53 protein-coding genes and 1 riboswitch (1 of these 54 running past the window's edge) are annotated in these 57,671 nt (G+C 36.9%); of the genes, 22 read left to right on the top strand and 31 right to left on the bottom strand.

Translation table 11 applies throughout. The features are described 5' to 3' along the window. Positions 1-34: 34 nt before the first annotated feature. The 3 genes from IV88_RS01115 to abc-f all read right to left on the bottom strand — a co-directional run bounded on the left by IV88_RS01115 (position 35) and on the right by abc-f (position 3,644). Positions 35-1,411 carry an Nramp family divalent metal transporter gene (locus IV88_RS01115; protein ID WP_057798003.1) on the bottom strand — a complete coding sequence of 459 codons (1,377 nt, stop codon included), beginning with the start codon at positions 1,409-1,411 and terminating at the stop codon, positions 35-37. Positions 1,412-1,477: 66 nt separating this feature from the next. Continuing rightward, positions 1,478-1,939, bottom strand: coding sequence for a universal stress protein (locus tag IV88_RS01120; protein WP_057797862.1), 462 nt, complete (start codon positions 1,937-1,939; stop codon positions 1,478-1,480). 214 nt (positions 1,940-2,153) lie between these two features. Continuing rightward, complete coding sequence (gene abc-f, locus IV88_RS01125) at positions 2,154-3,644, bottom strand: ribosomal protection-like ABC-F family protein (protein WP_057797863.1); 1,491 nt, start codon at positions 3,642-3,644, stop codon at positions 2,154-2,156. Positions 3,645-4,124: 480 nt separating this feature from the next. On the opposite strand from abc-f, the gene IV88_RS01130 reads away from it, so the two are divergent. Further along, positions 4,125-4,493: a DUF1304 domain-containing protein gene (locus IV88_RS01130; protein WP_057797865.1), complete on the top strand. Its 369-nt coding sequence runs from the start codon at positions 4,125-4,127 to the stop codon at positions 4,491-4,493. A gap of 62 nt (positions 4,494-4,555) precedes the next feature. On the opposite strand, the gene IV88_RS09530 is transcribed toward IV88_RS01130, so the two are convergent. After that, positions 4,556-5,083: a C40 family peptidase gene (locus IV88_RS09530; RefSeq protein WP_083486814.1), complete on the bottom strand. Its 528-nt coding sequence runs from the start codon at positions 5,081-5,083 to the stop codon at positions 4,556-4,558. Positions 5,084-5,266: 183 nt separating this feature from the next. Between IV88_RS09530 and IV88_RS01140 the strand changes: the two genes are divergently transcribed. Then, complete coding sequence (locus tag IV88_RS01140; protein ID WP_057797868.1) at positions 5,267-6,112, top strand: DNA/RNA non-specific endonuclease; 846 nt, start codon at positions 5,267-5,269, stop codon at positions 6,110-6,112. Between the two features lie 233 nt (positions 6,113-6,345). Here IV88_RS01140 and IV88_RS01145 read toward each other — a convergent pair whose 3' ends face one another. The 13 genes from IV88_RS01145 to dnaA all read right to left on the bottom strand — a co-directional run bounded on the left by IV88_RS01145 (position 6,346) and on the right by dnaA (position 21,751). After that, on the bottom strand, positions 6,346-7,533 hold the full coding sequence (locus tag IV88_RS01145) for an MDR family MFS transporter (protein ID WP_057797871.1): 1,188 nt from the start codon (positions 7,531-7,533) through the stop codon (positions 6,346-6,348). Between the two features lie 102 nt (positions 7,534-7,635). Continuing rightward, positions 7,636-9,021 carry a replicative DNA helicase gene (gene dnaB, locus IV88_RS01150; protein WP_057797873.1) on the bottom strand — a complete coding sequence of 462 codons (1,386 nt, stop codon included), beginning with the start codon at positions 9,019-9,021 and terminating at the stop codon, positions 7,636-7,638. A 30-nt stretch (positions 9,022-9,051) separates the two neighbouring features. Continuing rightward, entirely contained in the window at positions 9,052-9,504 is a 453-nt protein-coding gene (rplI, locus tag IV88_RS01155; RefSeq protein ID WP_057797874.1) for a 50S ribosomal protein L9, read from the bottom strand. A gap of 3 nt (positions 9,505-9,507) precedes the next feature. After that, complete coding sequence (locus IV88_RS01160; RefSeq protein ID WP_057797877.1) at positions 9,508-11,514, bottom strand: DHH family phosphoesterase; 2,007 nt, start codon at positions 11,512-11,514, stop codon at positions 9,508-9,510. A 142-nt stretch (positions 11,515-11,656) separates the two neighbouring features. Next, a complete protein-coding gene (gene rpsR / locus IV88_RS01165; protein WP_057797879.1) occupies positions 11,657-11,896 on the bottom strand; it encodes a 30S ribosomal protein S18 in 240 nt (79 codons plus the stop codon). 21 nt (positions 11,897-11,917) lie between these two features. After that, the gene (ssb, locus tag IV88_RS01170) at positions 11,918-12,430 is read right to left on the bottom strand and encodes a single-stranded DNA-binding protein (protein WP_057797881.1); all 513 of its coding nucleotides are present in this window, start codon (positions 12,428-12,430) and stop codon (positions 11,918-11,920) included. Positions 12,431-12,478: 48 nt separating this feature from the next. Further along, on the bottom strand, positions 12,479-12,769 hold the full coding sequence (gene rpsF, locus IV88_RS01175) for a 30S ribosomal protein S6 (protein WP_057797883.1): 291 nt from the start codon (positions 12,767-12,769) through the stop codon (positions 12,479-12,481). 189 nt (positions 12,770-12,958) lie between these two features. After that, a complete protein-coding gene (gyrA, locus tag IV88_RS01180; RefSeq protein WP_147165211.1) occupies positions 12,959-15,469 on the bottom strand; it encodes a DNA gyrase subunit A in 2,511 nt (836 codons plus the stop codon). A 60-nt stretch (positions 15,470-15,529) separates the two neighbouring features. Further along, positions 15,530-17,473 (bottom strand): DNA topoisomerase (ATP-hydrolyzing) subunit B, encoded by a 1,944-nt coding sequence (gene gyrB / locus IV88_RS09155; RefSeq protein WP_057797887.1) that lies wholly within the window; start codon positions 17,471-17,473, stop codon positions 15,530-15,532. Positions 17,474-17,476: 3 nt separating this feature from the next. Further along, entirely contained in the window at positions 17,477-18,601 is a 1,125-nt protein-coding gene (gene recF / locus IV88_RS09160) for a DNA replication/repair protein RecF (RefSeq protein ID WP_057797889.1), read from the bottom strand. Next, positions 18,602-18,829 carry a S4 domain-containing protein YaaA gene (yaaA, locus tag IV88_RS01195; RefSeq protein ID WP_057797891.1) on the bottom strand — a complete coding sequence of 76 codons (228 nt, stop codon included), beginning with the start codon at positions 18,827-18,829 and terminating at the stop codon, positions 18,602-18,604. It lies immediately after the preceding gene. A gap of 241 nt (positions 18,830-19,070) precedes the next feature. Then, complete coding sequence (gene dnaN / locus IV88_RS01200) at positions 19,071-20,210, bottom strand: DNA polymerase III subunit beta (RefSeq protein ID WP_057797893.1); 1,140 nt, start codon at positions 20,208-20,210, stop codon at positions 19,071-19,073. Positions 20,211-20,389: 179 nt separating this feature from the next. Further along, positions 20,390-21,751 (bottom strand): chromosomal replication initiator protein DnaA, encoded by a 1,362-nt coding sequence (gene dnaA / locus IV88_RS01205; RefSeq protein ID WP_057797894.1) that lies wholly within the window; start codon positions 21,749-21,751, stop codon positions 20,390-20,392. 519 nt (positions 21,752-22,270) lie between these two features. Here dnaA and rpmH point away from each other — a divergent pair. From rpmH to IV88_RS01245, 8 genes are all read left to right on the top strand, one after another. Beyond that, entirely contained in the window at positions 22,271-22,405 is a 135-nt protein-coding gene (gene rpmH, locus IV88_RS01210; RefSeq protein WP_057797897.1) for a 50S ribosomal protein L34, read from the top strand. 100 nt (positions 22,406-22,505) lie between these two features. Next, the gene (gene rnpA, locus IV88_RS01215; RefSeq protein ID WP_057797899.1) at positions 22,506-22,868 is read left to right on the top strand and encodes a ribonuclease P protein component; all 363 of its coding nucleotides are present in this window, start codon (positions 22,506-22,508) and stop codon (positions 22,866-22,868) included. Continuing rightward, entirely contained in the window at positions 22,865-23,704 is an 840-nt protein-coding gene (gene yidC / locus IV88_RS01220; protein ID WP_057797901.1) for a membrane protein insertase YidC, read from the top strand. Before rnpA ends, yidC begins: the two co-directional genes overlap by 4 nt. Positions 23,705-23,840: 136 nt before the next feature. Then, positions 23,841-24,191: a helix-turn-helix domain-containing protein gene (locus IV88_RS01225; protein ID WP_057797903.1), complete on the top strand. Its 351-nt coding sequence runs from the start codon at positions 23,841-23,843 to the stop codon at positions 24,189-24,191. Between the two features lie 150 nt (positions 24,192-24,341). Next, entirely contained in the window at positions 24,342-25,736 is a 1,395-nt protein-coding gene (gene mnmE, locus IV88_RS01230; protein WP_057797906.1) for a tRNA uridine-5-carboxymethylaminomethyl(34) synthesis GTPase MnmE, read from the top strand. A gap of 18 nt (positions 25,737-25,754) precedes the next feature. After that, entirely contained in the window at positions 25,755-27,662 is a 1,908-nt protein-coding gene (gene mnmG, locus IV88_RS01235) for a tRNA uridine-5-carboxymethylaminomethyl(34) synthesis enzyme MnmG (protein ID WP_057797908.1), read from the top strand. Between the two features lie 103 nt (positions 27,663-27,765). Then, positions 27,766-29,013 (top strand): MFS transporter, encoded by a 1,248-nt coding sequence (locus IV88_RS01240; RefSeq protein ID WP_057797909.1) that lies wholly within the window; start codon positions 27,766-27,768, stop codon positions 29,011-29,013. Further along, on the top strand, positions 29,003-29,563 hold the full coding sequence (locus IV88_RS01245; protein ID WP_057797911.1) for a winged helix-turn-helix domain-containing protein: 561 nt from the start codon (positions 29,003-29,005) through the stop codon (positions 29,561-29,563). The genes IV88_RS01240 and IV88_RS01245 overlap by 11 nt, the downstream gene beginning before the upstream one ends. Positions 29,564-29,616: 53 nt before the next feature. On the opposite strand, the gene IV88_RS01250 is transcribed toward IV88_RS01245, so the two are convergent. Genes IV88_RS01250 through IV88_RS01265 form a run of 4 tightly spaced genes read right to left on the bottom strand, consistent with a single transcriptional unit; the run spans position 29,617 to position 32,252 of the window. Continuing rightward, positions 29,617-29,820: a hypothetical protein gene (locus tag IV88_RS01250; RefSeq protein ID WP_057797913.1), complete on the bottom strand. Its 204-nt coding sequence runs from the start codon at positions 29,818-29,820 to the stop codon at positions 29,617-29,619. 12 nt (positions 29,821-29,832) lie between these two features. Continuing rightward, positions 29,833-30,414 carry a hypothetical protein gene (locus tag IV88_RS01255; protein WP_057797915.1) on the bottom strand — a complete coding sequence of 194 codons (582 nt, stop codon included), beginning with the start codon at positions 30,412-30,414 and terminating at the stop codon, positions 29,833-29,835. Between the two features lie 13 nt (positions 30,415-30,427). After that, complete coding sequence (locus IV88_RS01260) at positions 30,428-30,862, bottom strand: MarR family winged helix-turn-helix transcriptional regulator (RefSeq protein WP_057797917.1); 435 nt, start codon at positions 30,860-30,862, stop codon at positions 30,428-30,430. Then, positions 30,819-32,252: an MFS transporter gene (locus tag IV88_RS01265; RefSeq protein ID WP_057797919.1), complete on the bottom strand. Its 1,434-nt coding sequence runs from the start codon at positions 32,250-32,252 to the stop codon at positions 30,819-30,821. The genes IV88_RS01260 and IV88_RS01265 overlap by 44 nt, the downstream gene beginning before the upstream one ends. A 144-nt stretch (positions 32,253-32,396) precedes the next feature. On the opposite strand from IV88_RS01265, the gene IV88_RS01270 reads away from it, so the two are divergent. The 4 genes from IV88_RS01270 (at position 32,397) to IV88_RS01285 (ending at position 36,083) form a co-directional block, all read left to right on the top strand. Next, positions 32,397-33,551 (top strand): low temperature requirement protein A, encoded by a 1,155-nt coding sequence (locus tag IV88_RS01270; RefSeq protein WP_057797921.1) that lies wholly within the window; start codon positions 32,397-32,399, stop codon positions 33,549-33,551. Positions 33,552-33,658: 107 nt separating this feature from the next. After that, entirely contained in the window at positions 33,659-34,246 is a 588-nt protein-coding gene (lepB, locus tag IV88_RS01275) for a signal peptidase I (RefSeq protein ID WP_057797923.1), read from the top strand. A gap of 103 nt (positions 34,247-34,349) precedes the next feature. After that, complete coding sequence (locus tag IV88_RS01280) at positions 34,350-35,669, top strand: C1 family peptidase (protein WP_057797925.1); 1,320 nt, start codon at positions 34,350-34,352, stop codon at positions 35,667-35,669. Positions 35,670-35,684: 15 nt separating this feature from the next. Next, complete coding sequence (locus IV88_RS01285; RefSeq protein ID WP_057797927.1) at positions 35,685-36,083, top strand: HIT family protein; 399 nt, start codon at positions 35,685-35,687, stop codon at positions 36,081-36,083. 243 nt (positions 36,084-36,326) lie between these two features. On the opposite strand, the gene IV88_RS01290 is transcribed toward IV88_RS01285, so the two are convergent. Further along, complete coding sequence (locus tag IV88_RS01290; RefSeq protein ID WP_057797930.1) at positions 36,327-36,836, bottom strand: hypothetical protein; 510 nt, start codon at positions 36,834-36,836, stop codon at positions 36,327-36,329. A 151-nt stretch (positions 36,837-36,987) separates the two neighbouring features. Between IV88_RS01290 and cls the strand changes: the two genes are divergently transcribed. The 3 genes from cls (at position 36,988) to IV88_RS01305 (ending at position 40,828) form a co-directional block, all read left to right on the top strand. Further along, a complete protein-coding gene (cls, locus tag IV88_RS01295) occupies positions 36,988-38,445 on the top strand; it encodes a cardiolipin synthase (RefSeq protein ID WP_057797932.1) in 1,458 nt (485 codons plus the stop codon). Between the two features lie 396 nt (positions 38,446-38,841). Then, positions 38,842-40,236: a Na+/H+ antiporter NhaC gene (nhaC, locus tag IV88_RS01300; protein WP_057797935.1), complete on the top strand. Its 1,395-nt coding sequence runs from the start codon at positions 38,842-38,844 to the stop codon at positions 40,234-40,236. Positions 40,237-40,309: 73 nt separating this feature from the next. Next, positions 40,310-40,828: a GNAT family N-acetyltransferase gene (locus tag IV88_RS01305; RefSeq protein WP_057797937.1), complete on the top strand. Its 519-nt coding sequence runs from the start codon at positions 40,310-40,312 to the stop codon at positions 40,826-40,828. Between the two features lie 3 nt (positions 40,829-40,831). Here the strand turns inward: IV88_RS01305 and IV88_RS01310 are convergent, their stop codons facing one another. The 4 genes from IV88_RS01310 to IV88_RS01325 all read right to left on the bottom strand — a co-directional run bounded on the left by IV88_RS01310 (position 40,832) and on the right by IV88_RS01325 (position 45,274). Beyond that, positions 40,832-41,809, bottom strand: coding sequence for a GDSL-type esterase/lipase family protein (locus IV88_RS01310; RefSeq protein ID WP_057797939.1), 978 nt, complete (start codon positions 41,807-41,809; stop codon positions 40,832-40,834). A 5-nt stretch (positions 41,810-41,814) separates the two neighbouring features. Further along, positions 41,815-42,384, bottom strand: a complete 570-nt coding sequence (locus tag IV88_RS01315; protein WP_057797940.1) for a DNA-3-methyladenine glycosylase I — start codon at positions 42,382-42,384, stop codon at positions 41,815-41,817. Positions 42,385-42,470: 86 nt separating this feature from the next. Further along, entirely contained in the window at positions 42,471-43,787 is a 1,317-nt protein-coding gene (locus IV88_RS01320; RefSeq protein ID WP_057797942.1) for a nucleobase:cation symporter-2 family protein, read from the bottom strand. A 71-nt stretch (positions 43,788-43,858) separates the two neighbouring features. Next, a riboswitch (purine riboswitch) is annotated at positions 43,859-43,957 on the bottom strand. A gap of 51 nt (positions 43,958-44,008) precedes the next feature. Continuing rightward, positions 44,009-45,274 carry an aminotransferase class III-fold pyridoxal phosphate-dependent enzyme gene (locus tag IV88_RS01325; RefSeq protein ID WP_057797944.1) on the bottom strand — a complete coding sequence of 422 codons (1,266 nt, stop codon included), beginning with the start codon at positions 45,272-45,274 and terminating at the stop codon, positions 44,009-44,011. Between the two features lie 85 nt (positions 45,275-45,359). Here IV88_RS01325 and IV88_RS01330 point away from each other — a divergent pair, with 85 nt between their 5' ends. Genes IV88_RS01330 through addA form a run of 3 tightly spaced genes read left to right on the top strand, consistent with a single transcriptional unit; the run spans position 45,360 to position 53,129 of the window. Next, a complete protein-coding gene (locus tag IV88_RS01330) occupies positions 45,360-45,896 on the top strand; it encodes a Rossmann-fold NAD(P)-binding domain-containing protein (protein ID WP_057797946.1) in 537 nt (178 codons plus the stop codon). Then, a complete protein-coding gene (locus tag IV88_RS01335) occupies positions 45,893-49,426 on the top strand; it encodes a PD-(D/E)XK nuclease family protein (protein ID WP_057797947.1) in 3,534 nt (1,177 codons plus the stop codon). The genes IV88_RS01330 and IV88_RS01335 overlap by 4 nt, the downstream gene beginning before the upstream one ends. Beyond that, positions 49,419-53,129 carry a helicase-exonuclease AddAB subunit AddA gene (gene addA, locus IV88_RS01340; protein ID WP_057797949.1) on the top strand — a complete coding sequence of 1,237 codons (3,711 nt, stop codon included), beginning with the start codon at positions 49,419-49,421 and terminating at the stop codon, positions 53,127-53,129. Before IV88_RS01335 ends, addA begins: the two co-directional genes overlap by 8 nt. A 52-nt stretch (positions 53,130-53,181) precedes the next feature. On the opposite strand, the gene IV88_RS01345 is transcribed toward addA, so the two are convergent. Then, the gene (locus IV88_RS01345; protein WP_057797950.1) at positions 53,182-53,715 is read right to left on the bottom strand and encodes a GNAT family N-acetyltransferase; all 534 of its coding nucleotides are present in this window, start codon (positions 53,713-53,715) and stop codon (positions 53,182-53,184) included. Between the two features lie 594 nt (positions 53,716-54,309). Here IV88_RS01345 and IV88_RS01350 point away from each other — a divergent pair. After that, positions 54,310-54,834, top strand: coding sequence for a helix-turn-helix domain-containing protein (locus IV88_RS01350; RefSeq protein ID WP_057797952.1), 525 nt, complete (start codon positions 54,310-54,312; stop codon positions 54,832-54,834). Between the two features lie 188 nt (positions 54,835-55,022). Beyond that, entirely contained in the window at positions 55,023-56,306 is a 1,284-nt protein-coding gene (locus tag IV88_RS01355) for a cation:dicarboxylate symporter family transporter (RefSeq protein WP_057797954.1), read from the top strand. A 56-nt stretch (positions 56,307-56,362) separates the two neighbouring features. Here IV88_RS01355 and IV88_RS09490 read toward each other — a convergent pair whose 3' ends face one another. The 4 genes from IV88_RS09490 to IV88_RS01370 all read right to left on the bottom strand — a co-directional run. After that, complete coding sequence (locus tag IV88_RS09490) at positions 56,363-56,488, bottom strand: hypothetical protein (protein ID WP_261793391.1); 126 nt, start codon at positions 56,486-56,488, stop codon at positions 56,363-56,365. A 15-nt stretch (positions 56,489-56,503) separates the two neighbouring features. Then, the gene (locus IV88_RS01360) at positions 56,504-56,740 is read right to left on the bottom strand and encodes a hypothetical protein (protein ID WP_057797956.1); all 237 of its coding nucleotides are present in this window, start codon (positions 56,738-56,740) and stop codon (positions 56,504-56,506) included. Between the two features lie 10 nt (positions 56,741-56,750). Beyond that, the gene (locus tag IV88_RS01365) at positions 56,751-57,278 is read right to left on the bottom strand and encodes a CvpA family protein (RefSeq protein ID WP_057797958.1); all 528 of its coding nucleotides are present in this window, start codon (positions 57,276-57,278) and stop codon (positions 56,751-56,753) included. A gap of 150 nt (positions 57,279-57,428) precedes the next feature. Next, positions 57,429-57,671, bottom strand: partial view of a hypothetical protein gene (locus IV88_RS01370; protein WP_057797960.1) — the 3' portion only. 120 nt of this gene lie beyond the right edge of the window; only the last 243 of its 363 coding nucleotides appear in the window; the start codon falls outside the window, past its right edge; its stop codon occupies positions 57,429-57,431.

Here is a 57,671-nt window from a genome sequence, read left to right on the forward strand (position 1 = left end):
CAGAGCTAATCTTAGTATGTTTATTTTGCACAAATTACATAATACCTAATGTCGTAGCAATGAGCCAGATGTTTAAAATAACTAACACAATTGCTGAAGTCCAAGCACAAATCTTAACCCACATCTTATTTGCAAATGGACCCATGATTGCCTTACTACTTGTAAAGATAATCAGTGGAATCATCGCAAATGGTAAAGCGACGCTCAGGAATACCTGTGAGAACGTTAGCATTCCTTCGATCTTTTCTTCATCACCGTGATAGTAAATAGCAAAAGCCAAAACCGGTGTGATTGAAATTAATCGAGTTAACAAACGTTGTGCCCATAATGGCATCTTCAAACGGATGAAGCCTTCCATAATGATTTGTCCTGAAAGTGTTCCCGTAATAGTTGAACTTTGTCCTGATGAAAGAAGGGCAATAGCAAACAACATACTTAGAACTGGACTTGCAATAGCACCAACAATTTTAGAATTACCAAGTGCATTGTATAAATCAACGAAACGACCTAATTCAGAGTTAGTTCCAAAGAATAGTGATGCTCCTAAGATTAATAGCAAACAGTTGACAACAAAGGCAACTGTTAATTGCATATTTGAATCAGCAACTGTATAACGAAGCGCACTTCTGACACTCTTTTCGTCATCACGATCAAAGTTTCTGGTTTGTGAAATTGATGATCCTAGATAAAGGTTATGGGGCATAACTGTCGCACCCACAATACCTAATCCAAGGTAGAGCATCGACTGATTTGTAACTAAATCCTTGTGTGGTACAAATCCTGCAAAGATTCCTGGAATATCTGGTCTTGATAAAACTACTTCATACAAGAAGACAAACAGGATTACCGCTACCAGAGTAGCAACGATTGCTTCAATTTTTCGAAAGCCTAATTTCATTAACAACAAGAGTAACAAAACATCAAATGCGGTAATGATAATACCAACAATTAGCGGAAATCCGAATAATAACTCAAGCGCAATACCCGAACCAATAATTTCAGCTACATCGGTCGCCATAATGGCCAGCTCTGTAATAATAAATAAAATAATTCCGCCAACTTTTGAAGTTCTCTCACGTGTTAATTGAGCTAAATCTCGACCAGTTACAATTCCCAAGCGAGCTGCCATAGCTTGAAGCAACATAGCAATTAAACTTGAAAGTAAGATAACGAAGATTAGCTTGTACTTAAACTGAGCTCCACCAGAAATTGAAGTAATCCAGTTTCCTGGATCCATATACCCAACTGAAACAAGTACCCCCGGTCCTAAGTATGCGAGGAATGTCTTCCATGGACCAGCATTTTGTGGAACTTCGATACTACCATTAATCTCATCTAAACTCTTGTTATGTCCATCTGTCTCAGCGACCATATGATGGTTCTTTGTACCCTTTGCACTATTGTGCTTCATCTTGATTTGATCTTTTTCTTTTGCCAAACCGATCCCTCTTTTCTACATTCTTTAATTAAAGAAAAATTATCGAACTACGATTACGGAAACATGTGCTCGTCTGGCAATTCGTAAACCAACCGCTCCTGGAACACGGTGGCTTGCATCTTCTGTGTCAGAACCACAAACAATTAAATCTGGGTCAAACTTTGGAATAACTTGATCTAAAATTACATCGTCAACGTCACCTGCGCCAACGCTAATGCCACGGACATTTTCGACCCCAGCTTTTTTAGCTTCTTCAACGTAATCTTCCACTGTTTGACGAACGTCATCTTCTTTTTTATTAATCTTGCCTGGTGTCATTGCATCAAAGATATTAATATCATCATCTTCTAAAACTGAAACAATGTGTAAATCTACACCATAATCATGTGCCATAGTAACGGCATATCGAAATGCATTTACGGATGAATTTGGATCATCCGCATCGATTGTTAATAAGATGCGTCGGAATACAAGTGGATTACTTAATTCCTCATTCTTCATAATGATCCTCCTTTGTTATTATTTTTTATCCCTCAATGATATTAACACTTGTATAAAGTAATTACTACAAATAATTTGGTTTTAACCATATTTTTTTTAGGTATACTAAACTTATAAATATATACGCTACACAAAATCGCTTAGTAACAGCCATTTGGAGCTAAATTAACCCAAAATAAAAACAAGCCCATTTTAATAAGCTTGCTCCTATAAATTATAACTTTTTCAGATTTACAACCTTAGTTTGTACTTGATCAACAAACTCCTGATCATGATCAATAAACAACATTGTTGGTTGGTATTTTAAAATTAATTCTTGAATCTGCTCTCTGGTAATCACATCTAAATAATTCAAGGGTTCATCCCAGATATACAGCTCTGCTCGTTCGCATAATGATCGGGCTAGAGCCACTTTTCGTTTCTGACCCATGCTCATGTCTTCTATATTATGGTCGAACAGACTTCTTTCAAATCCCAACTTTCGCAGGGCCGCTAATAATTCTTGTAAATCAACCTGCTTTTCTTCAGCAAATTTTCCTAATGAACCTGAAAGTTGATCAAAGTCTTGCGGTAAATATGAGACCGTCACATTTTTTCGAATATTTGCAGATCCACTTTCAATTAACTTCATATCTTGGTTCAAGAGTGCTTTAATGAAGGTCGATTTACCTACTCCATTCGGTCCTTCAACCACAATTCGGTCACCCGCTTTAAGTTCAAATGAAATGGAATGATTCAGAGTTCGACCATCTCTCTTTAGAATCAAGTCTTTCACTTCAACTAATGGCTTAACTGACCGGCTAGGTTCATACTGCAACGTCAGTGGTTCTTGAATCTCGATATTCTTAAGTAGACTCTTCTTTTCTTCAACCTTCTTGTCAGCTCGATTACGAATGTTTAAAGCCTTACTCATTACCTTAGCTGACTTATGACTGATAAAGCCTCGGTCCGGTACCCCATGACCCAGAATTTCACGTTCCGTCGCTCGGGACCATTCTTGTTTCTGTCGCGAAGCCTGTTCTAACTTCTTAATATCCTTTTGTAAATTGGCCTTTTCCGACCGCTCACGTTGATCCGTAGCTTCCCGTTCATTAGCCCATGTATCGTAATTCCCTTGGAAAACTGAAATTTCAGCCCGATCAATACTTAATACATGATCAATCACATCATTTAGAAAACGACGATCATGACTGATTACAATAAAGCCCTGTTTTTGTTTAAGATACTGAGCTAAAATCTGGCGTCCATCATAATCCAAATGGTTCGTCGGCTCATCAATTAGCTGAAAGGACTCCCGATCAGCAAACATCGCTGCTAAAAGAGCCTTAGTTTGTTGTCCCGGACTTAATTCTTCATAAATTTTGAAAATAATGTCATCTGGTAATCCAATTAACGACAATTCGCGTTCAACTTCCCAGAAGTTCGAATAATCTCTTCCAGTTTGTTCCATTAAAACCTGTTCTACTGTTTGTGTTCCATCTTTTACTGGTAACGGAAAGTAGTTGAATTTTAAGTTTGTTTCAACTGTTCCATTGAACTTTAATTGATTTTGTAAAATACGCAACAAAGTCGTTTTCCCTCGACCATTGCGTCCGATTAGGCCTAGTTTCCAATTCGAATCTAGTTCCAAGTTAACTTCACTGAACAACGGATCTATCTGTCCGTCATAGCTAAAGCTTAAGTTTTTAATTCTGATAATTCCCATTGATAAACATCTCCCTGCTTCTTGTGCAGTCACTTCGAGGTGTTCCACTATTATTCTGTTTTTGAGTAACAAAAAGACACTAGGTGTGCATTCCTAGTGTCGGTCAATAGTAATATACAAAAATACCAGAATTTAACATTCTGTAGAAGTAATATTACTGAGACCGAAAATCGCGGACTAATCCCGAAAATAACTGAAATCGTCATTTCAAATACTTTCAAAAAATTAACCAGCAATCTTCAATCCCATCAACATCCCTTCTGAATCCTAATTTAACTATATAATACCATGTAACTTTCTTTATGCAAGAGCTTCCATTGACTTTAACAAGCTGTTAAAGGCTCTGTAATATTCTGGTAAAATTAATTTACACTGTGTAAGAGTTTTACTTAATTTAAGTTCCACGTGAAACATATATCTTTTCCATATTTACGGTATACTAAATACATCAATAATTAATTTAAAAGGAGATTCAGAATTATGCGTATCTTAGCTATAATACTTGTTTTAATCGTTGCCATTGAACACGTTGGTATCATGGGACTAGAAATGGTTGCTCCAGCACGGATAGTTTCTAAAGCATTCAACATGCCCGAAGATGTTGTTTCTGATCCAAATGTTCATGTCGCACTTTCAAATCAGGGAGTTTATAACGGATTTGTAGCCTTAGCACTTCTACTAGCATTATTTATTCCAACTGGTAGTGTCATGAAAGTTCTACTCTTATGCTTCTTAGGATTTGTAATGGTTGCTGCAATCTATGGTGGTTTAACGGTTTACCGCAAGATCATGTTAATTCAAGGTGGTCCAGCATTCATCGCATTCTTACTAGTTTTATTCTTCATTTAGGACACAAAAAAACTGTGACCAATAGCCTTCCTTAGTCACAGTTTTAATTTTGTTATTTTAAATTAGTTTACGTGTCCAGCAAAGCTTGGTGCAAAACCAGAACTCAATGATTGAACTTTAACGTTTTCACCAGGTTGTGGTGCAGCAACGAATTGGCCACCACCGATGTAGATAGCAACGTGGTAAGTTGATCCTTCAGAACCCCAGAATAATAAATCGCCAGGTTGTGCATCTGAAACTGATTCTTTAGTTACTTTGCTTTCTTGTGTAACAGTAAAGTGACCTAAAGATTTACCAGTAGCTTTTTGGTAAACGTAGTCTGTTAAACCAGAGCAATCCATACCACTAAGTGATTCGCCACCCCAAACGTAAGGAATGTTCATGCTAGCGAGCTTCAATGCTTCTGCAACGACTCCGTTTGATGATTCAGCCTTAGTTGAAACTGGAGTTGCGACAGCTGTTTTATTAGTATTAGCTGTAGGCTGTAATTGTGGTTGAGCAAAGCTTTGTGTTTGTTCAGCTACTGGAGCACTTTGTTGAGGAGCGTTTGCTGCATTAGCAGAAACTGCTCCAACTGTACCTAGTGTCATACCTACTAAACCGACTGAGGCTACTAAAACTTTTTTGAAATTAATAATAATATTCACTCCTATAATTTTGTCTATGTCATTTATTTACAAGATTTATCTTACCGAGTGGAGATTACAACCATACCGTTATTTAATTACAGGCATATAACACATTATTACAGCATCACAATATAAGGAGAAATTATGAATAAAGTATTTAAAAGATATTTCGTCCCCATTCTTGTTTTTCTTGGAGTAACCTTCTTAGCTGGTTGCTCTGTTTTACCAAATTCTGGTTCCAATGGTGATAAGAATACATACCGAACTACTTCTAAGAGTGAGTATCGCACTAGCCGCAATGGTGAAAAGTACCTCTATGCTACTGCAATGGATGCTCCAAAACCTTCGAATGAAAATAAAGAAGCTAACCAGAGTCATCCAGATTTCACTAAGCTAAAATGGGATGGTAACGTCAATGATGTTGTCATCCAAGTTAACAATAATAAACCTACCTTCAACAGTAGTGAGCTAAGTACTAACCGTGGCGCATGGCAACAGTTCTCTAACCTAGATAACTTGAATCGTGCTCATACAGCTAACGCCATGCTAAATCGTAGTTTGATGCCCCGTGGACGTACTCGTGAACGTCTATTTATTCATCCAACCGCTTGGCACTTTAAGAAAGCTCCTGACGTTCCTGGTGGAACTCTTTATAATCGTTGTCATTTAATTGGATATCAATTTACTGGTCAAAATAACAATCCAAAAAATCTAGTTACTGGAACTCGTGCTTGCAATGCTAGTGATCATGCTGGCCAAATTTCACAACAAAATTACGAAAATGCCGTTGCAGATTATCTAAGACAAACTGGCCATGACGTGCGTTATCAAGTTGAACCCATTTATAAGGGCAATGATTTAATGGCTAGCGGAATTCATTTGATGGGACAATCAATTCAAGATTCTAAAATTAGTTTCAATGTTTACATTTTCAATGTTCAACCTGGTTATACTTTGAATTACGCGAACGGTTTCGCCCAAAAGAACTAGTTTCAGATGAAGTTCAACAATTGTTTCATTTAACTTAAATATACTAAGGAGAGTGGGAAAAAAGGCGATTTGACTCTGAGCATAGCATAGGAAATCGAATGATTCGCACTTGGAATCGTTTGGTTTTCGTAGCTAAGCACAAGAGTCAGCCTTGTTTCCCGGATTTAAACTATTAAAGTTCATGAACGTAGAAAAGAGTCAGAGCAAAATTTTTGCTCTGACTCTTTTTCATTTTATTCAAAGTTTTCTGCTCTGCGTTTCATTGATTCCATAATAACAATTAAAACAACAAGAAGAACTAGAATTACAATCATCCCAAAGCCATAGAACATTTCAAAAGAAGTTAATTCAATAATTGAACTACCAACTAATGGTCCAATTGCACGTCCCGCAGAAGGAAATGAACTGGCTAGACCTTGATACTTACCTTTTTGATCATACGGCGATAGCAAATTGACAATTGCTGGAATCGTTGGAAAGGCAATCGCTTCTCCAATTGTTAGCACAATCATAGCTAACAAGAAGTAGAAGTACTGATGTGCAATGGCTAGAATTCCAAATGACAACATGAAGAAGAATATTCCAAAGTACACTTGGTGATAAGGATCCTTGAATAATTTTCCACCTAAAGCACTCATTAATGCCTGAACCACTAAGATAAAGAATCCATTAACCGTCCAAAGGAAACTGTAGTCTCGAAGTGGAATGTGCAACTGCAACATGTAGACTGAAACCGTACTGTTCCATTGTTGATAGAAGATCCACATCACTAGCAAACCAATGAAAAATGACATGATAATTGTCATATTAACTTTGGGTACCACACTCTTTCCAGCTGCCGTTTCGCCATTATTGACATGACGATGCTGAACTGCTGGATCGACATGATAGGTAAGGCTTGCCACTATGAAGAAAATAGTAAATAGGACAACCGACACAATAAATAGTGGTGCCACACTATGCTTAAACATTAACCCAACTAGGGCTGTTCCGAGCATCACTCCTAAGTTTTGCACGAAGTATAGCATATTAAACACATAACGGCCGTCTCGGGCTCGAATAGTCGTTCCGAGTGAATTACTCAGCGTAGCAATCCAACCGGTCCCAAAACCAATTAAAACGAGCATAATGGGATAAATAGGCCAGGCATTAAAGAAGATCAACACAAACATTGCCGTCCACGTAAATGCAATTCCACCAAGAATTAAATAATAGCTATCATACTTATCAAATAACTGACCTGCTACAAATGCTCCAATGATACTTGCAACCGAATTTAAAAAGAGAACAATCCCCGCAGCCACCAGACTGTGACCTAATTCCTGATGCATATAGATGGTTGTTAATGGCCAAACGGCACTCATAGCAATACTGTCGATCAAGTTACCCAGTAATAGCCATCGTAATTTTAACTCGCGCATGTTGTCCTCCCTTATATAAATACCTTAATTTAATAACAACAGCGGACGATTTAAAATTTCAAATCATCCGCTGTTGTGTTAACTCAGCTCTTTTAAGTAGTACTATCCGTTGTCTGGTACGTAGGCTAACGATGAAAACTTGTTATAGGACTTAATAAATAATAAGTTGACCGTTCCACGCGCACCACTACGGTTTTTTTCAATAATAACTTCAACTGGACCTACGTTAGCATCCTCTTCATCCCGTGGATCATTTTGATCATCACTCTCATTATCACGTTCGTAGTAATCTTCACGATATAAGAAAGCAACAATATCAGCATCCTGTTCAATTGATCCAGATTCACGAATATCAGACATCACTGGTCGTTTATCTTGTCGTTGTTCCACACCACGAGAAAGCTGTGAAAGAGCAATAACAGGAACCCCTAGTTCTTTCGCCAATTTCTTTAATTGACGTGAAATAGCTGAAACTTCTTGTTGACGATTTTCTTGGCCGGATCCTTCAATCAACTGCAAATAATCAATCACAATTAATCCTAGGTTACCTTGTTCCTTAGCCAAGCGACGGCATTGAGCTCGAATCGCAGAAACTTTGATTCCGGGAGTATCATCGATAAAGATATTAGCTTTGGCCAATGAACCCATCGCAACAATCAAGTTTTGCCATTCTTCTTCACTCAACTGACCAGTTCTTAAATGGTTCGCATCAATACTGCCTTCTGCACAAAGCATACGATTAACTAACTGTTCCGCACCCATTTCCAAACTGAAGATTGCAACGGATTTATCAGTTTTAGTTCCGACGTTCTGAGCAATGTTCAGGGCAAAGGCGGTTTTACCAACCGCTGGACGAGCAGCCAAAATGATTAATTCATCTTCATGCAGTCCAGTTGTAATTTTATCTAATTCTCTAAATCCAGTTGGAAGTCCGGTAATATCATCATCATTTTGATAACGTTTATCGATTTCTTCCATGGTCGTTGTTAGAACTTCAGAAATAACTTTGAAACCAGCCTTATTACGGTTTTCTGAAACTTCCATAATTTGACGTTCAGCATCATCTAACAGTTCACTAACACTACCATCTTGGTTATAACCACTAGTAACAATCTTTGTAGCCGTGTTAATCAAACGACGTAAGATCGACTTTTCTTGCACAATCTTGGCATAGTAAGCCACATTAGCGGCGGTTGGAACTGAAGCAGCTAATTCAGCGATATAACTAATGCCACCAACATCTTCAATCTGGTTGCGTTCAGTTAAAGCATTATTAACTGTCACAACATCAATTGCTTCATCAGCGTCATTTAAGTCCACCATAACTTGGAAGATTACTTGATGAGCGTGACGATAAAAATCATCCGCCGTAATAAACTCCATGGCATCCACAATCGCATCCGTACTTAAAAAGATCGCTCCCAGAACAGCTTTTTCAGCTTCCTGGTTTTGCGGTGGCGTTTGATTCTCTAAAATTCCATTATCCATGTTTCTTCTCCCAAACTACCGTTGCTAATCCTATTGTTCGGATACGTGAACTCGAATTGTAGCCGTTACTTCTGGATGAAGTTTAACTGGTACATTCGTGTATCCCATCGTTTTAATTGGTTCGTGTAATTCAATTTTACGTTTATCAATTTTAATTTGAAATTGTTTTTCTAAAGCAGTTGCGATTTGTTTACTTGGAATTGATCCAAATAAACGACCGTCTTCACCAGACTTAGCCTTGATTTCAACCACTGTTTTATCAGCTTCAAGTTCAGTCTTTAGTGTCTTTGCTTCAGTGAGAATTTCTGCTTCATGTTTTTCTTCAGCTCTTTGTTGACCCTTTAATTGGCTCATAGCTGCGGCACTAGCTTCTTTAGCTTTACCATTTTTAATTAAAAAGTTTTGAGCATAACCATCAGGTACATTCTTAACCTGACCGCGTTTACCCTTACCCTTTACATCTTCAAGAAAAATAACTTTCATGATTTAGTCCTCCTCTTTTTCTTCCTCATCGGTTTTAGTTAAAATATCAACTAATTTCGTTTTAGCATCTGAAACAGTGACATCTTCTAACTGGGTTGCAGCCATGGCCAAATGACCACCGCCGCCTAGTTCTTCCATAATGATTTGCACATTTTCATTGCCACCACTACGAGCAGATATTCCTACTATTTTATCATCACGGCGCGTAATTACAAATGACGCTTCGACTCCAGAAATCTGCAGTAACGAGTCCGCCGCCTGTGCTGCCACAACAGGATCATATTTAGTATCATCCTCACCAACACAAATGGCATAAATATCTTTCACGAACTCAACAGATTCGATCAAATGGTTTCGTTGTAGATAGCTATCAACGTTTTCTTTCAAGAAGCCTCGAATAATATCCTCGTCAGCTCCTACAGAACGTAAATAACTAGCTGCATCAAAGGTTCTTGTCCCCGTTCGAACGGTAAATGACTTCGTATCGACTTCAATACCAGCTAACATTCCGGTAGCTTCAATTGGAAGGATTGGATCCCCATCATGAGATTGATATTCGAACATTTCGGTAATCAACTCACAAGTTGATGAAGCATATGGCTCAATGTAAACCAAAACTGGATTTTCAGGGAATTCAGTTCCTCGACGGTGATGATCAATAATAATTGTTCGGTTACTTAATTTTTCAAATAATTCAGGTGCTGCTGAGATTGATGGCTTAGAATGATCGACCATTACTAACAGGCTCTGACTAGTAGCATTTTCCACTGCTTGATCAGGGGTGATGATTGAGTTCTTAACATCTTCATCAAGTGAATCGATTAATCGTCTAACATCAGAATGCAAACCGGTTTGGTCTAAAACAATCCAACAGTCTTTCTTGTTCATTTGAGCAATCCGACGAATTCCTAAACACGCACCGATTGAATCTAAATCAGGACGAGAATGTCCCATAACAAAGACTTGATCAGACTGATTCATTAATTCTTGAACTGCTTGGCTAATCATTCGAGCTCTAACACGAGTCCGTTTTTCCATCGGATTAGTCTTACCGCCGTAGAAACGTGGTTGTTCATCATCCGTCTTAACAACAACTTGGTCACCACCACGACCCAAAGCCAAATCAAGATTACTCTGTGATAGGTCAGATAAATGATTTAAATCATCATCTCCATAAGCAATTCCGATACTGAGGGTAACCGGTGAATTTTGTTTAGAAGTTGATTCTCGGATGGTATCCAACAACTTGAAACTATCTTTTTCAACTTTGTCTAAAGTCTCACGATACATAATGACAAAGAAATGATCATCATCAACGCGTTTTAGATACATTCCAAATTGTTCAGCCCAACCAGAAACCTGATTGGTAACGAAATTATTCAAATTGGAAATATCAGAATCAGTCATTGATTGTGTGATTTCGTCATAGTTATCTAAGAAAATCTGTCCAATAACCACTTTTCGATTATCAAAGGCCTCTTGCATCTTAGCGTAGAGGGTAATATCCATTAGGTAAACCGCATGATCTTCTGGTTCAACCGTAATTTCAAATCGATTTTCACCCCACGTAATGTGAGTCGTATCAGCATCTTCAGCATTATAGTTTTTTATAAAACCTGCCAAGTCTTTATCAACATCTTCTAAAGGACGTCCCAAAACCTGTTTATCACCAAAATATCTTTGTAAGTACGGATTAACCCATTCAATTCGATTTTGTTCGCTATAAATTAAAATTCCGACAGGCATTGAAAGTGTAGCTTCCTGTTCACTTCGATCAATCCGAAATGAAAGGTCTGTAATGTACTTATTGGTCTCTTCAGCCAATACGCCAAGAGTGCGTACACTAAATACACCGCCTATCACAACCAACAACAGCATGATTAAGCCGATAATAATATTGATATAGAAAGCCAAGGCCAGTCCAACTAGTGATAAGAATATGATTACACCAGTTAAAACTGCAACCCGTGGATTTCGTATGAAGGCTGGAATGCGATCTACAAATTTCATGGTTTTCTCCCGTCTGAATTTAACAACACTATGTTAATTTTAGCATAAATAGGTTCACTTGTGGCCTAGTCACGCTGCTTCAATATTCTTTATGTAAAATAAAAAAACATTAAACCAAACGGTCTAATGTTTTTGATTAATATTAGTCTTCTGCTACGAATGGTAGTAAGCCCATGATACGTGAACGTTTGATTGCAATAGTCAAACGACGTTGGTTCTTAGCACTTGTACCTGTAACACGACGAGGCAAGATCTTTCCGCGTTCTGAGATGAAACGCTTTAAAAGTTCTGTGTCTTTGTAATCGATGTATTCGATGTGATTAGCAGCAATGTAATCTACCTTACGGCGACGACGGTTACCACCACGTTTTTGAAATGCCATGTGATTTCCCTCCTCTAATTATTAGAATGGTAAATCATCATCAGAGATATCAATTGATTGTCCGCCGTTAGCGAATGGATCATTCGGATTACTATTTGGTTGTTGTGCACCTGAATCTGATTGACCCGCATCAAATGGATTTGATGATGGTTGAGAAGGCATAGATCCTTGACTATCATTGTGACTTTCACTACTTTGACGACGTTCAGATTCTGAACGAGATTCAAGCAATGAGAAGTTATCAGCAACGACTTCCGTTACAAACACTCTTTGGCCCTGTTGGTTTTCGTAATTTCTGGTCTGAATACGACCATCAATACCAACGAGGGAACCCTTTCGAGTAAAGTTTGCGAAGTTTTCTGCAGCTTTACGCCACATTACACAGTTAATGAAATCGGCTTCCCGTTCTCCCTGTGAGTTCGTAAACTGGCGGTTAACAGCAACTGTAAAAGATACAACTGCAGCACCACTACCTGTATATCGTAATTCAGGATCTCTTGTTAGGCGTCCTACGAGTACTGTTCGGTTAATCATATAGGATCCGCTCCTTCCTTTGTTTAAAAGTTAAGTTCTTAGTTTATATTAACGGACAACGATCATGTGACGGAGAATTCCATCAGTAATCTTTGAAATACGGTCGAATTCGTTAAGGGCTTTGTCGTCTGTTGCTGTTGCATTGATGACGTGGTAAATACCTTCGTTAAATCCACCAATTTCATAAGCAAAACGACGTTTGGACCAGTCCTTTGAATCAATAACTTCAGCGCCATTATCCTTCAAAATACCGTCAAAACGTTCTACAAGAGCAGTTTTAGCAGCATCATCTAGATTAGGAGCGATGATATAAGTGATTTCATAGTTCTTTTGTTCCATGTGTTCTACACCTCCTCACGGTCTATAGGTTCTCTATCACAACGTAGAGAACAAGGAAAGTTTGCTCCAAATAGTGAGCAACTCACAAATAAAAAGTATAACACCTGTAACTCATAGAAGCAATCCAATAAACAAAAAACCTGAATTTACGATATATAACTAAGTACATCGAAATTCAGGTTTTGATTTTTATTCTTCTGTTTTTTCTGGATTTTCTGTTACTTCTGCAGTTGTTGATTGTTCTTCAACTTCAGTAGTTTCCTCATCCGGTTCTGGAGCAACTTTAGCCATTGTGGCTACCTTTGATCCTTCATCAATTCGAATTACGTGAACACCAAGTGTTGCACGACCAGTTTGTGAAACTGAATCAATATTAAAGCGAATCATAACTCCACGATCCGTAATTAACATGATATCTTCTTCACCACTGACAGTCGTTAATCCAGCTAATGGTCCGTTCTTTTCAGTGATATTAGCAGTTTTAATACCTTTACCACCACGACCCTTGATTGGATACTCGCCAGCTGGTGTTTGTTTTCCGTAACCATTTTCCGTAATGATTAAGACATTACTATCTGGTTTAAGAATATCAACACCAACAACATAATCTTCATCCCGCAAACGAATTCCGCGAACCCCAGTAGCCGAACGTCCCATTGAGCGAACATCCTTTTCACTAAAGCTAACTGCGTAACCCTTATGCGTTCCGATGATAATGTTCTCATCACCGGAAGTAATCGCAACGTTAATTAGTTCATCTTCTTCTTTCAAATTAATAGCTTTAAGACCATTGCTTCGAATATTCAAGAACTCACTAACCGGTGTTCGTTTAGCAACACCTTTCAAGGTTGTGAAGAACAAGAAACGATTTTCGTTGTCTTCATCACCATTGTTACGACCAATGTTAATGACGGCTTGAATCTTCTCGCCGTTGCTAACACCGAGCAAGTTAATAACTGGAATTCCTTTAGCAGTACGACTGTATTCGGGAATTTCATAACCCTTCATGCTGTAGACCTTACCAGCGTTGGTAAAGAATAAGAGCACGTCATGGGTTGAAGTAGAAATTAGGTTCTCAATAAAGTCGTCATCATGAACACCCATCCCTTGGATTCCACGACCACCACGATGCTGAGTCTTAAATTCAGAAGTAGCCATTCGTTTAACGTAACCATTGTGAGTTAACGTAACCATGACGTCTTCTTCTTCAATCAAGTCCTCATCTTCAAGGCTTAAAACTTCACCAATCATCAATTCGGTTCGACGTGGATCGCCAAATTTAGCTTGAATTTCTAGTAATTCGTCATAAATAATTTGGTTAACACGTTCTTTATGAGCCAAGATATCACGGTAGTCTGTAATGGCTGCCATAACTTTGTTGTACTCATCTTCAACCTTTTCACGTTCCAAACCAGTTAAACGAACCAAACGCATATCAAGAATGGCTTGTGCTTGTTTGTCTGAAAGTGAATAGTTGTTCATCAATTGATCGTTAGCTACTTCAGCGGTTTGTGAATTACGGATAATCGAGATAATTTCATCGATATGATCAAGGGCAATTCGTAAACCTTCTAAAATGTGAGCTCGAGCTTCAGCCCGTTTCAAGTCAAATTGTGTACGACGAGTAATAACTTCTTCTTGGTGAACTAAGTATTTCTGTAAAATTTCTTTTAAGCTGAGAATCTTTGGAGCACCGTCAACGATTGCCAACATGTTAAATCCAAAGGTGGTCTGCATTAAGGTCATTTTGTATAAGTTGTTTAAGACAACTGAAGCACTGGTATCACGACGAACATCAACAACTACTCGTAACCCTTCACGGTCAGATTCATCGTTAACGTCAGTGATTCCTTCGATTCGTTTGTCACGAGCTAATTCAGCAATTCGTTCAATTAACTTAGCCTTGTTAACCATGTAAGGCAACTCAGTGACAACAATCTTTTCACGACCATTTTTTTCTGTATCAATATCCACTTTGGCACGTAAAATAATCGTTCCATGACCAGTTTCGTAAGCTTTACGAATACCAGATTTACCCATAACAATTCCGCCAGTAGGAAAATCAGGACCGGGAACAGCTTCCATCAAATCAGCAACAGTTGCTTCTGGGTTATCCATCAAAATATGAATAGCAGCAATTACTTCACCCAAATTGTGCGGTGGAATATTGGTTGTCATACCAACAGCAATCCCGGTTGCACCGTTAACTAGTAAATTTGGAAAACGAGCTGGTAAAACCTTAGGTTCACGTTCTGTTCCATCATAATTTTCTTGGAAATCAACCGTGTTTTTATTAATATCACGGAGCATTTCCAAAGTAATCTTACTCATTCGAGCTTCGGTATAACGCATAGCAGCGGCGCCATCACCATCGACGGAACCGAAGTTACCATGACCATCAACTAGCATGTAACGATAACTAAAGTCTTGCGCCATACGAACCATTGATTCGTAAATTGCGGAGTCACCATGGGGATGGTACTTACCCATAACATCCCCAACAATTCTGGCAGATTTCTTATATGGTTTTTCAGGTGTAACTCCCAGTTCATTCATCCCGTATAAAATACGACGATGCACTGGCTTTAATCCATCACGTACGTCTGGTAGGGCCCGAGCTACGATAACACTCATTGCGTAATCTAAGAATGAGGTCCGCATTTCGTTTCCTAAATTGACGTTTGTAATTCGACTTGGCATTTCTTCTGGCAAATCGTTCTACCTCCTTGTTTGGTAGTTATTTTAACCGTACTGTTCAAATTAAATATCCAAATTCTTAACGTAAACCGCGTTTTCTTCGATGAATTTACGACGAGGTTCAACCTTGTCACCCATCAACATTTCAAAATCAGCACTAGCTGCATCAGCATCTTCAGCTGAAACTCGAAGCAAACGACGATTATCTGGATTCATGGTTGTATCCCATAGTTGTTCCGCATCCATTTCACCAAGACCTTTGTATCGTTGAATAACTGGTTTAGGTGATGGTGGCAATTGTCCCAACACTTCATCAAGTTCTTCGTCGGAATCGATATATTGGATCATCTTACCCTGACGAACCTGGTAAAGAGGTGGCTGAGCAATATAAACGAACCCAGCGTCAATCATCGGACGCATGTAACGGTAGAACAATGTTAATAACAACGTTCTAATATGTGCACCATCGACATCGGCATCAGTCATGATAATTAATTTATGATAATTAGCTTTGGTAACATCAAATTCTTCACCAAATCCAGTACCTAGTGCAGTGAACAATGAACGAATTTCTTCGTTAGCTAAAACACGGTCTAACGTTGCTTTTTCAACGTTCAGGATCTTACCACGAATTGGCAAAATTGCTTGTGTTAAACGTGAACGACCTGATTTAGCACTACCACCGGCGGAATCACCCTCGACGATAAACAATTCACTGATTGCAGGATCTTTAGAAGTATTATCAGCCAATTTACCTGGTAGATTATTAAGTTCCAAACCGCTCTTCTTACGTGTTACTTCACGCGCACGTTTAGCAGCGATTCGAGCTCGGGATGCTAACATTCCTTTTTCAACAACCTGACGAGCCACTGTTGGGTTTTCCATCAAGAATTTATTGAAATGCTCTGAAAAAATTTCGTTAACAGCTGTTCGAGCATCGGAATTACCCAACTTGGTCTTAGTTTGACCTTCAAATTGGGGATCTGGATGCTTAACACTGACAACGGCAGTCAAACCTTCACGAACGTCATCACCAGACAACTTTTCGTCGTTATCTTTTAGAATGCCAGAACTCTTAGCGTAATCATTGATTACACGAGTTAAAGCACGTTTGAATCCTTCTTCATGGGTTCCACCTTCGTAGGTATGAATGTTATTTGTAAATGTTAGTAACTTACTTTGGTATCCTTCGGTATATTGCATAGCAACTTCAACCGTAATACCTTTTTTAATGCCTTCAACGTAGATTGGATCTGGGAAAATAACTTCTTTTCCTGCGTTCAAATATTCGACGTAGTGCTTAATTCCACCCTCGTATAAGAAATCATCTTCCGTGGGCTTTTCAGGACGCATATCCTTCAAAGTAATTCGTAAACCCTTATTTAAAAAGGCTAACTCACGAATTCGGGTTCTAAGCACTTTAATATCATATTCAGTTGTTTCTTGGAAGATATCTGGATCTGGAACGAAATGGACAATGGTTCCACGTGCTTCAGGATCCGTATCTCCGATAACTTTCATTTCAGTTTTAACTTTACCGCGCGCAAAATCCATGTAATAGATTTCGCCATTACGAAGGACCCGAACATCTAATTCAGTTGAGAGCGCATTAACAACGGAAGCCCCAACACCATGAAGTCCCCCAGATACTTTGTATCCGCCACCGCCGAATTTACCACCAGCATGAAGGATTGTAAAAACTGTTTCGAGGGCTGATTTACCAGTCTTCTTTTGAACATCAACTGGAATACCACGACCATTATCAGTGACCGTGATACTGTTATCTTTTTCAACAACGACATCAATCTTGTCAGCAAATCCAGCCAACGCTTCATCGATACCATTATCGATAATTTCCCATACCAAATGATGGAGACCTTGGGAGCTAGTTGAACCAATATACATCCCGGGACGTTTACGAACCGCCTCAAGTCCTTCTAAAACTTGGATCTGGCTCGCATCATATTCTTTTGCTAATTCTTCTTTGGTTTCTTTTTCGTCTGCCACCAGTTATTCCTCCTCAGTTGATTCCAAAATTCCATGCTGAATGTTAAAGACATTCGGCTCGTTAATTAATTGTTGCGCGACGCCACTTAAGCTCGTCGTTGTAATAAAGGTTTGCACCTTATTTTGAATTGCCGTCAGTAAATGGGTTTGGCGACTGTCATCTAATTCAGATAGCACATCGTCTAATAGCAAAATTGGATACTCGCCTGTTTCCTCTTTCATCAGGTCAATTTCAGCTAACTTAACACTCAGTGCAGTGGTTCGTTGTTGGCCCTGGGAACCAAAAGTTGAAACATTCTTGCCATTCACTCGAAATTGAACATCGTCCAAATGTGGACCAACCAACGTCCGTCCTTGTTGAATCTCTTTACTACGTTGTTTTTGAAAGAGCTCTTGTAACGCAGCATAGATTGTTTCAACTGAATCCACTTGTTTTGACGTTAAAGGTGAAACGTATTGAAACGTTAACTCTTCTTTACCTTGTGCAATTTCATGATGGACGCCCTGTGACCACTTTTCTAACTTCTCCAAAAAGGCAATTCGTTGAAAAATGATTTCAGCGCCATGTGCTGCCAATTGATCCGATAAAACATCTAAAAAGACCTCATCGGCCTTTTGTTTCATCTGCAACTGTTTCAAGTAAAGATTACGTTGTTTCAAAACTGCTCGATACTGAGCCAAGTTATAAAGATATTTGGGGCTCATTTGTCCAAACTCCATATCAATAAACCGACGTCGAACTGCTGGAGCACCTTTTACAATCGAAAGATCCTCCGGCGCAAATAAGATCACATTCAACTGACCAATATACGAAGAGAGCTTACTCTGTTCGATATGATTTACTTTGGCTTTCTTACCCTTTGAAGTCAGTGAAATCTCTAATGGTGTTGCACTTAAATCCTTTTGCACTTCACCCTTAACCAAAGCTTCTTTGGCTTTCCAGTTAATCAGATCATGATCGTTAGAAGTTCGATGACTACGTGTCAATGCCAAAAAATAAATTGACTCTAATAAATTGGTTTTACCCTGAGCATTTTCACCCAACAAAACGTTAATACCAGGTCCAAACTGCACTTCTAACTCCGAATAATTACGAAAATTGTGCAGCTGCAAAGTTTTTAAATACATTTACTTACCAGACTTTGATTTGATTATAAAACTGCCTTCTCCCGGAACCTCAATAACGTAGTCCGGATATAATTTACGACCGCGACGATCGTCATGTTCCTGATTTACAAGAACCGTATTTTCTCTCAAGTACCATTTTGCCTGACCACCAGTACCAACAATGCCTTCTTCTTTTAGCATTTGGCCTAATGTGATGAATGGCGTTGTAATTTTAATCTCTTTTTCCATGTCTTCACCCTCACAATATACCTCTGTATTATACCGTTTTTAGGAGGTAAAAACAATTTTATCGGCAGATTTTCGCGTTCTGAGCGTTTTTAGTTGTCTTGAACCATTTTTATTAAAAAAGAGCTTATTTACCCGAAATGAGTATTTTTTCGCAATTTTAGCCTTCTTCGACTAAAACAAACAAAAAAAGCCAACTTGGATTTAGTCCAAATTAGCTTAATTTTATTTTCACTTGCTGATTTTAGAATGTTCGAACAGGAGTAATCAATTGAATAAAGTTTTCACGATCTTCAGTTGGTACCAATGTGAACGGACGTAATGCAGATGTGAAGGACATATCGATTTCAGTTTGACCGAAAGAACGAAGCGCATCTTTCATGTAATCAGGGTTAAATGAAATCTCTAAATCTTCCCCAGTCACTGATTTAGTAGCAATCTGTTCTTCAACATTTCCGACTTCAGGAGAATCACCTGAAATTTTAACAACTTGATCAGCAGCACTAACGGTTAATTTAACCACATTGTTACGACCTTCATGTGAAAGTAATGAAGCACGTTCGATGGAAGCTAACAAATCAGATGCTGAGAATTCCAAGTTAGTTGTTGATTCAGTTGGAATCAAACGGGATGTATCAGGATAGTTACCTTCTAACAAACGTGAATAGAATAAAGTATCGTCAAATGTGAAGAGTGCTTGGTTTTCAGAAACCTGCATCTTAATTGTCTTAACTGATTCATCCAACATTCTGGTAAGTTCAATCAAACTCTTACCTGGAATAATGATGTCATAACTCTCCGTTGTGTTGCCGGGAAGCTTTACAATTCGTTGGCTTAAACGATGACTATCCGTTGCAACAGCAGTTAATTGATCACCATCTAACTTAAAGTGAATCCCAGTCAATATTGGACGACTTTCTTGGTTAGAAACAGCGATAACAGTTTCACGTACTAATTCACTAAATACTTCAGAGTCCAATTCAATTGTTGTTTGGCTATCAATTTCTGGTAGATGTGGGAAGTTATTAGCATCTAAACCATTAATCTTAAATTCAGCTGCCCCAGAAGTAATTGTAGTCTGGAAACCATCTGAAACAGTTAAAGTAAGAGTTTCATCAGGGAGTTTCTTAACAATTTCACCAAAGAAACGAGCTGTTAAAACTACTGATCCAGTACTTTCAATGTTTAATCCAGCTTCTTCATCGCTAGTTAAAATTGTAGTTTCAATTGAAATATCAGTATTGCTACCAGTCAAAATGATTTGATCATCTTCAACTTCTAGTTTTAAACCAGTCAATATTGGAATAGTCGTTTTAGAAGAGATTGCTCTTTGAACGGCATTTAACTTTTTAATAAAAGCATTTCGTTTAATAGTAAATTGCATATGTTTGGAACTCCTTTTATTTGGTGACGTTTTTAATATATTTAATTATATATAAAAGATAGTAATAGTAATAGTGCTGTGATTTCTGTTTAAAAAGAAAGAATCGAGCTGTTTAACGGGAAAGTGCCTGTGGATAACTTGTTGAAGTAATTGAGAAGTTATCCACACTTATCCACAATCTAAGGTTTCAGCTCACTTTTGAGATCTCCAACTTGGCGTTGTAAATCATCGTCAGTTTCAATGTCTTTTTTAATTTTTTCATAGGCATGTAAAACAGTTGTATGATCTTTTCCACCAAACTCGACCCCAATCATAGGTAATGAGTTATCAGTTAGTTCGCGAGCTAGATACATAGCCACCTGACGCGGAATAACAATGGACTTAGTTCGTTTCTTACCTTTAATTTCGCTAACAGTCACATGGAAATAAGCTGCAACCTTGTTTTGAATGATATCGATTGTTAAATGACTTAGGTTAGTGCCAAAGTTAAGACTCTTAAGGGCTTCACTAGCAAGTTCTGTCGTAATTTGGGCATTTTGTAAAGTAGCGTAGGCTTGAATTCGTGCCATGGCACCTTCTAATTCACGAATATTAGAATCAACTTGATTAGCAATGTAGTTCAAAGTTTCATCGGGAATCTCAATTTCATCAGCTAGTGCCTTTTCCCGTAAAATTGCAATTCTTGTTTCCAAATTAGGAGGTGTAATATCAACGGATAAGCCCCATTTGAAACGAGAAACCAAACGTTCTTGCAACTTAGGAATTTCATTTGGTAAACGATCAGATGTTAGAACAATTTGTTTTTGATCATTATATAAGGATTCAAAAGTATGGAAGAATTCTTCTTGGGTAGCTTCCTTATCAGCAAAGAATTGCACGTCATCTACTAATAAAAGATCAACGTTACGATAAGTCTGGTGGAACTCTTCTTGCCGGTTCTTTTGAATTGAGTTAATAAAATCATTAGTGAAAGCTTCACTAGTTACATATTTAACACGAGTTTTAGGATCATTTTTCAAAATTTGATGACCAATGGCGTGCATCAAATGGGTTTTTCCTAGTCCCACACCACCATAGAAGAAGAGCGGGTTGTATAAAGTTCCGGGATCTTCAGATACTGCTAAAGCTGCAGCGTGAGCCATTTGATTACCACTACCAGTAACAAAAGTTTCAAAAGTATATTTACTATTTAATTTAGTTTCTTCCATAAACTCTGAGGAAGGTTGCTTTTCAGGTTCAGGAGTTAAGGTAGTTTGAACTGGTTCAGGTTTTGCTTCTTCTTTAATCTCATCCTTTAAAACTAACTCGAAGCGAATCGGTTTACCGGTAATTTTATAAGCATGTTCCATAACAGAATTCTTAATATGATCATTCCAGTAACTACGATGTACAAAGGAAGGCAACAGAATGGTTAGAACATCATCTTTAAGTGATAATGGTTCAGCAGCATCAATCCATTCATGGAAGGCATCCTTTGACATGGAAGATTCACTCTTTAGTTCAGATTCAATTTGATTCCATAATTCATTGTAATTGGGCACGAGAACTCCTCCAACGGTTTAATTTGCTAGTAAATTTTAACATGAAAAAATAAAGTTTTCCACAGATTGTGGAAAACTATTTAAGATTAGGAACATCAAGTTAATGGAATAATCCACAGGCACTGAATATGTGGACTTCTTGGTTATTATTAACCAGATATTAACCGTTAATTAAAAAAATCTGTGGATAAAAAAGAGCGTCACATCAAGGATGGAATAGTTTATTAACAGATTTTTTGATATTTGTGGATAACTTTTTGAACAAGGTGTGATTTAGGGTCAAATCCGTTCAAAAGGTTGTGCACAGAATAAAATCGATTTATAGTTTATCCACAGCTAATGAACTGTAGCTGCCCGATATTGTTAATAAGCCGGCGTATTTTTTTAAATTCGAGGTTTGATTTGTTGGGATTTTATGCTAATATATTATGGTAATTGTTAAAAGGAACATAAACTGATTTTTTAAAATAAATGTTTTTCAGTTTCAGTATTGTGTTATTTCCAGGAGGTGGATCACTAATGAAGCGAACATATCAACCAAAGAAACGTCATCGTCAACGCGTTCACGGATTCCGAAAACGCATGAGTACAAGTAACGGCCGTAAAGTTTTGGCCCGTCGACGTCAAAAAGGTAGAAGAGTATTATCTGCATAAGGCCACTGATCCCAGTGGTCTTTTATTTTAGTTAATTCAGAGAAGGATTTTATTTTTTATACATATAATATGTGTGATTTAAAGTCTGGGAGAGGGAAACATGCGTAAATCATTTCGAATCAAAAAAGAATTAGAATTTCAAAAAGTATTTGAAACACATAATTCTTTTGCAAATCGTAAATTTATTGTCTACGTTATGGACAAACCAGATCAACCTCATTTTCGAGTGGGTATTTCGGTCGGTAAAAAAATCGGTAATGCTGTAATGCGAAACTTTGTTAAAAGAAGAATTCGGCAAAGCATTTTGGAAATGAAACCTGAATTACGTCGTGATGTTGATTTCTTAGTCATCGCCCGCCCTCAAACTTCTGGATTACCTATGAAAGAAACCAAGGAACAATTGAACCATGTCTTTCATTTAGCTGGTTTATTTGTTTCAGATCAAAGTGAGGAAGAAAAGTGAAACATTTTAAAAGAAATATCACATTAACAAGTTTAGCGGCTTTGTCGTTAATTCTTACAGCTTGTGGTACTGCACCAATTACTAGTCATAGTAAGGGGTTCTGGGATGGCGTAATTGTTTACCATTTTTCCCAGTTTATTGTTTATCTTTCTAAGATCTTCGGCAATAACTATGGTTGGGGTATTATCATCTTTACCATTATTATTCGAATCGTGATCTTACCACTGATGATTTATCAAACAAGAACCTCAATGAAAACGGCTGAAATTCAACCGGAAGTTCAAAAGTTACAAAAGAAGTATTCTTCTAAGGATACTGAAACACAACAAAAACTTCGTGAAGAACAACAAAAGCTATATGCTGAAGCAGGTGTTAATCCAGTTGCCGGTTGTTTGCCACTCTTAGTTCAGTTGCCAGTTCTATATGCTTTGTATGCGGCCGTTAGTCGTACCCAAGTATTAAAGGAAGGTACATTCTTGTGGCTTAACCTTGGTGATAAGGATCCATACTTCATTTTGCCAGTGTTAGCTGCCTTATTTACTTTTGTAAGTACATGGCTATCAATGAAGTCTCAACCACAATCATCAGCTAGTGGAGTAACTTCAATGATGACATATGGTATGCCAATCATTATCTTCTTCACCGCTTTGAGTGTTCCATCTGCGGTTTCACTATACTGGGTTGTTACTAACTTGTTCCAAGTGGGACAAACGTTAGTTATTCAAAATCCATTTAAGATCAATCGAGAGCGTGAAGCTAAGCTCCAGGCCGAAAAAGATCGCGAACGTGCAATTAAAAAGGCTAAGCGTAAAGCTACCCAAAGTAAGCGTAAATAAGTTAAAATAAGGTTGATGACAGAAGTCATCAATCTTTTTTTGTTGCAATTGAAGTTCATTGTTAACTTCAATTGCAGCTCAATATCACATTGCTGTCTATAGTGTGTCGCTGATTTTTGAATTGAGGTGAGACATTATGAAATTTGGTGAGCAGATTCGTGAGCAACGAGAATCACACGCCTGGACCCAAGAAAAATTGGCCCATAAGATTTCGGTCTCCACTCAAGATGTGATTGACTACGAGGAAGGTCGAAAATATCCCGAGACCGAAACCTTGATCAAGCTTAGTGAAGTTCTTTATGTTGGATTAGATCCTTTAGTTAAAGGTAGTCCAGATTTAAGAGAACGAATTACTGTTGGTGGAGCAAAGGATAGCTCTCATATGAGCGTCTACTTGCGTAACCCGTGGTGGTATTTGTTTTTAGTTTTTGCTTTTGGTGGCTGGTTAACTTGGTTTATTCCAATGATAATTCAAGCATTTAAGTAGACGAAAACATTTTGAATTGACAAACGCCCCATAACCTTTTAAGATATATCTCAGATAAATTGAATACGATGAAGTAGTGAAAGTGCTTTGTCCACCCGGCTTATTTTGGGTGGAGTGGCACTTTTTTTATTGGAATGAAAGGAAAATACTATGCAAAACGTTGCTACAGAGTTTGATACGATTGCCGCAATTTCAACGCCATCTGGTGAGGGTGGAATCTCGATTATCCGAATTAGTGGAGAAAATGCAATTGAGGTAGCTAGTCAACTTTATAAAGGAAAGAACTTAGATAAAGTTGCTAGTCATACTATTAACTATGGCCATATTATTGATCCAGATACGGAACAAGAAGTTGACGAAGTAATGGTATCAGTCATGCGGGCACCTAATACGTATACGCGAGAAGACGTTGTTGAAATTAACTGTCACGGTGGGATTGTTGCAACTAACCGAATTTTACAATTGATTTTAGGTGGTTCAGCTCGTTTGGCTAAACCTGGTGAATTTACTGAACGCGCCTTCTTAAATGGACGGATTGATTTGTCTCAAGCTGAAGCCGTGATGGATTTAATTCGTGCTAAGACGGATCAATCGATGAAGGTTGCTTTGGACCAATTAGATGGTAATTTATCGACTTTGATTGCTAATTTACGTCAAGATATCTTAGATGTGTTGGCTCAAGTGGAAGTAAACATTGATTATCCTGAATACGATGATGTTGAAACGGTGACTAGTCGATTACTGCGAGAAAAAGCAGTTGAAGTTAAAGGCCAAGTTCAAATGTTGTTAGCAACGGCTAAGCAAGGTAAGGTACTTCGTGATGGATTAGCAACTGCAATTGTTGGTCATCCTAATGTTGGAAAATCTAGTATCTTAAATCACCTCTTACATGAAGATAAAGCGATTGTAACTGATGTTGCTGGAACAACCCGAGATGTAATTGAAGAATATGTCAATGTGCAAGGAGTCCCATTAAAACTAGTTGATACAGCCGGAATTCATGATACAGATGATAAGGTTGAAAAAATTGGGGTTGAACGTAGCAAGAAAGCTATCAGTACAGCTGATTTGGTGGTTCTAGTATTAGATAGCAGTGTACCTTTACGAGAAGAAGACCGACAGCTATTGAAGCTCACTGAAGGTAGTAAACGAATCGTCGTGCTAAATAAAACTGATTTACCAACTAAGATTGACTTAAATGAACTTCATAATGTGGTTAAAAATGATGAGTTAATTAATTCATCAGCAATCGAGCCACTAGGCACAAAAGCACTAGAAGAAAGAATCGCGAAGATGTTCTTCGCAGGTAATATTGAAAATAATTCTAATAATATTATGGTAACTAATGCACGTCATATTGGACTACTAAAACAAGCTTCTGATGCTTTAGATTCAGTTTTAGAAGGTCTTGATAATGATATTCCAGTTGATTTAGTACAGATTGATATGACTAGAGCTTGGGAGCTACTTGGTGAAATCACTGGTGATAGTTATCAAGATGAATTATTAGATCAACTATTTAGTCAGTTCTGTTTAGGAAAATAAAATTACGGAGTGGGAATAATGACAGAAGTTAAGCAGTATGATGGTCGCGATTATGATGTAATCGTTGTTGGAGCAGGACATGCTGGTTCTGAAGCAGCTTTAGCAGCTGCAAGAATGGGTAATCGGACTTTACTCATGACAATTAATTTAGATATGGTCGCTTTCATGCCATGTAATCCATCAATTGGTGGACCGGCTAAGGGAATCGTTGTTAGAGAAATTGACGCACTTGGTGGAGAAATGGGTCGTAATATCGATAAGACCTACGTTCAAATGCGAATGCTCAATACTGGTAAAGGACCTGCTGTTAGGGCACTTAGAGCTCAAGCAGATAAGCATGCATACCATGCTGAAATGAAGAAGACAATTGAAGATGAACCTAACTTAACATTACGTCAGGGAATTGTTGATGATTTAATTGTTGAAGATGGTGTATGTAAGGGAATTATTACTAATACAGGAGCACGTTACCATGCCAAGAGTGTGGTTCTTACATTAGGGACAGCTGCACGCGGTAAGATTATTATTGGAGAATTAACATATTCATCAGGTCCTAATAACTCACAACCAGCTATGGAACTGACTAAGAACTTAACAGAAAAGTATCATTTTGATTTGGAACGCTTCAAGACAGGTACTCCTCCTCGAGTTGATGGTGGAACAATTGATTATGACGAAACTGAAGAACAACCTGGTGATGTTGAACCAAACCATTTCAGTTTCCAAACACCAGACAGTAAGTATATTGAACTTAAAAATCAACTTTCATGTTGGTTAACATATACAAATGAGAAGACACATGAAATCATTCGTCAAAACCTAGATCGTGCACCAATGTTCTCAGGTATGATCGAAGGTGTCGGTCCTCGTTATTGTCCTTCAATTGAAGATAAAATCGTCCGCTTTGCGGACAAGAGTCGTCACCAATTATTCCTTGAACCAGAAGGCCGTAAGACAGAAGAATGGTACGTTCAAGGGCTTTCAACTTCAATGCCTGAAGAAGTTCAACAACAAATTCTCCATTCAATTAAAGGTTTGGAAAATGCAGAAATGATGCGCCCTGGTTATGCTATTGAATATGATGTTGTTGCACCATATCAATTGAAAGCATCACTAGAAACTAAGTTGGTTAAAAACTTATTTACTGCAGGTCAAACAAATGGAACTTCAGGTTATGAAGAAGCAGCTGGACAAGGATTGATGGCAGGTATTAATGCTGGTCGTCGTGCATTAGGCAAATCAGAATTTACCTTAAAGCGTAGTGATGGTTATATCGGAGTTATGATTGATGACTTGGTTACAAAGGGAACAAAAGAACCTTATCGTTTACTAACCAGTCGTGCCGAATATCGTTTAATTTTACGCCATGACAATGCTGATCTAAGACTTACTGAAATGGGTCACGAATTAGGACTTGTTAATGAAGACGAATACAACGCTTATTTGCAAAAGAAAGCTGATATCAAAGCTGAATTACAACGTTTGAGTGAGTATCGAATCAAGCCTTCACAAGTTGAAGAATTTCTCACTGAACATGGTGCAAATGGACTTAAAGATGGTGTGTTAGCATCAGAATTCTTGCGTCGTCCCGAAGTTACTTATAATGATCTTTTGAAGTTCATTCCAGCCTCAGATAAGGATCTTGATCGTCGAGTAGTTGAACAAGTTGAAATCGAAACGAAGTATGCCGGATATATTAAGAAAGCTAAAGCTCGTGTAGATCACTTGAAGAAGATGGAAGAAAAGAAGATTCCAGATCGTATTGATTACGCAGCGATTAATGGTCTTGCTACTGAAGGCCGTCAAAAGCTGGAAAAAATTCAACCTGCAACCTTGGCGCAAGCATCAAGAATCAGTGGTGTTAACCCCGCTGATATCGCTATTTTGAGTGTTTATATTCAACAAGGTCGTATTGCTAAAGTTTAATTATTTGAAAGACTTCCACTATGGAGGTCTTTTTAATTTGACTTTTCTATATTAAAGTATAGTATAACGTTAAAATATATTTTAACGATAGAAGATGAGGCGTTTGAGTAAAAGGCAGGAGTACATACAGGGATTAAAAATCGTCCTAATTAACTTAATTGATCCGGTTTGTTATGGTACTTTAGATTTTGCGATTGGATTACTCTTATTGCAAAAAACGGGGTCGGCCATTAACTTTGGCTTGAGTTTGATTGTTGGTCCAATTGTGGGAGTTATCTTGTTTCCTGTTGTTGGACCATTGATCGATCATTTTAGTCATAAACGAATTATTGTCCTATCACAGCTAGAGATTTTACTAGTTTTATTGTTGTTTGTTGGTTTTTTTAGCCATATTTCAGGTCAGATAGTTTTACCATTAATTGGATTATTGATCTTACTTAATATAGGTCAGCAATTAGTCGGTTCAACCTTTCAGGCATCGTTAATAAATTTTGTTTCAAAAGATAATCTACCTAGTCTTAATTCTGGTATTCAAGTTGTTCGATCAGTTGCAAATATCGTCAGTCCATTGTTAGGAGCGATGGTGTATGGATTAGTCCAGATGGACTTAATTCCTGTTATTGTGCTGGTTGGTGTAGGCATTAGTATGCTATTTGTGCTAACTCTGAAGTTCAATGAAGTAACTAATGAAGTTAATGTGAAGCTTAATTTAAAAAAAGATATGCTAGAGGGATTCGCATACTTAAAAGAACATCAGAATATTTTTATGTTGGTTTTAATCCTGCCACTGATTAACTTTTTCGTATCATTTATTGATGTTGGAGTTCCATTTATAGTTCTTCATGTCTTTCATTTATCCAAGTTTGGATATGGGCTAATTGAGGCAGCTTTCTCGGTTGGTATGGTGCTCGCTGGCGTTCTATTTGCCAAGACTAAAATTAAGAAAAATCAGATTGAGATATCATTTAATTACATCGCTTTATTTGCAGTAATTACTTGTTTGATGGCAATTCCTGCAATAATAGGTCACGGTATGAATCAAACATTTCTTATAACCTACTTTATTTTAGGTAATTTGATTTCGGGTGTTGTATCATTCAAAATTGATGTTCCTGCCTTTGGATACTTACAACTTAATATTCCAGAGAATTTTCAAGGTAGAGTATTCAACTTAATTAATACGATCAGTCCATTAGTTATGCCACTCGGGGTTTTATTAGCTGGTTTTCTGTATAATCATTTTAATAGCGGTTTGGTTTTATTAGGTAGTGGTTTGATCAATTTAGTTTTAATTCTCATTTCAATTAAAGTATATAAACAAAAAGTTGGAGATAATAATTTTGACAAATAAAATGAATGAACTTGTTTCAATTTTTAATGATGACCGAAATCGAAGGATTCTGAATGCTGCCACAGGAGAAAATGGTATCAGTACCAAAGACTTAGCTAACAAGCTAAACTTAAAATCATCTAATCTTTACTATCCAATTCAAAAGTTAACTGAACTTCAATTGTTAGAAGTGGTTGGAACACGACAGGTTAAGAATCTGACTGAAAAGTTGTATCGATCAACTGGGGTTTTTCAGCAAGAATCACAAAGAATTAATATAAATCAAGAATATGCTAAGCAGCATCCGGAGTTGTTAATGGCGTTGTTCTTAGCTCAGCAGCAAGATGATCGGAAAGCATATGAAGTTCACTTAAACAAAGTACAAGAAGCAACTGTTCCGGAAGAAGAGTTGATGACTTGGGTTTCCAATTCGGTTAAAATACCTGGAAAACAGAAGACAAAGTTTGTGCAGGACTTCTTGTCTTTAATAGATAAGTATCAAGTCACAGATAATAAAGATGCCGAGGAGTTTACGATTAGTTTTTCGATGTATGAAAAGGATAATAATTAATATGTTTCACGTGAAACAAAAAAGGACGCCGGTTAAAAACCGACGTCCTTTTACTACTCATCATCAAGTTCATTTTGAAGTTGTTCAACTTGTGTTCGAAGTTCACTTATCTCATCGTTAATTTCATCGACGGTTTGACCTTCACTACTGTATCCCTTGTAGTAAGCCGTCATGTAGTCGTCTTCTTCTAATCGATGAAGCCGGTCTCGAAGTTGACCTAATTCTGCAACTCGTTGATCAAAGTTTAAATCATCCATGAAATCACATCCTTAAGCTAAAGCTTCTGGTGCAGCTGGTTGTGGTCCCTTGCCTTCACGGGCGAGAACCCAATTATCATAGTTCCATTCTTCAGTTGCGCGGCGTGAAAGCCAGTAGTTCCAATATGATTCTCGTTCCATTTCAAAGATTTGGTTATCTGGACCAACAGAGACCCAGTTGTATGATCCGTTAGTATGAGCGAATTTGACCCAAGAAATTGGTATTTCGACATATTCGCCTTGATCATTAATAAATTGGCGTTTGAGATGATCAATTCGCATATAGCTTAATCCGCTAGCATATTCAGGATCGGTTTCTTCAAACGTTGCTTCGGCAATTCGACGTGCTTCAGCATCACTTGGCATTTTGCCACCAGTGGTTTGACTGAAGTTGTTGTAACTGATTAAACGACCATCCTGACCGATAACGACAGTAACGTGTGGTCCGTTAACTTTTAAACCTTGTTCAGGTTGATAACGAATTACCTGAACGGTTTCTTTGTTTCGTGTACGACTAGATGAATCAATTCTTTGGAAACCGTCTGGGAGAATGAAACTTGTTTGATTACCATTTACATTAATATATTCTGTCATAACGATTACTTCCTTATCTTTCTAAATTATCATTAAGCTGTTCAAAAATATTTAGTAGTTCGGATTGTGAAACGTCTAAGTTGGTAAACAACTGTTCATTATAATCTTCGATAATTTTCGTTAGTTCTGTGACGATTTCTTGTCCAGCCGAAGTAAGAGTAATAATCCAAGTTCGACCATCCTTTGGAGAATGTTCTTTTTGAACTAGTCCCTTAGCAATCAACTGATCTAAACGTCGCGTAATGTTACTTTGATTAAGGAATAGATTTTTCATTAACTGTTCTTGTGAAAGTTCTTTTGAACCACTTATTTTTAAAATGAAATAGTAGTTACTTGAAGTTAATCCAAGTGGACGAAGTGCTTCATCTAACTTCATTTGAGCACGTCTAGCAACAATATTTAAGTTAGATACTAGAGCGTCGACTTCGTTTGGTTTTGATAGCGTCATTTTTGATCATCTCCTTTGATTTGTAGATTGCGACACCTGCTAATAGGAACAAGAGTAAACCGATTATATATACAACTCGTTGTCCATGAATAATAACATTCAGTGTTTGCCCCAATACCGACTGAATCGATTTATTAGTTTGCATTGAAATACTTGTATAGTAAGTGAAACTGGCGATGGTCGTACCTAGAATCATACCAAATTCACGAGCTAACGAGTTTAAAGAACCAACTAAACCACGCTCTTGAAGTTCAGCACTTTGCATTATTAAGGTGTTATTGGCCGTCCCAAATAGTGCGGTTCCAATTGATAGTAAGATAGATACTAAGATAAAGATGGTTGGTTCATGATTACCATTACTAATGATTAAACCGACTTGCGAAAGGATTAAAAATAGCAAACCCCACTTCATTATTGAAGTTCGATTAAGTTGATCAACGAGAAATCCAGCTAGTGGATTAGCAACCAATGCAATCAGGGGAGCGACCATCAGTAGTTCACCGGTAAAGGCGGAACTGAACTTCAATCCAATTTGCAGATACAGAGGTGCTAGTAGAGTAAAGAAATAACTAACAATAAAAGTATAAAATGCTGCAAGTAAATAATTACGGCGCGTGTGGTTACTAAAAATCGATACTTTTAGTAAAGGTTCAGTAGCACGTTTTTCATATTGAATGAATAATGCTCCAACAAATAGGAAAGCAACCAGCAGTATTAAACTTAAAATGAAGTTCGTTAGAATTTGAGCTCCAATTATATAAAAGATAGTTGCTTCAATTATTAGTAATAGAGTTCCAATCCAATCGTAATTTTTAAAAGATGCGTGAACCTTTTTTCTAGGAAAAACCAATAATTCAATCAAGATACAAATAATACCAATTGGAATATTAATCCAAAAGAGATAGTGCCATGAGAGATGGGTTAGTATAATTCCGCCAATCCCGGGTCCTGCTAAGGCACCGAGTGAGATAAAGATACTCTCAATCCCAAATGCACGTCCCAGTTGTTGGGGCTCAAAGGTATCGGTCACTAAAGCATAGCTATTTGCCATTGTGATACCGGCTCCGATTGCTTGAATTAACCGACCGAGCAAAACTACTGACAAGTGAAATCCAAGTCCGCTCAGCCAGGAACCAACAACGAAAAGGATGGTTCCAATAATGAAGAGTTGATTTCGATCCCATCGGTCTCCGATTTGCCCAAAAGGAAGTAGTAAAGCGCTGATTACCACTAAATAGATTGCGATAATCAGGTTAGCCGACCCAGTGGGAACGGATAAACTACCTGCGATTGTGGGAATTGCAATGGCTACGATACTGCCGTCCACAATTACCATAAAGAAAAATATTCCTAAAGTGACTAAAATTAGCCATCTACGTAAAGCTGTCATTGATTATCACCTTCTTTACGATGCTTATTATATATTCATTTATTTGCGTGCGCAAGCAAATTGATCAAAATTAATAAACTTGTGTCAGAAAGCCGGTTTAATGCTACAATTTTGACTTAGTAGGGAATAGTTGGAGGAAGTAATATGCTTAGAAAATGGTGGCAGTCACCGCAATTGATTTCTGCCCGTTCTAAAGATCGAAAAATATCTTGGTTAGAAGTCTTTTCAGACTTAATCTATGTAATAATTTTTCACTCTTTAACGGTTGGATTAATGCGCGAGACTTCAATATTGAATACAGGTAAGTTTCTATTGCTGTATTTATTAATTTATTGGACTTGGAGTGAATTTAACTTTTACTTTGATAGTCACGGGGATACAAGTTTGAGAACAACTACACTGTCAGTGTTACAAATGGCAGCAATCGCTTTAGCAACGGTATATATTCCAGCCTTCTATGAAAGTCATTTCACTAGTTTCATTTTGGCTTTTGCGCTTAATCAATTAATGATTACGTATCTATGGTGGGGTTCAGGTCACTTTGATCCTCAGCATTACCAATATGCTCATGATCATAATCGACAGTACTGGATTGCGTTAGGCTTGGAATTAGTTGCTGTGGTAGTGCCAAATCAACAAATTCAAATATTACTATTAATTTTAGCAATTGTATTAAATTATTCGGCGGGATGGTTTGCAAGGAAAGCGGCAAAAGCTGAATTCGAGCAACGCCATTTAGAGTTTACGATATCACCAGCATTATCAGAACGCTATTCGCAGTTGATGATGATTGTGATGGGTGAGTCGTTAGCTGGTTTGATTGATTCAATGTCTGAAGTTAATAAGACTTGGGAAACATTGCTATTATTCTTTGTTTCAGCCTTTCTGACACTGTTGATTTACTTACTCTTCTATATTAATTTTGATCATTTAATTCCTAAAAATGGTTATGGATGGATGTATTTATATCGAGAGTCATTCATTGTGATTATTTTGAATGCAGTTTTGGAAATTCTATTTATCCATCAAATGTTGTTTGATCCCTCTAAAACTACACAACTAATGTTAGCTATTACTACCGTTATTATGGTTCTTATCATGGTGTTATTGCCTATTTGGATGGGTGCCGGTCGTAAACCAGATTGTTGGATTTGGGAGACTGGGGTTAAGGTAGCTGGTCTAGCATTAATCTTACTTGCCCTACTAGTTTCATTTACATGGAGTATTATCTTAATCACTGTAGGTATGGGTGCAATCGTAGCAGTTGAAGCAATTTATCAAATTGATTTAAATAACTAGTAGTTTAATTAATTATGAAAATTATGTGTCATTTCCATAAAGGAAGAGCTTTTTTGAGATAGTTAGGATAGAATTAGTTGCAATGATTGATTCTGGAGGGAGTATCAATGAAGTTAATTAAAGAGATTATTAGTTGGGTTATACCGATTCTAGTAGGTTTATTGATTGCTCTACTAGTAAAAAACTACTTATTCCAAGTGGTACGTGTTGATGGAACTTCGATGCAACCAAATCTTGAAAATAATGAACGAGTTTTTGTTTGGAAACCAGAAAAAATCAAACGACTAAGTGTGATTGTTTTTGATGCACATGGTGAGGATCCGGCTGCTACACAATCAACAGATTATGTTAAGCGCGTTATTGGACTACCAGGAGATACAATTAACTATCGTGATGGTGTTTTATACGTTAATGGTAAAGAGGTGCCGCAAAAATTTATCAGTGAGAATCAAAGAAAACAAGGGACCGGTGCTAATTGGAGCTTAGCTTCGATTGCTAAAAAGTATGGCTGGGATAAAGGCCCTACTGAAGTGCCAGCTGACTCTTACTTTGTACTAGGAGATCATCGAAGTGTTTCAAACGATAGTCGATACTGGGGTTTTGTTAAGAAATCTAAAATCGATGGAACTGTAAAGGCACCGTTCTGGTTAAGCAAAGACGCACAGCATAATATAAATGATTTAGCCCAAAATTAGATATTTAATGAAGAGACTTGAAGGTTCAAGCCTCTTTTTAATTACTAGAAGCCCTTAAATAAATAGCGTATGATTTAATTAATAAATTAACGGAGGTTCATTCATGAAACATAAATTAACTAATTCAGAAATTAGTGACTTAAGAAGTACGGTACAAGATAATCGTAGTATTGACGTACTTCGTCGAGCCGTTACAAAAGTGGGAGTTAATAGCGCAAGTCAAAATAATGAAGTCGTTAGCAAACTAGATCGAGTTTTTTCAATTGAAGTTCAGACAGGTAAAGTTTCCAACCAATTGCATAGTGGTAGATGCTGGATTTTCTCGTTGTTGAATACATTGAGACATCGTGCGGCAACTAATCTGAAGTTAAAAGATTTAGAACTATCACAATCATATATTTATTTCTGGGATAAAATTGAACGAGCAAATATGTTTTATGATCGTATTTTAAATTCAACTGAAGTTAAACCAGATGACCGCGAGCTTCAATTCTATTTGAGCATGCCAGGTGATGATGGTGGTCAGTGGGCTATGGCCGCTTCACTTGTTCAAAAGTATGGGGTTGTACCTGTTTCAGTAATGCCAGAAACATTTAATACGAAAGATACCAGTGGATTTGCAGATGCTTTGAACTTGAAACTTCGTCGTGATGCTGTCGAATTACGTTCGTTAAAAGAGAATGGAAGTACAGATTCTGAACTTCAAAGTCGTCGTGACGATCTTTTAAAAGAAGTATATAAAATGACGAGTATTGCCGTAGGTGAGCCACCCGTTGAATTTGATTTTGAATACCGCGATGATGATAAGAAGTATCATATTGATCGTAAAATTACACCGGTTGAGTTTTATCAAAAATATGTCGATGTTGATTTAGATGACTACGTGGTCTTATCGAATTCACCAGATAAAGAGTTTAATCAAATGATGAGTTTACCCTCACAGGATAATGTTGTTGGTGGTAAAAAAATCGAATTCTTGAATGTCGAAATGAAGTATTTAAAACAGGCCGCTATTAATCAACTTAAAGATGGCGAAACAGTTTGGTTTGGTAATGATGTTTTAAAACAGATGCACCGCAAAGATGGATTATTGGATAGTGATTTATATAAACGGGACGAATTGTTTTATATTGACCTTCATTTAAGTAAAGCAGATCGTTTGAAGTTTGGCGAAGCAGAAGTCTCACATGCGATGACGCTGACTGGAGTTGATCTTGTAGAAGACCAATCTACGAAGTGGAAGGTTGAAAACAGTTGGGGCGATAAGAATGGTCAAGACGGTTATTTCGTAATGGGAGATAACTGGTTTGATGATTTCGTCTATGAAGTTGTTGTTCATCGTCAATACTTAACGGATGAGCAATTAAAAATTGTTGATGAAACAACACCAATTCAACTTAATGCGTGGGACCCACTGAGATAAAAGGAGGATTTCCTTATGGAAAAAGATCCAAACTGTGTTTTTTGTCAAAAGACAGAAGCTGATTATGTTGCTGAGAATGAGTTGAGTTGTGCATTTGACGATATCAGACCCGTTAGTAAGGGCCATACTTTAGTGACTCCTAAACGGCATGTTCGTCAGGTTTGGGATTTAACTGATGAGGAACGTAAGAGCTTATTTTCGTTAGTCCAAGAAACTAAGAAAATTTTAGATGATAAATATCGTCCAGATGGCTATAATATTGCCATTAATTCCGGTGCAGCTGCAGGACAAACCGTGTTTCACTGCCATGTACATTTGATTCCACGCTATTGGAATCATGATCCGGAACGTAAACCGATTCCCGCACAATTTTTAGTGCCACCAGAAAGACCTCAATTTAAAGGGATGGACTAATAGAAACTAAAATAAATACCGCATAACTGCCAGATAATCTAGTAGTGATGCGGTATTTTTCTTTTGGAAATAAAAAAATCACCACGATAAGTGGTGACCATACAAGTAATAAGTAACCGGTCGATAGACCATCATTCACCTTATGGGGGGAGTAAATGAAAAAAGTTATTTATGTACATATAGTATGAATAAAATGTGAAGAAATTGTGAATTTAAGTTTTCAGGGCAGTTACAAATTAAAAGTTAGTGAACTGGTTGGACTAAAATTCCTGAAACCGTATCATGATCAAAAGTTTTATCGACCATGAATCCTTGAGCTTTTAATGTTTTTGTACTTTTGGCGATCTTACCTTTGATAGTGAATTTATAATTGGCTGGGATTCCTGAAATCTTAGCATTGATATTCACGATGGTTTTGCTGCCTTTAGTTTTAATGGTGTATTTACCATCACCCATTTTGCCGTCTTTTTTGATTTTATTCTGATCCGAAGTAGTTTTTGCTATTTTAGAAGCAGTATATAAAGATACTTTATTACCCTTAAATTCAAAAGCTTCAAAACCAGACTTACTTTTTTGGTTATAATCCTTAGCTGAGAACCATAGCCCGGAATTGGTTTTAATTTGTTCAGTAGGGCTCTTGGAAGAAGGTTTCAATGATGCATTGCTATGTTCAGAACTGGATTTACTGCAACCAGCAATTAAGATTGCAGAACCAGCCATAATGATGGCGATGATTTTCTTGAATTTTGACATTATTTTTTTATCCTCCGTATTTTCGCTGTTATCTGTATTATAAAGAGTATATCCGAAAAAATATAGTTTCGTTTCTTTTACAAAATTACAATCAACGGTGTAAATTAATTAGTATTTACAGTATGATAATTCTATCGGAGGAATATTGGTTATGCATTGGCTTTATTCAGTTTTTGAACTTATTGTCGTCTTAAATGCTTTTGGTGCTATATTGACTGTGTTTAGACAACGAAGAGATATTGCGGCAACGTGGGCTTGGCTATTAGTGCTGGTTTTACTGCCAGTGGTTGGATTTATTATATATGCTTTTGTCGGACGTAAATTGCCTGAAAATCGACTATTTCCATTAAAACATAAAGCACAGCTGGAACTTGATCTAATTATTAAGCGACAATCAGAAGAATTAAATGATGAAAAAACATCTTCAGATATCATTTCAGAGGGTGCGGAAGGGATGGTCCGTTTTTTTGGAAATACCGACCATGCCTTTTTAACGCGGCGAAATGTGATCGATATTTTTACCGATGGGACAGCTCTTTTTGACGATATTTTTGATGAAATTAGAAAAGCTACTAAACATATTCATATTGAATTTTATACTTTCTATAATGACGATATAGGTAATGAAATGCTGCATTTGCTTGAACAAAAGGCGGCTGAAGGCGTTGAAGTAAAGGTGATTTGGGACTCTTGGGGTTCGATGGGGACTTATCGGAGTTTCTTTAAGCATTTAATTGAGCTTGGTGGTGAGGCTTCACCATTCTTGGGGACTCGTTCAGCTATTACTGATTTTCGTTTGAACTTTAGAGATCATAGAAAGATTATCGTAGTAGATGGTAAAGTTGGTTACGTTGGTGGATTCAACATTGGTGATCAATATTTGGGTCGTAAGAAGAAGTTTGGTTATTGGCGTGACACGCATATTAAAATTGTTGGTTCCGGTGTTTATGGACTTCAGTCACGTTTTATTTTGGATTGGAATGCAACAAGTCCGGAAAATGCGATTGATGAAGAATTCAATCCTGGATCAGAGTATTTCCCAGTTGCTGAAACCGATGGTAATACCAGCCTCCAGATTGTAAGTAGTGGACCGGATTCTGATATTGAAAAAATTAAACTAGGCTATTTAAAAATGATTAATGCGGCTAAGAAGAATATTTGGATTCAAAGCCCATATTTAATTCCGGACGATAGTGTACTGGATGCGTTAAGAGTTGCTGCCCATTCTGGAGTGGACGTTCGAATCATGGTGCCACAGATGCCGGATCATGCCTTTGTTTATCGAGCAACGCAGTATTATGCATGGCAATGTGCAAAATGGGGAATCAAGGTTTATTACTATAACAATGGATTTATTCATGCCAAAACGATGGTTATTGATGGACGGATCTCAACAGTTGGTTCCGCTAATATGGATTTCCGAAGCTTTAAATTGAATTTCGAAGTGAACTCCTTTATGTACGATGAGGCTATTGCTCAAGAGCTCCAGGATATTTATGAAAATGATATTCAAAGTGCTACTTTACAAACAGCTGAGATGTTTGACCAACAGTCCTGGTGGCTTAAGTTTAAACAAACATTTTCAAGATTACTTTCACCAATTTTATAAAAAGTATTTGACGAGTTAAAAATATCATGGTAAAGTACATGACAACATAAAAAGCGATTTAACTTTCACATTAAGTAGCTAGTTATCTGTGAGTCAGGAAGTCGGTGGTTGCTGCGAACCGATCAGGATAATATAGATGAAATACCGTGAAATAGTTTCGAACCGAACGGATAATAACTAGAACCGTTACCTTCTAGTGAGTGAGCGACCAGTGTATCTTTTTCTGGTAGCTTAGCTGGGTGGTACCGCGGAAACAACCATTTCGTCCCTGTTGCATTGTCATGATGCAGCAGGGATTTTTTATTTGCATTGGAGATGGTAGTAATGAAACAACCAGCGTATAGGAAACCAGAAGAGTAATTTAAAACAAACTAAAAAATGATGGGGTGTCGGAGTATGGAAAAGAAACGAGTTAGCTTACTAGAAGCAAGTATAGTTTTATTATTGATGTTAATTGTCATGGGATTGGGTGTTATCAAGTTTGGAATCTCACCACAAACACCAGTTATGTTGGTAATGGGAATTCTAACAATTTGGGCTCGTGCTCGAGGATTTAAATGGGATGACATTAGTACTGGAATCAAAGACGGAATTGAAACAGGAATTATTCCAATTTTTATTTTTATTTTAGTTGGTGCACTTATTAGTACTTGGATTGCCGCTGGAATTATTCCTAGTTTGATGGTCGTTGGATTTAAGTTAATTAGTGTTCAATGGTTTGTACCTTCAGTATTTATCGTTTGTGCCCTTGTTGGTACATCAGTTGGTTCAGCATTTACCGTTATGTCTACAGTCGGTATCGCATTCTTCGGAATGGGTATGACAATGCAAATCAACCCTGCTTTAGTAGCTGGTGCCATTATTTCCGGAGCAATTTTTGGTGATAAATGTTCACCACTTTCAGAATCAACTAACTTAGCTTCTGCTGTTGTTGATGCCGATTTGTTCGATCATATTAAAAACTTGATGTGGTCAACAATTCCTGCCTTTGTTGTTTCATTAATTCTATTTGGTATCTTTGGTCACAGTGAAGCTGCAACAGCTAACATGAACAAAATTAACCAAACTGTAGCTATTCTTGAACATCAATTTAACGTATCATTCTGGGCTATTATTCCAATCGCTTTGATGTTTATCTGTGCATGGCGCCGAATTCCTGCTATTCCAACATTATTCATTAATATTGGAGTTTCAGTTGTAATGATCTTTATCGAACACCCAAGTACTTCAATTAAAGAAATTGCTTCAATTATTGAAATGGGATTTGTTTCAAAATCAGGTAATGCCAGTGTTGATACTTTGTTAACTCGTGGTGGAATTGCAAGTATGATGGGAACAGTTTCATTAATCGTCTTAACTCTTTCGCTAGGTGGTTTGTTAGTTCATTTAGGATTGATTGAAACGGTGATGGAACCAGTTGCACGTCGTTTAAACAGCGATGGTAAATTAATTACAGCTGTTGTATTAAGTTCAATTGGTGTTAATATCTTTATCGGTGAACAATTCTTATCAGTTATCTTACCTGGTAAAGCATTTAAAGATACTTTTGATAAAGCAGGCTTAGCAAATGTTGCTTTGAGTCGTGCTCTTGAAGATGGTGGTACTGTTATTAACTACCTTATTCCATGGGGTGTTGCAGGTGTATTTGCTGCTAATACATTCCACGTACCAACGTTACACTTCTTACCATTCGTATTCTTTAGTTTACTTTCACCAATCTTCTCAATCATCAGTGGATTTACTGGATTAGGTATCAAACATAAGAAACCAGTTACAGAATCTGCAGAATAAGTAAAAGACTTGTTTATTTGATTTAAGAAGACTAAAATTTGGCTTATTTATAATTAGTAAGGAGTTATTAGTAATGCCAAATTTTGAAACAGAACGAACGATTTTACGACCAATCAATGTTAAAGATGCCGCAGACTTGAAAGAACTATTTGATAGTCCAGATGTCACAGCATATTTACGCTATGATGCATACGCTGACCTAGCTGAAGCTGAACAAGCTATCAATGACCATTTCAGTGATGAAAAATATGTCTTTGGAATTGAAGAAAAGAAGTCTGGTAAGTTAATTGGATTCTTTGAATTTCATCCAGAGGATAAAGGCGCCATATTAACTTATGCTTTGAATCAGTCCTATTGGGGACAGGGATTGATGCCTGAAGTTGGAGAAATAATGGTTGATTATGGATTCAAGCAGCTTGGATTTGATGAATTCTTTGCCCATTATCTTCGAGGCTTAAATGATAAATCAGGACGTGTGATGGAAAAGCTAGGGATGCACGATGATGGTGAAATTCAACACGTCAGCCAAGATGGTAAAGAATTTTCACTAGGTCAGTACTCGTTAACTAAAGATGAATATTTAAAAAGATGAACTTCAAATGAGGTTCATCTTTTTTATTGCTGTGATTAAATTGTGGGCTGCATGGATTGATCCAACCTTATTAGGATGGGTTCCATCAGTCGTTTGAACATGCCAATGACTAGTTTTAATTAAATGTATTTCATTACTGAAATCATTGCTAATCAGGCTGGTAATGGCATTTGCAAAAGCTGGATTGAATGGAATTAAAACGGCAATTTTACTACCTTGAAACTTATTCTGAACTTCATTTAGAAACTGCTTAAAGAAAGCCGTGAAAGTTGCGTCATCAAATTTACGATCGTTAGTACCAAGATTAACGATTACTAAGTCAGCTTCTACTGCAGGTGACAGTGTATCGATATCAATATAATTTAGAAAGCGACTGGCGGCAGGAACACCGCCAGCACCATAGCGAAGAATTCCCGCGGCGCTGTAAGCAATCCGATAATCAATGGCATCAAAATGTTCTGCAGTTCGGGCTGCATAGTTAATATCAGCGCCATAGCCAGATGACGGAGACTTACTTCTAACCCAACAACCAGCGGTGATTGAGTCACCAATAAATGCGATGGTCTTTCCAATTGGTTTGATAGCTGTAATTGTTCCTTTGGTATTATTAATACTTTCAATTGCTAATCCAGCTTGCTCAGTCCAAACTTGATCGGCATCAGTATTGCCAGCGAAAGTAATTTTAACAATATGATTACTACTATCTGGTAAACTGATGCTCAATTTTTGATTAGACAATTCTACCAATGACTTAGAGTGATCAATATCAATACTAAGAGTTTGATTTGTAGATCCATTAGGAAGCGTCCTAATAAAATTAAGTTCAATTTGTTTAGTTTGGGATGTTTTAAATAGGATTTGAGTCCCAAGATTGGTAGTGTACATGGTTTGAACATCGTCGAGTTCTTTTTCAATCCAACGTCCCATAAAAAATACAGGTAATTTATGGGAATGTGGCTCTGTTTCAACATAATTTTGCATAGTTATTAACCAGGATTATACATGCAGTCAATTTCGTGGTCGTTAACCAAACCAATGGCCTGCATGAATGAATAAATAGTAGTAGGACCGACGAATTTAAAGCCACGATTCTTGAGGTCTTCCGAAAATTTTTCAGATAAAGGTGTCTTAGCATGCACTTCTTCTGGGATTCGAATATGATCATTGACTTGGCGGTTATTTACAAAGCTCCAAGCATACTTTTCAAAGCTACCAAATTCAGATTGGACCTTAAGAAAAGCTTTGGCATTGCTGATGGTGGAAGATAACTTTGCTTGGTGACGAATAATACGATCGTCTTCCATGAGTCTATTTAAATCATCCTCAGTCATTGCTGCAACTTTATTCACGTCGTAGTTGTAGAAGTCTTCTTTGAATGCAGCACGTTTATTGATAATAGTGTTCCAGCTTAATCCGGCTTGATAACCTTCTAAACAGAGCATTTCAAAGATATAACGATCATCATGACTTGGTTGGCACCATTCTTTAGCGTGATATTCTTGCATTAGTGGACTGCTATCACGAGCCCATGTACAGATAAAAGAACTTTGTGGCATTTTGGTTTCCTCCGATATTCATTACTATGAATAATCATATAATTACCCAACAAAAAAAGCCACATAAAGTGACTTTGATTGATTTATTATAGTTCGTGATCGTAACCGTTAAATAAGAGGTTAAGAACAACGGCTGTGATACTTGCGATAACAATTCCATTTGTAAATAACATTTGGATTGTTTCAGGGAAAGTATGGAAAAGTTGAGGATAAACAGTAGATCCAAGTCCCATTCCAATTGATAGTGAAGCAATTAAAATATTTTTATTTTCATTAAAATCAACTTGTTGTAAAATTCGAACACCTTGCGCACCAACAATTCCGAACATAACCAACATAGCACCACCTAGAACGCTACTTGGAATAACGGTGGCCATGGCACCAACCTTGGGTAATAGACCAAGGAAAATTAGGAATCCAGCTGCATAGTAAAGTGGTTTACGACTCTTTACTCCTGAAAGTTGAAGGACACCAACATTTTCAGAGAAAGTTGAGTATGGGAAGGTATTGAAAATTCCACCTAAAATTGCGGCGATACCTTCTGAACGGTAACCGCGTTTTAGGTCGTTTTGATCAATGTGTTTACCAGTTAAATCACCTAGGGCGAAGAATACACCGGTTGATTCAATCATAGTCGTTAAAGTAACCATGATCATCGTGACTATCGCCGAGGTGTGGAAGGTTGGCATTCCAAAGTAAAATGGCTGTGGAATGTGGAACCAACTTGCTTGAGCAACAGGAGCGAGAGAAACCATGCCCATGGCGCCAGCGATAAATGTTCCAGCCAGAATTCCAATTAAAATAGCGATGGAATGGATGAAGCCACGCCCCCAAATGTTAATGGCAACGATGATGAGGACTGTTGCAAAACCAACAATGAGTCCTTTGGGATCACCGAATGTTTTAGCAGCAGGATTACCACCACCAATATTTTCAAAGGCAACTGGTACAAGAGTAAAACCAATAATTGCAATGATTGATCCAGTTACGACTGGTGGGAAAAGTCCGCGAATTCTTGAAAATAATCCACTAATTAAAAGGGTAAAGATTCCGGCAGCGATGACCGCTCCGTACATCGCACCAACACCAAGTGAACCACCAATTTTTTGTAATGGCTGAACTGCTTGGATAGCACATCCAAGAACAACTGGAAGTCCAATACCTGTGAGTGGAGTGCGTTTAACCTGAAGAAGTGTGGCGATTCCACACATGAAAATATCAACAGAAACTAAATAGGTCATCTGGGCAGCTGTAAAGTGCAAATAACTACCAATTAACAACGGAACCAACACATCTCCTGAATACATAGCCAGTAGATGTTGCATACCTAGGATCGCAGCCTTGGACTGCGAGAGCTTAGGAGTGATTTGTGTAACCTGATCGGAACTTGTTGAGTTTTCCATTTCTTCCTCCTTGGCCAGCTATAATGAAATAAAAAAGGACCCCAGCAAAAAAGCTGTGAGCCCATAAATTTCAATGATTAAAAGAATCCTATAGTCCAACGTTTACGGCGTTGGGTAGATACTCGTCAACCACATTTTGACATTATATAGGCGAAAAATTATTCGATTGTGCTTGTAAGCTTAGCACAGTTATTTGCGATGTACAATATCATTTTAAAAGTTTACTTTAAATTAGTAAAGGCATCATGAACGGTGTTGAGTGCTTGCGTAAGATCATCTTTGGAAATAACTAGTGGTGGTTGGAATCGCAATATGTTTCCCATTGTGGTAATCATAATGACACCATGTTCAAAAACGTATTGACTGACTTTGTGAGCCAGTTCATCTGAGTTGAGTTCAATACCGCCATTTAAACCAACCATCCGAATATCGATAATACTTTCAAATTCAGATCTCCATGGTTCTATAATAGCTTTTACATATTCACCCAGTTCTCCAGAGCGTTCTGGTAAATTATGACTTTCGACATAATCAATAGTTGCGAGTGCAGCAGCACAACATATTGGATTAGCGGCAGTAGTTGTCGCGTTAGCAGGAGCTTGTAAGCTATCCATAATTGGCGCTTTGCCAATGACGGCAGAGAGCGGCATACCGGAACCTAATGCTTTGCCAACTGCCATGATATCAGGTTCTAAATTGAAGTGATCTAGAGACCACATTTTGCCACTTCGTCCGAAGCCTTGGTTAATTTCATCGGTACAGAATAGGATTCCATTAGTATGACAAAATTGATAGAGCTTGTTCATGTACTCAATAGGTGCTTTAATGATTCCAGCATCGCCTTGAATGGGTTCAATAATAACAGCCGCAATTTGGTCTGCGGGGATGTCATGTTTAACAAGTTCTTGGAGGAATTCAAAACTCTGAGTACCTTCCGCATCATCATAATTATGAATTGAATCTGGATATGGAATGTGGATTACATCTCCAACTAGTGGTCCAATATTACGATGCATATTTGGATCAATGGCTGATAGACTAGCTGCACCCATGGTAGTTCCATGCCAGCTATTAGAAAAAGTAATTATGTAAGGACGCTTCGTGTAAGCACGGGCAAACTTAACAATCGCCTCAGCTGCTTCTGATCCAGAAGTACTGAAGCTAACTTTTTTAGGTGTATTACCAGGTGCTAATTCAGATAATCTCTTGGCTAATTTAATAGCTGGCTCATTATAGAAGTAACCTGAAATATAGTGAATTAGATTCTGAGACTGTTCTTGAATAGCTTTTTGAACTTCAGAATTATTATGGCCGACATTAACACTAGCAGCACTAGCGAGTAAGTCGACGTACTGATTTCCATCAACGTCCCAAATTTGTGCACCATCACCATGGTCAACAACTAAATCTAAAGTATTAACTCGTCCAGCTTGAGCAACGTATTGGTGATCTTCAGTAATCAACTGATCAGTGATTTGTTTCTTCAAATAGCTTCACCTGATTTCTTTAAAATGATTGGCTAGATTATAGCATAGATTTATAATAGAAATACTAAATTAAACGAGGTATAAGATGCGTATATTAGGGGTAGGCAACGAGCGAGAAATCTCCAATGAAGTTTTAAAACAGCTTTCAACTAAAAATGAAGTAGAGCAAGTAGCTGAAGTTACGAATCCAGATCAATTATCGAATATTGATGTCTTATATCTGGACTTCAATCAAGAAGGTTTGGATATTAAAGTTGAAGACTTGGTAGACCAAATTGATCAATCTACTAACATGAGCTTTAAGATTGTTTTTTTAAGTACTGCAGGGTTGAATAATGAAGTTAATTTAAGTTGGATGAAAGTTAAAGACATTCATGAATATAAATTACAAATGCGTTATGCAATTAAACTGATTGATGAGACTGAGCGCCCTTATGTAATTTTGGAACCAACAGAGTTGGATGACAGTAAGCAAGAGGTTATTACGTTTGGAGAAGGAAATACTGCTAAAACATCAAAGGTTAGTAAGTCAGGTGTTAGGGAAATGATTCAAAAGTCTATTTTGAATCATAAATTTGATAATCAAGCGTTGATTATTACAAATAAGGAGGAACATGAATGAGTCTGAAATTTATTTATGGGACCGCTAGCTACGATCATTTGGATGGGGTCGCAGATGAGGTTATTAGTGAATTAAACCGAAGTGATGATCAGTCGGTTTATTATTTAGTACCTAATCATATTAAGTTCCAATCAGAAGTTCAGCTCCTTCAAAAAGTTCGAGATAAAAGTGGAAAAGAACAAATTTTTGCGGCGAATCGACTCCAGATTCTTTCTTTTACTCGTTTAGCATGGTTCTTTCTCAAAAACGCCCCAATTTATCAATATCCGCGATTAACTTCATCTAGTATGAATATGTTGCTCTATCGAATTATTCAAGAGCATGCTGATGAGTTAACATTGTTCTCCAACGTTGATATGCAGTTTGGGTTAGTCAGTAAGATTGCGAGTCAAATAAATGATTTAAAAATTGGCAATGTTAACCCTGATGATTTATCACAGGTATTATTAAATTTAGTCGACAGTGATGATAATGATTTAGACCTTGTGTCTAAAGTACATGATTTAAATATAATTTATTCAGAATTTGCAGAAGAAACTGAGAATCATTTTATTGATAATAGTGATATTGTCCGAGCTCTTTGTGAACAACTAAGCGAAACAGATTTGAGTGGCAATACATTTGTGATTAGTGGATTTGCTAACTTTTCAGCTGAGGAAACCAAATTAATTAATACACTGATTGAATCAAAAGCGGAAGTGATTGTTGATTTGGTGACGGATGAGATTATTAAGGATCCAGCCAAATTGGCGAGTGAGGATTTGTTCTTTGAAACCAAACGAGTAGGGCTGAACTTCCTAAATTATGCAAAACAGAATACTGTAAGAATTGAAAATGAAGTTAAATTAAGTAAAATTCGAGCTTCAGATGACCTTCGGAAATTGGAACGATTTTGGATTGAGTCAACTAAAGGACTGGTTGGCGAACGTGGTCAGCAACAAGTAACTAAAATTAGAGTTAATCAAGCTAACAGTCGTTATTCTGAAGTAGAAAATGTTGCGACTGAGATTCGACAAACAATGGCTGCTGACAACAATTTTAAATTCAAAGATTTTGCAGTTGTAACCCGGCATTTATCAGAATATGACACAATCATTCCACAAATTTTCAAAGAGTTTGAAATCCCAATTTTTTATGATTTACAGATTTCTATGAAAGATCATCCACTTGTCGAATTAGTACGCTCTTTGTTTGCTGTTAAAAAGAGCTTTTATCAGTATGAAGATGTAATGCGTTTGCTAAAAACAGGTCTCTTAATTCCAGAAGACACAGATCCGGATAGCTTTACGGCGGAACTAGATGTAACCGAGAATTATCTCTTACAGATGGGAATTAGAGGTCGAGATTGGTTAAGTAAAAATGATTGGCAAGTGACAACGTATACAAATGAATTGAGTGATACTGATCAACATAAGCAAGAAGCGATTAACCATATTAAGTCATTTGTTAGTTCTATGTTAGTCCCATTCTATAAGCGATTGGATAGCGTGGACAATGGTGCTGAGGCCGCCCAAGTCTTGTATCAATTCTTAATTGAACATGGTGTTGATCAGCGCTTAATCAGTTGGAGCGACGACCTGATAGAAACAGGTGATTTAGCACAAGCGGCTCAGTCTGAACAAACCTGGGAGACCTTCATTCAGATGTTGGATGAATATGTTGAAATCTTAGGTAGTCATGATTTTAAACCAGATGAGTTTATTGGTTTATTAAATGCGGGCTTTGAGTCAGCTAGTTATTCACAAATTCCATCAACTTTGGATCAAGTTTCAGTGTCTGAAATGGGAATGGTTCAGATGGCTGATCGGAAACGAGTCTTTATTATTGGTGCCACTGACCGAAATATGCCAGAGCAACCAACAGACAATAGTTTCTTTGATGAAGATGGTCAAAAAGAAATTGAATCGAACCTGGATGATGATCAATTTCTAAGTTTGAGTCCAACACGTTCAATGCAGTTTGAACCATTTTTAAATTACACTAATTTTCTAACGGGTAGCGAAGAACTTGTATTTTCGTTTCCATTAAGGGGTAATGATGGTGAGGACTTAGAGGTCTCACCTTACGTAGAACGAATTATAAACAACTTCAATATTAAGTTAAATGAAGTTCAAAGTAGACCTGATATTCAAACTGTTAATATTGAACGATTTATCGGATCACAACGTAGTACTTTGAGTCATTTAGTGCAGTATGCCCGCGATGCTAAGCAGTCTAATCAGACTGGAAATCCTAATTGGAATTTTGTTTATCAGCAATTATTAAGCTCGGACTATCAATACCTAACAAATCAGCTATTAAGTGCGTTGAAGTATAAAAATATTCCAACTAAGTTAGAACCAGAGATTGTTGAAGGGCTTTATGGCAATACCATCTATGCTTCAGTTTCTAAACTAGAAGAGTTCTTTAAAAATGAGTATGAGTACTTTCTGAAATACGGCTTGAAGCTACAAGAACGTCCCAGTTCTGAAATCACACCAGCTAATACGGGTGAGTACTTTCATGCTTCATTTGACGACTTAGTGAAAGAGATTAATCAGCAAAAAGTTGATTTCAGCAATTTGAATGATTCTCAGATTGACCAAATAGCTAAAGATGTGGTGGATAAGCTTAGAGGTCAGAGTGAATTCCAATATTTCGGTAAATCTAACCGAAATATTTATCTCCAAAATAATCTGGATCAAACGATTACTGAAATGACCAAAAATATTTTGAAACAAATGATGCGTACACGAATGCGACCAATTGCCTCGGAGCAACTCTTTGGTCAAATTGGTGGCGATACTGGACTACCAGCACTTAATTTTGCTGTAGGCTCCAATCGTCAAGTTACAGTACGTGGAAAAATTGATCGAATTGACCAAATTATCACTGGTGACGACAACTATCTTGGTGTGGTGGATTATAAGTCCAGCGATCACAAATTTGATTTTGGCGAGGCTTATAACGGACTAGCGATGCAAATGTTAGTTTATCTGGATGTTGTGAAGCAAAATAGCCAGTTAATAACGGGTATTTCAAATCAGAAACTAGCTAGTGCTTTGTATATGACTATTAAAAATCCGCTACTAAAACTAAAGGATATCAAGGACTTCAATCCAGACGTGATTAGAGAGCAAGCCTTTGGTGAGAATCGACTAAACGGATTGATATTAAATGATGATCAATTACTGAGCGAATTGGATCCAAGTGCAGAAAATAAATCAGATATCTATCCTTTGAAGTTCAAACGGGATGGATCAATTGACTCTAATACGCAGAAAATGGCAGTTACAGATGAAGAACTCCAACTTTTAATGGAACATGCTGAGGAAAAAATTATTGAAGCTGGAACTAAGATATTTGCTGGTGAATTAGATCTTAATCCATACCGGAAAGATGATAAGAATACAGCATTACAAAACTCGGCTTACACTGATATTATGCAATTTGATGCAATGTTACCGGAAAATAATTATCGAGAAATTAAGAACTATAATCGTAAAGAAATAATGGAGTTACTGAAGAAGGAGGACGAGAATAATGGCTAAAAGAGAATATACAGTATCACAAAAAAAAGCTATCTATGATCATGGTAGCAATATTCTCGTGTCTGCTTCGGCCGGTTCTGGTAAAACGTCGGTTTTAGTTGAACGTGTAATTCAAAAAATCTTGGCGGGAGAAAATGTCGATCAACTTTTGGTCGTAACGTTTACTGAAGCTGCGGCTAAAGAAATGAAAGAGCGTATTCGCGTAGCTATTACACAGCAAATCAGTCAAAGTGATAATCATGAGCAAAAGCAACATTTAATAGACCAACTAACTAGACTGGGAAAAGCGCAGATTAGTACTATTCACGCTTTTTGTTTATCAATTATTAGAAGCTACTACTATGTTATTGAATTGGATCCTTCATTTCGCATAATGACCGACACAACTGAAAGTGAGTTGTTAAAAGAGGAAGTTTGGAATGAACTTCGTGAAGAACTTTATGATATTGATGGTGAAGTATTTGCAAAATTAACGCAGAACTTTTCTGGAGATCGTCGTGATGATAGTTTACGCGATTTAGTTTTAAACCTATTTGAATTTGCCAATGCTAATCCAGATTCAAAAAAATGGTTAGAACAAATGGGTTCTAACTATGAATTAGATGGCGATTTAATGGATAGTCCATTTTTCAAGAACAAATTGATTCCTGGTATTAAGGATCAGCTTCAAACAATTTATAAAAAAGCATTGTCATTAAAAGATATTGCCGACCAAGGTAGTGAGCTGATTGCTAAAAGTCGCGATGTGATTGATGAAGAAGTTTCTGAAGTTCAATCTGTTTTAGATAATGGCTTTGGATCAGATTGGAATCATTTAAGAACAGCCATGCTGTCAGTTAATTTAACTGGGCGGCTAAGTGCAGCACGCAAAGATGAAGTTAAAGAGTTTAACCAGATTGCGAACGAAATCCGATCAGATAAAGTGATGGGGTACCGGGTGCTGTTTAATAATTTAGTTAATGATTACTTTAAATTACCTGAAGATATGTTATTAAATGCAGTGCAGGACTCAAAGAATTTAATTGATGAGTTGATTCGAGTTGTCACGATGTTTAGTGATCGGTTTAAAAGTGAAAAGTTAGAACGTCATTCGTTAGACTTTAGTGATTTAGAACATTTTGCTCTAGAAATTGTAACTAATGAAAGTGATGCAGGACGGGCGGTTCGCCATAGCTTCCAAAAGAATTTTAATGAAATTATTGTGGATGAATACCAAGATATTAATCCACTACAAGAAACATTATTAAGCAGTGTGGCAAGTACTAATCCCGGTAATATGTTTATGGTTGGCGATGTAAAGCAATCTATTTATGCCTTCCGAATGGCTGATCCGGGATTATTCTTAGGCAAAAATGATCGTTTTAAAGATAGTGATAACCCGGATGAACGGATTATTTTAGCTGAAAACTTTCGTTCAATGAGAAACGTTGATAATTTTACTAACTTAATTTTCAATCAGATTATGGATAGTAAAATTGGTGAAATTGAATATGATGACGATGCCCAGCTACAGTATGGTGCAAAGTATTATCCAGATGAGATTAAGAATAAAACTGAAGTTTTAGTTTACGATGAGCAAAAGAAACAAGAAACTGATGGTCCATCACTGAGTCAAACTGATGGTCAAATCACGATGATTGCTCAAAAGATTCGAAGTATGATCCGCAATCAAGAAACTATTTTTGATCGTAAAGAACAGGTTGAGCGTCCGGTTCAGTTTGGTGATATTGTGTTACTCTCACAAACTAGAAGTAAGAATTTGAAGATTGTTGAAATATTTAAGCAATTCGATATTCCAATTGAAGTTAGTGATGCTCAGGATTATTTCCAAACAACTGAAATATCAATAATGATGGACATGTTGCGAATTATCGATAATCCATATCAGGATATTCCACTGGTCGCTGTTTTACGTTCACCAATGGTTGGAATGAATGAAAACGAGTTAGCCTTTCTCAGAATCAATCAGAAGACGGGTGATTATTTTGAATCGCTTCTACATTTTGAAAAGTCATTCAAGGTAGATCTTGAAAATGAATTTCAAGCTAACTTAAAGCAAAAGCTAGATCGATTTATGCAACAGCTTCGCAAATTCCGTAAATTGGCACAGCAAGCTAACTTAGTTGATTTAGTTTGGGCAATCTACAATGATACTGGATATTTAGATTATGTTGGTGGAATGCCCGATGGTCCGCAACGTCAAAATAATCTTCATGCCCTATATGATCGTGCAAAAGCATATGAAGAATCCAGTTTTAAAGGTGTTTTCCAATTTGTTCGATTCGTCGAAAAAATGCGGGATAAGAAAAAGGATTTAGCAGAGAATCCGGTTAAAACTTCTGAAGAATCAGTTTCTGTCATGACAATTCATGGTAGTAAAGGGTTGGAGTTCCCGGTTGTCTTTTTGATTGATGCTAATCATGGTTTTAACAAACAAGACCAGAATAGACCATATATTTTAGATCGTAATGAGGGTGTGGGAATCACACTTAATGATTACGTTAATCATCTTTCAATCGATACACCACAAAAGATTGAAATTAAAGATACCTTGCAGAAACGTTCTTTAGCCGAAGAGATGCGAGTACTCTATGTTGCTTTAACTCGTGCTGAACAGCGTTTAATTATCACAGGCTCAACGGATGATGCTGAAAAAGCATTAACTGGTTGGTCACGAGCTCTTCGAAGCGAAAACGACTTATTGGATGATCCAGTTCGTGAAAAAGCTGGGCATTACTTAGATTGGATTGGTAGTTCCATTGTTAGAATTCCAGCAATTGCGGAGCAGTATAATTTGGAGCCGGCTCATACTATTGAGTTCGATGGAGAAGTGGAACTGAGCTTTGTTAATACTGAAGACCTTAATCAAAATATAGTAGTTGATAGTTCTACAAATAATGAAGTGCCTGCTGTCTTTAACAGTGATAAAACGTTAGAGGTTCCTACTGATGCTCAATGGATTAATGAGGTGTTGAATTTTAAATACCGAGATGACGTGGCAACAAGAACAACAGCGTATCAATCAGTTTCTGAAGTGAAGCGGATCTTTGATGACCCAGATAAGTTAGAAATGAACTTCAGTGAAGTAACTAATGAACAACAATTGAAGACAGTTAATCGCTTTGTGAATAAGACATTACCATCACCTAAGTTCTTGGAAAATGTTCGTAAGCCTAAGCCAACTGAGATTGGTACAGCGACACATTTGGTCTTACAAGAGATTGATTTACACCAAGCAGTTAATGAAGATGTTATTCAACATCTAATTAATGATTTGGTGAATAATCAGGTCTTAGCAGAAGAGGTTGCTCAATCTATTAATATTGAGAACATATTGCGATTCTTTGAAAGTGATATGGGACAACTAATGCTAGCTCATCCTGATGAAGTTCAGCGTGAAGCCCCTTTTTCTATGCTAGTTCCTGCACAGACCATCTTCCATGAAGTTAAATCGCAAGATGATATTCTTATCCATGGAATTATTGATGCATATTTGAGGATTGATGGCCGAGTAATTCTATTGGATTACAAAACCAACTTTGTTAAACCAGGGACTAAAGAAGCTGGTGTAGCAAAGATTATTGACAAGTACCGTGGTCAAATTAACTTATATGGTTTGGCTCTTGAAAACATCACTCAACAAACTGTTACTGATAAGTATTTATATTTATTGTCAGTGGGTGAGTTAGTGAATGTGGAATAACAAAAAGAGAGTTACTACGATTTGAAAACGTAATAACTCTCTTTTTAATGTTTTATTTAAGATATAACTGATAAGCAAAACGCTCGTTATCTGTTTCATTTGGATCTTCAAAGCGAATAATGCCACGGTATTCAAAACCGTTATTGGTGATGACTTTTTGCATACCAACATTTTTGGGATGCGTATCAACACGTACTTCATTAAATCCATTTTCTAGACTGAGTGTAAGTAATCCGGAAATCATTTTTTCTGATAAGTGTTGGCCACGGAATTTTGAAGACATAGCGATTCGATGAATAGACGTGTATTGATCTTCCGGTGCTCCATGCCAAGTTCCTTCGATCATATTCTTATAATTTACATCTTGTCCGGGCCATAATGCAGCTGTGCCGGCGATTTTGCCATCAACCATTAAAACATAACTGATGTTAAGGTCAATATCATTTTTGATATCATCATCGGTTGGGTAGCCTGATTGCCACTGATTAATTCCTTGTTCTTTTAAGTACGCTTTTGCTTCGTTAATAATTTCTAAAATGTCTGGTAGGTCGGCCTGAGTCGCCTTTTTTAAATATGACGTTGTCATGAAAATACCTCTCTTATTATAAGTAACGAAATAAGATTTTAACGCAAAAATATTTAAAAGTCATCCTTTTTATGACGTACTTAAAACGTTGATATATCAACGTTTGTAAGGATAATTAAACAGCCCTAAGTTAGTTATATAATCATTACTAAAATTGAATACATATGATTAGTATTAAGGATAAAGCGGAATCATTTTGAAAAGTATTAAAAATAGTTACCTACCTAAATATTTTAAATTAGAAAAATTTAATCGAATTTAAACAAGGCTATTAGACATTTTTTTAATACTAACTATAAAAGAGTTTGAAAATGATCCGAACTTCCAGTGAATATGCACGATTTCTTTAAACAATACAAAGAGTTTTATGGGGGTATTGTTAAAATTGTAAGTAACCATAATAATAGTTAATGATTTAATATATTTATTACTTTTTGATCATGAAACCACACAGAACAGAAAGGCTATTTAGTCCAAAACAACTTTAATTAGCTAGGCTAGAAACATGTTTCTAATACTGATATAGCAAACATAACAAGTGTTTCCATTTACTTTTGATCCAATTAATATAAATTTGACGGTGGAGAGAATATTATGAAAATAGGTCAACAATTAAAAGAACAAAGAAATAAAGCGGGGCTTACTCAAGTAGAGGTCGCTAATAGGATATTAGTGTCTAGCAAGTCCATTTCAAATTGGGAAAACGGAAATAACTTTCCCGATATTGAAAGTCTAATTAGATTGTCCAAACTATATAATATTTCTCTCGATGATATATTATTGGAGGGATCAGATATCGTGGATGATATTAAAGAAAAACAAAAGTTTAAGAGCTTCAGCCTTGTCTATATTTTAGGGCTATTGACTAGTAGTTTGGCATTTTTTATTTTAACGTGGGGAGTTGATTTCACTGGCTTTTCAGCAAAACAAACAGTCTTTCTATCTGTGGTATTTATATTATTGCTCATATCAAATTCAGTTTTAACGATATACTTTACTAATCAAATGAAGTATTTAAGGGGACGCTACTATAGTTTTATGACTTGGTTTGCACTGATATTTAATGGTGTTATTGCAACTATATCAGTAGTTCTATTTATAATGACGCATTTTATGTAGCGATAGTGTAGGCTCATGTACTTCCTTATTAACGTAACCAAATCTTTATGAAATATCCTTTTCTAACAATATTTATTAAAACATTTGGAAAATATTTAAAATTAGAAAAATTTAATCTAATTAAAACAACACTCTTAGAAATATGATAATATTGAATTATTCATTCGAAAACTAGGGAGAGATTGATTGTGAAAAAGGTAAGAAGTTGGCGGCTTACGCTGGGATGGCAGATTTTAATTGGGCTATTCTTGGGAGTTGTTTTGGGAGTTGTTTTCTATCAGAATCAAACGGCTATTACAGCAATGCAGAACATTGGATCGATGTTTATTAGTATGATTCAAATGATTGTTCTACCAATCGTTGTGTCATGTTTAACGGTCGGAATTGCCGGTATGGGTGATATTGGTGAACTTGGTCGAGTTGGTGTTAAAACGTTAATTTATTTTGAAATTTTAACTACTATTGCTTTAGTAGTCGGAATGGTATTTGCAAATGTATTCCATCCTGGATCCTTAATTGATATTCACAGCTTACATAGTACCGATATTAGTCAATATATGGCGACTGCTAAGAGTGCGAAGGAAAATAGTGGGATTTGGGCTACTATTATGAACGTCATTCCAAAGAACATTTTTGAATCACTAGCACAAGGCAATATGATGCCAATTATCTTTTTCTCAGTTCTGTTCGGACTAGGAGTCACAGCAATTGGTAAAGAAGGCCAAATCGTAATTGATTTTCTTACTGCAGTCCAAGAAGTGATGTTTAAGGTAACAAATTGGGTTATGCATTTAGCACCAATCGGAGTTTGTGCATTGATCGGAGTAACTGTTGCTCAAATGGGAATTAAAGCTCTAGAGCCACTGGGGATGTTTATCTTAGTAACATACGCTGCCATGGTGTTCTTTATTGTAGTTGTCTTAGGCTTAGTAGCATACTTCCATAAAATTGCGTTCTGGACGCTACTTAAAGTTATTAAAAATGAAACAATTTTGGCATTTTCAACAGCTAGTTCAGAAGCTGCCTTGCCAAAATTAATGGATAAAATGCAGAAATACGGTGTCAGTCAGGGAATTGTCTCATTTGTTATTCCAACTGGTTATACGTTTAACCTTGACGGATCAGCAATTTATCAATCAATTGGTGCGATTTTCTTAGCACAGGCTTATCATATTCATTTGAGCCTGGGCCAACAGATTACCTTACTAGTTGTTTTGATGATTACTTCTAAAGGAATGGCTGGTGTACCGGGTGCCTCATTCGTTGTCTTGTTAGCAACTGTTTCAACTATTGGTGTTCCAATGTCAGGCTTAACTTTCATTGCGGGAATTGACCGAATTGTTGATATGGGAAGAACGGCGGTTAATGTTGTTGGTAATTCTCTTGCTGCAATTATCATGGGTAAATCTGAAGATGAGTTTGATGAAGAGAAGAATCGAGCTTATTTGGAAAAATTGAATACAGCTAAATAATCTAAAAAGAACCGTTCAACTATTTATCAGTTGAACGGTTCTTTAATTTTAAATGCTTATTTTTCTTTTTTATCAGTTAGAATACGAAATCCAACAAAACCAAGTCCGCCAACAATTCCTAATACAAATATGCTGAATAAAACGCGTGTGATGATAAATGTTGTAGTTACAAGTGGATCCATAATTAAATACCCCCGTTATCTAAGTTCTTCCGTTGTAAATTGGTTTAATTCGGGATCGAAGATGTGTTTTAATACGACCTGATCCTGCTCTTCAAAGAATGCCTGGTCGTTGGTTTGATCAGGATAGAAAAATGCTTGATTATCTCCATCTGAGAAGCTAATACCAGCCAATGGCTTTTTTACTTCTTCCAGTGTAGCAGTCGTTGTTGCTAAATGCGAGGCAATATACATTTTAATTAATTTGAAATTCATTGAAAACTCCTTATAAGGCATTTTTTGTTTGTTGAGTCTGGATAATATAATTATTTAAAATATGAGATGAAATCCCAGGGGTCTTAGATAAAATGGTCTGTGATACGACTGACTGAGATAGCTGACTTTGGTAGAAGTCATTTGGGATAAATTGGCTGATACTCAATACGACAAAAGTAATCAGATAGCTGATTACAAACGCAACCACAGCACCGGCTAATCCATTAACTTGTTTGATGACTGGCAACCAAGTGATCATCGTTGATACCCGTGCTAAAGCTCTAATGATAATCCACCCAACAATCATCAATGCTATGAAAGCAATGGAATTCATAATAGTAGTATTCGTAACTGCATTGTCCGACCATCCACCAAAAGTCTTATTTAGAAAATGAGCAAATGGTGAACTATAGTAACGTGCAGCAAAAAATACAATTAGGTATCCGAATGTATAAAGAAGTTCTAAGACTAGTCCACGGTGGAGACCACGTAAAATTGCCATAAACAAAATAAAGATAATAATAATTGAAAGTAACATTAAAGGACTCCTTGAATATGTTTATATATAAAGATACCAGAATTATTTGCGATGACAATGACTTCAAAACCAATTTAAGGGTTGTTTATTAAACGATATATTTTTGTTTGTGTGCTTAAAAAATTCATAAAGGTTTTGTTTAAATATTTATTATTTAACCAATGATATTTTCTTCATGATTTCATTCACAGCTGGTTTATCAATACCATCTTCAGACTTTAGTAAATCAAATAACTGTTCTGAATATTCTAGTATTTTGATCTTATTTTCCTCTACTGCTATTAAGGAATTTACTTTGATGAATCCATCCAATTCTTTTAAATCCCTTTCCTTATCTTCAGTATTCTCAGCGTTAATAATCTTATCTTGGCTGATGGCTAAGAATTTTTTTAG

The organism is Pediococcus argentinicus, from assembly GCF_001437605.1.
Taxonomy (GTDB): Bacteria; Bacillota; Bacilli; order Lactobacillales; family Lactobacillaceae; genus Pediococcus; species Pediococcus argentinicus.

Coding starts and splice junctions, on each gene's coding strand:
- IV88_RS01115 (WP_057798003.1), bottom strand. CDS start 1,411: ATGAAGCACAATAGTGCAAAGGGTACAAAGAACCATCATATGGTCGCT.
- IV88_RS01120 (WP_057797862.1), bottom strand. CDS start 1,939: ATGAAGAATGAGGAATTAAGTAATCCACTTGTATTCCGACGCATCTTA.
- abc-f (WP_057797863.1), bottom strand. CDS start 3,644: ATGGGAATTATCAGAATTAAAAACTTAAGCTTTAGCTATGACGGACAG.
- IV88_RS01130 (WP_057797865.1), top strand. CDS start 4,125: ATGCGTATCTTAGCTATAATACTTGTTTTAATCGTTGCCATTGAACAC.
- IV88_RS09530 (WP_083486814.1), bottom strand. CDS start 5,083: ATGACACTAGGTACAGTTGGAGCAGTTTCTGCTAATGCAGCAAACGCT.
- IV88_RS01140 (WP_057797868.1), top strand. CDS start 5,267: ATGAATAAAGTATTTAAAAGATATTTCGTCCCCATTCTTGTTTTTCTT.
- IV88_RS01145 (WP_057797871.1), bottom strand. CDS start 7,533: ATGCGCGAGTTAAAATTACGATGGCTATTACTGGGTAACTTGATCGAC.
- dnaB (WP_057797873.1), bottom strand. CDS start 9,021: ATGGATAATGGAATTTTAGAGAATCAAACGCCACCGCAAAACCAGGAA.
- rplI (WP_057797874.1), bottom strand. CDS start 9,504: ATGAAAGTTATTTTTCTTGAAGATGTAAAGGGTAAGGGTAAACGCGGT.
- IV88_RS01160 (WP_057797877.1), bottom strand. CDS start 11,514: ATGAAATTTGTAGATCGCATTCCAGCCTTCATACGAAATCCACGGGTT.
- rpsR (WP_057797879.1), bottom strand. CDS start 11,896: ATGGCATTTCAAAAACGTGGTGGTAACCGTCGTCGCCGTAAGGTAGAT.
- ssb (WP_057797881.1), bottom strand. CDS start 12,430: ATGATTAACCGAACAGTACTCGTAGGACGCCTAACAAGAGATCCTGAA.
- rpsF (WP_057797883.1), bottom strand. CDS start 12,769: ATGGAACAAAAGAACTATGAAATCACTTATATCATCGCTCCTAATCTA.
- gyrA (WP_147165211.1), bottom strand. CDS start 15,469: ATGCCAAGTCGAATTACAAACGTCAATTTAGGAAACGAAATGCGGACC.
- recF (WP_057797889.1), bottom strand. CDS start 18,601: ATGTATTTAAAAACTTTGCAGCTGCACAATTTTCGTAATTATTCGGAG.
- yaaA (WP_057797891.1), bottom strand. CDS start 18,829: ATGGAAAAAGAGATTAAAATTACAACGCCATTCATCACATTAGGCCAA.
- dnaN (WP_057797893.1), bottom strand. CDS start 20,210: ATGCAATTTACTATTAAACGAAATGCTTTTATTAAAAAGTTAAATGCC.
- rpmH (WP_057797897.1), top strand. CDS start 22,271: ATGAAGCGAACATATCAACCAAAGAAACGTCATCGTCAACGCGTTCAC.
- rnpA (WP_057797899.1), top strand. CDS start 22,506: ATGCGTAAATCATTTCGAATCAAAAAAGAATTAGAATTTCAAAAAGTA.
- IV88_RS01225 (WP_057797903.1), top strand. CDS start 23,841: ATGAAATTTGGTGAGCAGATTCGTGAGCAACGAGAATCACACGCCTGG.
- mnmE (WP_057797906.1), top strand. CDS start 24,342: ATGCAAAACGTTGCTACAGAGTTTGATACGATTGCCGCAATTTCAACG.
- mnmG (WP_057797908.1), top strand. CDS start 25,755: ATGACAGAAGTTAAGCAGTATGATGGTCGCGATTATGATGTAATCGTT.
- IV88_RS01250 (WP_057797913.1), bottom strand. CDS start 29,820: ATGGATGATTTAAACTTTGATCAACGAGTTGCAGAATTAGGTCAACTT.
- IV88_RS01255 (WP_057797915.1), bottom strand. CDS start 30,414: ATGACAGAATATATTAATGTAAATGGTAATCAAACAAGTTTCATTCTC.
- IV88_RS01260 (WP_057797917.1), bottom strand. CDS start 30,862: ATGACGCTATCAAAACCAAACGAAGTCGACGCTCTAGTATCTAACTTA.
- IV88_RS01265 (WP_057797919.1), bottom strand. CDS start 32,252: ATGACAGCTTTACGTAGATGGCTAATTTTAGTCACTTTAGGAATATTT.
- IV88_RS01270 (WP_057797921.1), top strand. CDS start 32,397: ATGCTTAGAAAATGGTGGCAGTCACCGCAATTGATTTCTGCCCGTTCT.
- lepB (WP_057797923.1), top strand. CDS start 33,659: ATGAAGTTAATTAAAGAGATTATTAGTTGGGTTATACCGATTCTAGTA.
- IV88_RS01280 (WP_057797925.1), top strand. CDS start 34,350: ATGAAACATAAATTAACTAATTCAGAAATTAGTGACTTAAGAAGTACG.
- IV88_RS01285 (WP_057797927.1), top strand. CDS start 35,685: ATGGAAAAAGATCCAAACTGTGTTTTTTGTCAAAAGACAGAAGCTGAT.
- IV88_RS01290 (WP_057797930.1), bottom strand. CDS start 36,836: ATGTCAAAATTCAAGAAAATCATCGCCATCATTATGGCTGGTTCTGCA.
- cls (WP_057797932.1), top strand. CDS start 36,988: ATGCATTGGCTTTATTCAGTTTTTGAACTTATTGTCGTCTTAAATGCT.
- nhaC (WP_057797935.1), top strand. CDS start 38,842: ATGGAAAAGAAACGAGTTAGCTTACTAGAAGCAAGTATAGTTTTATTA.
- IV88_RS01305 (WP_057797937.1), top strand. CDS start 40,310: ATGCCAAATTTTGAAACAGAACGAACGATTTTACGACCAATCAATGTT.
- IV88_RS01310 (WP_057797939.1), bottom strand. CDS start 41,809: ATGCAAAATTATGTTGAAACAGAGCCACATTCCCATAAATTACCTGTA.
- IV88_RS01315 (WP_057797940.1), bottom strand. CDS start 42,384: ATGCCACAAAGTTCTTTTATCTGTACATGGGCTCGTGATAGCAGTCCA.
- IV88_RS01320 (WP_057797942.1), bottom strand. CDS start 43,787: ATGGAAAACTCAACAAGTTCCGATCAGGTTACACAAATCACTCCTAAG.
- IV88_RS01330 (WP_057797946.1), top strand. CDS start 45,360: ATGCGTATATTAGGGGTAGGCAACGAGCGAGAAATCTCCAATGAAGTT.
- IV88_RS01335 (WP_057797947.1), top strand. CDS start 45,893: ATGAGTCTGAAATTTATTTATGGGACCGCTAGCTACGATCATTTGGAT.
- addA (WP_057797949.1), top strand. CDS start 49,419: ATGGCTAAAAGAGAATATACAGTATCACAAAAAAAAGCTATCTATGAT.
- IV88_RS01345 (WP_057797950.1), bottom strand. CDS start 53,715: ATGACAACGTCATATTTAAAAAAGGCGACTCAGGCCGACCTACCAGAC.
- IV88_RS01350 (WP_057797952.1), top strand. CDS start 54,310: ATGAAAATAGGTCAACAATTAAAAGAACAAAGAAATAAAGCGGGGCTT.
- IV88_RS09490 (WP_261793391.1), bottom strand. CDS start 56,488: ATGGATCCACTTGTAACTACAACATTTATCATCACACGCGTTTTATTC.
- IV88_RS01360 (WP_057797956.1), bottom strand. CDS start 56,740: ATGAATTTCAAATTAATTAAAATGTATATTGCCTCGCATTTAGCAACA.
- IV88_RS01365 (WP_057797958.1), bottom strand. CDS start 57,278: ATGTTACTTTCAATTATTATTATCTTTATTTTGTTTATGGCAATTTTA.